This is a genomic window from Rhodococcus sp. KRD197 (genome assembly GCF_017168235.1).
GTDB lineage: Bacteria > Actinomycetota > Actinomycetes > Mycobacteriales > Mycobacteriaceae > Rhodococcoides.
In genome coordinates this window covers 769,395-827,065 of sequence record NZ_JABFAO010000004.1, presented here as the reverse complement: position 1 = coordinate 827,065, position 57,671 = coordinate 769,395, and the positions used below count along the sequence as shown (strand labels likewise).

General features: G+C 64.1%; 53 protein-coding genes and 1 other RNA gene (2 of these 54 cut by a window edge). 33 read left to right on the top strand and 21 right to left on the bottom strand.

Going from position 1 to position 57,671, the window contains the following annotated elements; genetic code table 11:
- Window positions 1-1,651, top strand: the 3' portion of a protein-coding gene (locus tag J1M86_RS10195) for a DEDD exonuclease domain-containing protein (protein ID WP_075840532.1). 80 nt of this gene lie to the left of the window's left edge; the window shows 1,651 of its 1,731 coding nt (coding positions 81-1,731); its start codon lies beyond the left edge, outside the window; its stop codon occupies window positions 1,649-1,651.
- Window positions 1,652-1,706: 55 nt separating this feature from the next.
- Window positions 1,707-1,982, top strand: coding sequence for an Lrp/AsnC family transcriptional regulator (locus J1M86_RS10190; RefSeq protein ID WP_075840530.1), 276 nt, complete (start codon window positions 1,707-1,709; stop codon window positions 1,980-1,982).
- Window positions 1,983-1,985: 3 nt separating this feature from the next.
- On the opposite strand, the gene trpD is transcribed toward J1M86_RS10190, so the two are convergent.
- On the bottom strand, window positions 1,986-3,059 hold the full coding sequence (gene trpD, locus J1M86_RS10185; protein ID WP_206509703.1) for an anthranilate phosphoribosyltransferase: 1,074 nt from the start codon (window positions 3,057-3,059) through the stop codon (window positions 1,986-1,988).
- An 83-nt stretch (window positions 3,060-3,142) separates the two neighbouring features.
- Complete coding sequence (locus tag J1M86_RS10180) at window positions 3,143-3,619, bottom strand: hypothetical protein (protein WP_075840526.1); 477 nt, start codon at window positions 3,617-3,619, stop codon at window positions 3,143-3,145.
- Window positions 3,620-3,769: 150 nt separating this feature from the next.
- Between J1M86_RS10180 and J1M86_RS10175 the strand changes: the two genes are divergently transcribed.
- The 4 genes from J1M86_RS10175 (at window position 3,770) to J1M86_RS10160 (ending at window position 8,282) form a co-directional block, all read left to right on the top strand.
- Window positions 3,770-4,381: a heme-copper oxidase subunit III gene (locus tag J1M86_RS10175; protein ID WP_075840525.1), complete on the top strand. Its 612-nt coding sequence runs from the start codon at window positions 3,770-3,772 to the stop codon at window positions 4,379-4,381.
- A 189-nt stretch (window positions 4,382-4,570) separates the two neighbouring features.
- Complete coding sequence (locus J1M86_RS10170) at window positions 4,571-5,353, top strand: c-type cytochrome (RefSeq protein ID WP_139318283.1); 783 nt, start codon at window positions 4,571-4,573, stop codon at window positions 5,351-5,353.
- Entirely contained in the window at window positions 5,350-6,561 is a 1,212-nt protein-coding gene (locus tag J1M86_RS10165) for a ubiquinol-cytochrome c reductase iron-sulfur subunit (protein ID WP_274611673.1), read from the top strand. Before J1M86_RS10170 ends, J1M86_RS10165 begins: the two co-directional genes overlap by 4 nt.
- Window positions 6,558-8,282, top strand: coding sequence for a cytochrome bc complex cytochrome b subunit (locus tag J1M86_RS10160; protein ID WP_075840521.1), 1,725 nt, complete (start codon window positions 6,558-6,560; stop codon window positions 8,280-8,282). The genes J1M86_RS10165 and J1M86_RS10160 overlap by 4 nt, the downstream gene beginning before the upstream one ends.
- 679 nt (window positions 8,283-8,961) lie before the next feature.
- On the opposite strand, the gene J1M86_RS10155 is transcribed toward J1M86_RS10160, so the two are convergent.
- Window positions 8,962-9,378, bottom strand: coding sequence for a cytochrome c oxidase subunit 4 (locus J1M86_RS10155; RefSeq protein WP_206509702.1), 417 nt, complete (start codon window positions 9,376-9,378; stop codon window positions 8,962-8,964).
- An 18-nt stretch (window positions 9,379-9,396) separates the two neighbouring features.
- The gene (locus J1M86_RS10150; protein WP_206510034.1) at window positions 9,397-10,482 is read right to left on the bottom strand and encodes a cytochrome c oxidase subunit II; all 1,086 of its coding nucleotides are present in this window, start codon (window positions 10,480-10,482) and stop codon (window positions 9,397-9,399) included.
- 222 nt (window positions 10,483-10,704) lie between these two features.
- Between J1M86_RS10150 and asnB the strand changes: the two genes are divergently transcribed.
- Complete coding sequence (gene asnB / locus J1M86_RS10145; protein WP_075840519.1) at window positions 10,705-12,630, top strand: asparagine synthase (glutamine-hydrolyzing); 1,926 nt, start codon at window positions 10,705-10,707, stop codon at window positions 12,628-12,630.
- 20 nt (window positions 12,631-12,650) lie between these two features.
- On the opposite strand, the gene J1M86_RS10140 is transcribed toward asnB, so the two are convergent.
- From J1M86_RS10140 to J1M86_RS10130, 3 genes are all read right to left on the bottom strand, one after another.
- The gene (locus J1M86_RS10140; RefSeq protein WP_075840517.1) at window positions 12,651-13,625 is read right to left on the bottom strand and encodes a carbohydrate kinase family protein; all 975 of its coding nucleotides are present in this window, start codon (window positions 13,623-13,625) and stop codon (window positions 12,651-12,653) included.
- A gap of 178 nt (window positions 13,626-13,803) precedes the next feature.
- Window positions 13,804-14,154 carry an iron-sulfur cluster assembly accessory protein gene (locus tag J1M86_RS10135; RefSeq protein WP_019665976.1) on the bottom strand — a complete coding sequence of 117 codons (351 nt, stop codon included), beginning with the start codon at window positions 14,152-14,154 and terminating at the stop codon, window positions 13,804-13,806.
- A 121-nt stretch (window positions 14,155-14,275) separates the two neighbouring features.
- Complete coding sequence (locus J1M86_RS10130; RefSeq protein ID WP_206509701.1) at window positions 14,276-15,343, bottom strand: glycerate kinase; 1,068 nt, start codon at window positions 15,341-15,343, stop codon at window positions 14,276-14,278.
- A 132-nt stretch (window positions 15,344-15,475) separates the two neighbouring features.
- On the opposite strand from J1M86_RS10130, the gene J1M86_RS10125 reads away from it, so the two are divergent.
- The 4 genes from J1M86_RS10125 (at window position 15,476) to J1M86_RS10110 (ending at window position 18,650) form a co-directional block, all read left to right on the top strand.
- Entirely contained in the window at window positions 15,476-16,138 is a 663-nt protein-coding gene (locus J1M86_RS10125; RefSeq protein WP_075840515.1) for a DUF3043 domain-containing protein, read from the top strand.
- A gap of 13 nt (window positions 16,139-16,151) precedes the next feature.
- Window positions 16,152-16,751, top strand: a complete 600-nt coding sequence (gene cobU / locus J1M86_RS10120) for a bifunctional adenosylcobinamide kinase/adenosylcobinamide-phosphate guanylyltransferase (RefSeq protein WP_206509700.1) — start codon at window positions 16,152-16,154, stop codon at window positions 16,749-16,751.
- Window positions 16,752-16,827: 76 nt separating this feature from the next.
- On the top strand, window positions 16,828-17,868 hold the full coding sequence (cobT, locus tag J1M86_RS10115) for a nicotinate-nucleotide--dimethylbenzimidazole phosphoribosyltransferase (protein WP_307786620.1): 1,041 nt from the start codon (window positions 16,828-16,830) through the stop codon (window positions 17,866-17,868).
- A gap of 2 nt (window positions 17,869-17,870) precedes the next feature.
- A complete protein-coding gene (locus J1M86_RS10110) occupies window positions 17,871-18,650 on the top strand; it encodes an adenosylcobinamide-GDP ribazoletransferase (RefSeq protein ID WP_241259749.1) in 780 nt (259 codons plus the stop codon).
- Between the two features lie 48 nt (window positions 18,651-18,698).
- On the opposite strand, the gene J1M86_RS10105 is transcribed toward J1M86_RS10110, so the two are convergent.
- The 3 genes from J1M86_RS10105 to J1M86_RS10095 form a co-directional block, all read right to left on the bottom strand.
- Entirely contained in the window at window positions 18,699-19,130 is a 432-nt protein-coding gene (locus tag J1M86_RS10105; RefSeq protein ID WP_075840683.1) for a GtrA family protein, read from the bottom strand.
- 293 nt (window positions 19,131-19,423) lie between these two features.
- Window positions 19,424-19,708, bottom strand: coding sequence for a metal-sensitive transcriptional regulator (locus J1M86_RS10100; protein WP_075840511.1), 285 nt, complete (start codon window positions 19,706-19,708; stop codon window positions 19,424-19,426).
- A gap of 77 nt (window positions 19,709-19,785) precedes the next feature.
- Complete coding sequence (locus J1M86_RS10095; RefSeq protein WP_075840509.1) at window positions 19,786-20,100, bottom strand: rhodanese-like domain-containing protein; 315 nt, start codon at window positions 20,098-20,100, stop codon at window positions 19,786-19,788.
- A 130-nt stretch (window positions 20,101-20,230) separates the two neighbouring features.
- Between J1M86_RS10095 and J1M86_RS10090 the strand changes: the two genes are divergently transcribed.
- The 5 genes from J1M86_RS10090 to J1M86_RS10070 all read left to right on the top strand — a co-directional run bounded on the left by J1M86_RS10090 (window position 20,231) and on the right by J1M86_RS10070 (window position 26,286).
- Window positions 20,231-21,610, top strand: a complete 1,380-nt coding sequence (locus J1M86_RS10090) for a rhodanese-like domain-containing protein (protein ID WP_206509698.1) — start codon at window positions 20,231-20,233, stop codon at window positions 21,608-21,610.
- A gap of 46 nt (window positions 21,611-21,656) precedes the next feature.
- Window positions 21,657-22,031, top strand: coding sequence for a thioredoxin (gene trxA, locus J1M86_RS10085; RefSeq protein ID WP_206509697.1), 375 nt, complete (start codon window positions 21,657-21,659; stop codon window positions 22,029-22,031).
- A 277-nt stretch (window positions 22,032-22,308) separates the two neighbouring features.
- Window positions 22,309-24,402 carry an MMPL family transporter gene (locus tag J1M86_RS10080; protein ID WP_230556082.1) on the top strand — a complete coding sequence of 698 codons (2,094 nt, stop codon included), beginning with the start codon at window positions 22,309-22,311 and terminating at the stop codon, window positions 24,400-24,402.
- Window positions 24,403-24,487: 85 nt separating this feature from the next.
- Window positions 24,488-25,186 carry a response regulator transcription factor gene (locus tag J1M86_RS10075; protein WP_206509695.1) on the top strand — a complete coding sequence of 233 codons (699 nt, stop codon included), beginning with the start codon at window positions 24,488-24,490 and terminating at the stop codon, window positions 25,184-25,186.
- Window positions 25,183-26,286 (top strand): HAMP domain-containing sensor histidine kinase, encoded by a 1,104-nt coding sequence (locus J1M86_RS10070; RefSeq protein WP_307786587.1) that lies wholly within the window; start codon window positions 25,183-25,185, stop codon window positions 26,284-26,286. The genes J1M86_RS10075 and J1M86_RS10070 overlap by 4 nt, the downstream gene beginning before the upstream one ends.
- On the opposite strand, the gene J1M86_RS10065 is transcribed toward J1M86_RS10070, so the two are convergent.
- Window positions 26,268-26,921, bottom strand: coding sequence for a DUF2202 domain-containing protein (locus J1M86_RS10065; protein ID WP_206509694.1), 654 nt, complete (start codon window positions 26,919-26,921; stop codon window positions 26,268-26,270). The two genes, J1M86_RS10070 and J1M86_RS10065, sit on opposite strands and share 19 nt — an antisense overlap.
- Before the next feature lie 222 nt (window positions 26,922-27,143).
- Between J1M86_RS10065 and J1M86_RS10060 the strand changes: the two genes are divergently transcribed.
- Window positions 27,144-28,538, top strand: coding sequence for an NAD(P)/FAD-dependent oxidoreductase (locus J1M86_RS10060; protein ID WP_075840503.1), 1,395 nt, complete (start codon window positions 27,144-27,146; stop codon window positions 28,536-28,538).
- Between the two features lie 32 nt (window positions 28,539-28,570).
- Here the strand turns inward: J1M86_RS10060 and J1M86_RS10055 are convergent, their stop codons facing one another.
- Both J1M86_RS10055 and gcvT read right to left on the bottom strand, forming a co-directional pair.
- Complete coding sequence (locus tag J1M86_RS10055; RefSeq protein WP_206509693.1) at window positions 28,571-29,674, bottom strand: branched-chain amino acid aminotransferase; 1,104 nt, start codon at window positions 29,672-29,674, stop codon at window positions 28,571-28,573.
- A gap of 29 nt (window positions 29,675-29,703) precedes the next feature.
- Window positions 29,704-30,804, bottom strand: a complete 1,101-nt coding sequence (gene gcvT / locus J1M86_RS10050; protein ID WP_075840682.1) for a glycine cleavage system aminomethyltransferase GcvT — start codon at window positions 30,802-30,804, stop codon at window positions 29,704-29,706.
- A gap of 107 nt (window positions 30,805-30,911) precedes the next feature.
- Here gcvT and J1M86_RS10045 point away from each other — a divergent pair, with 107 nt between their 5' ends.
- On the top strand, window positions 30,912-32,429 hold the full coding sequence (locus J1M86_RS10045) for a leucyl aminopeptidase (protein WP_075840502.1): 1,518 nt from the start codon (window positions 30,912-30,914) through the stop codon (window positions 32,427-32,429).
- A 71-nt stretch (window positions 32,430-32,500) separates the two neighbouring features.
- Here the strand turns inward: J1M86_RS10045 and J1M86_RS10040 are convergent, their stop codons facing one another.
- Window positions 32,501-32,830 carry an oxidoreductase gene (locus J1M86_RS10040; protein WP_075840500.1) on the bottom strand — a complete coding sequence of 110 codons (330 nt, stop codon included), beginning with the start codon at window positions 32,828-32,830 and terminating at the stop codon, window positions 32,501-32,503.
- Between the two features lie 415 nt (window positions 32,831-33,245).
- Here J1M86_RS10040 and sucB point away from each other — a divergent pair, with 415 nt between their 5' ends.
- The 5 genes from sucB to J1M86_RS10015 all read left to right on the top strand — a co-directional run bounded on the left by sucB (window position 33,246) and on the right by J1M86_RS10015 (window position 38,810).
- Entirely contained in the window at window positions 33,246-35,030 is a 1,785-nt protein-coding gene (sucB, locus tag J1M86_RS10035; RefSeq protein ID WP_206509692.1) for a 2-oxoglutarate dehydrogenase, E2 component, dihydrolipoamide succinyltransferase, read from the top strand.
- Between the two features lie 148 nt (window positions 35,031-35,178).
- On the top strand, window positions 35,179-36,069 hold the full coding sequence (locus J1M86_RS10030; RefSeq protein ID WP_206509691.1) for a TIGR01777 family oxidoreductase: 891 nt from the start codon (window positions 35,179-35,181) through the stop codon (window positions 36,067-36,069).
- Between the two features lie 40 nt (window positions 36,070-36,109).
- Window positions 36,110-36,871: a lipoyl(octanoyl) transferase LipB gene (lipB, locus tag J1M86_RS10025; protein WP_075840498.1), complete on the top strand. Its 762-nt coding sequence runs from the start codon at window positions 36,110-36,112 to the stop codon at window positions 36,869-36,871.
- 127 nt (window positions 36,872-36,998) lie between these two features.
- Window positions 36,999-37,985: a lipoyl synthase gene (gene lipA, locus J1M86_RS10020; RefSeq protein ID WP_075840681.1), complete on the top strand. Its 987-nt coding sequence runs from the start codon at window positions 36,999-37,001 to the stop codon at window positions 37,983-37,985.
- Window positions 37,986-38,054: 69 nt separating this feature from the next.
- Window positions 38,055-38,810: a DUF4191 domain-containing protein gene (locus J1M86_RS10015; RefSeq protein WP_075840496.1), complete on the top strand. Its 756-nt coding sequence runs from the start codon at window positions 38,055-38,057 to the stop codon at window positions 38,808-38,810.
- 20 nt (window positions 38,811-38,830) lie between these two features.
- On the opposite strand, the gene J1M86_RS10010 is transcribed toward J1M86_RS10015, so the two are convergent.
- A complete protein-coding gene (locus J1M86_RS10010) occupies window positions 38,831-39,301 on the bottom strand; it encodes an RDD family protein (RefSeq protein WP_206509690.1) in 471 nt (156 codons plus the stop codon).
- A 223-nt stretch (window positions 39,302-39,524) separates the two neighbouring features.
- Between J1M86_RS10010 and glnA (J1M86_RS10005) the strand changes: the two genes are divergently transcribed.
- From glnA (J1M86_RS10005) to J1M86_RS09985, 5 genes are all read left to right on the top strand, one after another.
- Entirely contained in the window at window positions 39,525-40,961 is a 1,437-nt protein-coding gene (glnA, locus tag J1M86_RS10005) for a type I glutamate--ammonia ligase (protein ID WP_075840492.1), read from the top strand.
- Between the two features lie 186 nt (window positions 40,962-41,147).
- A complete protein-coding gene (locus J1M86_RS10000) occupies window positions 41,148-41,798 on the top strand; it encodes an ABC transporter permease (protein WP_206509689.1) in 651 nt (216 codons plus the stop codon).
- Window positions 41,791-43,023 (top strand): ABC transporter ATP-binding protein, encoded by a 1,233-nt coding sequence (locus J1M86_RS09995; protein ID WP_206509688.1) that lies wholly within the window; start codon window positions 41,791-41,793, stop codon window positions 43,021-43,023. Before J1M86_RS10000 ends, J1M86_RS09995 begins: the two co-directional genes overlap by 8 nt.
- Before the next feature lie 26 nt (window positions 43,024-43,049).
- Window positions 43,050-43,826 carry an ABC transporter permease gene (locus J1M86_RS09990; RefSeq protein WP_206510032.1) on the top strand — a complete coding sequence of 259 codons (777 nt, stop codon included), beginning with the start codon at window positions 43,050-43,052 and terminating at the stop codon, window positions 43,824-43,826.
- Window positions 43,823-44,800 (top strand): glycine betaine ABC transporter substrate-binding protein, encoded by a 978-nt coding sequence (locus J1M86_RS09985; protein ID WP_206509687.1) that lies wholly within the window; start codon window positions 43,823-43,825, stop codon window positions 44,798-44,800. The genes J1M86_RS09990 and J1M86_RS09985 overlap by 4 nt, the downstream gene beginning before the upstream one ends.
- A gap of 61 nt (window positions 44,801-44,861) precedes the next feature.
- On the opposite strand, the gene J1M86_RS09980 is transcribed toward J1M86_RS09985, so the two are convergent.
- From J1M86_RS09980 to J1M86_RS09970, 3 genes are all read right to left on the bottom strand, one after another.
- Window positions 44,862-47,906: a bifunctional [glutamine synthetase] adenylyltransferase/[glutamine synthetase]-adenylyl-L-tyrosine phosphorylase gene (locus tag J1M86_RS09980; RefSeq protein ID WP_206509686.1), complete on the bottom strand. Its 3,045-nt coding sequence runs from the start codon at window positions 47,904-47,906 to the stop codon at window positions 44,862-44,864.
- A gap of 104 nt (window positions 47,907-48,010) precedes the next feature.
- The gene (gene glnA, locus J1M86_RS09975; protein ID WP_075840488.1) at window positions 48,011-49,351 is read right to left on the bottom strand and encodes a type I glutamate--ammonia ligase; all 1,341 of its coding nucleotides are present in this window, start codon (window positions 49,349-49,351) and stop codon (window positions 48,011-48,013) included.
- A gap of 100 nt (window positions 49,352-49,451) precedes the next feature.
- Window positions 49,452-51,029, bottom strand: a complete 1,578-nt coding sequence (locus tag J1M86_RS09970; RefSeq protein WP_206510031.1) for an alpha/beta hydrolase — start codon at window positions 51,027-51,029, stop codon at window positions 49,452-49,454.
- Window positions 51,030-51,140: 111 nt separating this feature from the next.
- On the opposite strand from J1M86_RS09970, the gene J1M86_RS09965 reads away from it, so the two are divergent.
- From J1M86_RS09965 to pip, 4 genes are all read left to right on the top strand, one after another.
- Window positions 51,141-52,865 carry an NAD+ synthase gene (locus J1M86_RS09965; RefSeq protein WP_307786585.1) on the top strand — a complete coding sequence of 575 codons (1,725 nt, stop codon included), beginning with the start codon at window positions 51,141-51,143 and terminating at the stop codon, window positions 52,863-52,865.
- A 120-nt stretch (window positions 52,866-52,985) separates the two neighbouring features.
- On the top strand, window positions 52,986-53,828 hold the full coding sequence (panB, locus tag J1M86_RS09960) for a 3-methyl-2-oxobutanoate hydroxymethyltransferase (protein ID WP_075840486.1): 843 nt from the start codon (window positions 52,986-52,988) through the stop codon (window positions 53,826-53,828).
- 21 nt (window positions 53,829-53,849) lie between these two features.
- Window positions 53,850-54,305 carry a hypothetical protein gene (locus J1M86_RS09955; RefSeq protein ID WP_206509684.1) on the top strand — a complete coding sequence of 152 codons (456 nt, stop codon included), beginning with the start codon at window positions 53,850-53,852 and terminating at the stop codon, window positions 54,303-54,305.
- A gap of 2 nt (window positions 54,306-54,307) precedes the next feature.
- Window positions 54,308-55,291 carry a prolyl aminopeptidase gene (pip, locus tag J1M86_RS09950; RefSeq protein ID WP_206509683.1) on the top strand — a complete coding sequence of 328 codons (984 nt, stop codon included), beginning with the start codon at window positions 54,308-54,310 and terminating at the stop codon, window positions 55,289-55,291.
- Here pip and J1M86_RS09945 read toward each other — a convergent pair.
- The 3 genes from J1M86_RS09945 to rnpB form a co-directional block, all read right to left on the bottom strand.
- On the bottom strand, window positions 55,243-56,685 hold the full coding sequence (locus J1M86_RS09945) for an RNB domain-containing ribonuclease (protein WP_206510030.1): 1,443 nt from the start codon (window positions 56,683-56,685) through the stop codon (window positions 55,243-55,245). The genes pip and J1M86_RS09945 overlap by 49 nt on opposite strands.
- A 2-nt stretch (window positions 56,686-56,687) precedes the next feature.
- Window positions 56,688-56,870, bottom strand: coding sequence for a hypothetical protein (locus tag J1M86_RS09940; RefSeq protein ID WP_075840680.1), 183 nt, complete (start codon window positions 56,868-56,870; stop codon window positions 56,688-56,690).
- A 41-nt stretch (window positions 56,871-56,911) separates the two neighbouring features.
- Window positions 56,912-57,372: RNase P RNA component class A (rnpB, locus tag J1M86_RS09935), an RNA gene on the bottom strand.
- Between the two features lie 51 nt (window positions 57,373-57,423).
- Here rnpB and J1M86_RS09930 point away from each other — a divergent pair.
- Window positions 57,424-57,671: the 5' portion of a DUF1697 domain-containing protein gene (locus J1M86_RS09930; protein WP_075840482.1), read on the top strand. 274 nt of this gene lie beyond the right edge of the window; 248 of the gene's 522 nt are visible here — the first part of the coding sequence; its start codon is at window positions 57,424-57,426; its stop codon lies beyond the right edge, outside the window.

Below are 57,671 nucleotides of genomic sequence, written 5' to 3'. Positions count from 1 at the left end.
AACCACCGGAGGCAGCGCCGACACCGAGGCGATCACCGAGATCGGCGCCGTGAAAGTCCGCGGCGGTGAAGTCGTCGGCGAGTTCGCCACACTGGTAGATCCGGGCCGGTCGATTCCCCCGTACATCGTGGAACTGACCGGAATCACCACCGCGATGCTGATCGGAGCGCCCCGCATCGAACGAGTCCTGCCGGGGTTTCTCGAGTTCGCACGTGGATCCGTACTCGTCGCGCACAATGCCCGCTTCGACATGGGGTTCCTCCAAGCCGCCGCGTCACGCCTCGATATCGCCTGGCCCAGGTTTCGAGTTCTGTGCACGGTGAAGCTCGCGCGGCGCGTACTCACCCGCGACGAGGCCCCATCGGTGAAGCTGTCGGCCCTGGCCTCGCTGTTCCAGGTCGGTACGCAGCCGACCCACCGCGCACTCGACGACGCACGCGCCACCGTCGACGTTCTGCACGCCCTCATCGAGCGCGTGGGCAATCAGGGCGTGCACAGCTACGCCGAACTGGTCGACTACCTCCCAGCTGTCTCGGCCGGACAACGCGCCAAGCGCACACTGGCCGCTCACCTACCGCGCACCCCGGGCGTCTACCTGTTCAAGGGTCCCGGAAACGAGGTCCTGTACGTGGGCACGTCGAACAACCTGCAGCGGCGCGTCCGCAACTACTTCACCGGTTCGGAAACGCGCGGGCGGATGAAGGAGATGGTCGGACTGGCAGTCGGCGTCGACCATGTCGAGTGTGCGCATGCCCTCGAGGCAGGAGTTCGCGAATTGAGGTTGCTGAGCGCGCACATCCCGCCGTACAACAGACGATCGAAATTTCCGAAGAAGGGGTGGTGGATCACCGCCACCAACGAGGCGTTCCCTCGACTTTCCCTCGTCCGTGCACCGGCCCCGGGTTCGATCGGGCCCTTCGTCGCTCGAGGTGACGGCGCTGCGGCCGCTGCCCTGATCGCAGAATTCACCGGCATCCGAACATGCACGCGGCGGATACCGATCTCCGCCACCCACGGCCAGAACTGCCCACCCGAGGCGGTCGGTGGATGCGCGGCAGCGACCGCAGGAATCGTCACGGCCCAGGAGTACGAGAGCGCACCGGCGCTGTTCCGCGAACTCGCGCTGGGCCGTGACGATCACATCCTCGATGCAGTTCGATGCAGAATCACCGAACTCGCCGACGCCGAACTGTTCGAATCGGCCGCACGCATGCGCGACCGACTCGCAGTCCTTGCCGACGTACTGAGAAACCTGCACCGCCTCTCCTCGATCACCGACATCGCCGAGTTGATCGTCGCGCGCAAAGATTCGGCAGGCGGGTGGGAACTAGCAGTGATACGACACGGCCGGCTGACGGCCGCCGCGACGGCTCCTCGCACGGTGCACCCGATGCCCGTCGTCGAAGCGATCGTCGCCGGGGCGGAAACCGTAATTCCCGACTCCACTCCCCTCCGGGGCGCATCACCCGAGGAAGTCGCGCTGATTGCTCGCTGGATGCACTCGGACGGGGTCAGAATCGTTCGGACGACAGATGGTTATGCAGAGCCCCTACACGGCGCCGGGGCATGGCGCCAGTGGTGCGGCGTCGCACGCACAGTGTCCCGGCGTGAACGAGGGATGAACGAACCGACAGTGCGCCTGGCAATCTAAGCTCGGTCTCGGCACGTGATCGACACCTGATCTTCCTCGGCTGCAAAGGAGCCCCATGATCAACGCCATCGTCATGATCGACGCCGAGGCACACGCCATTCCGGAGACAGCGCAGGCTGTTGCCGACGTAGAGGGTGTCACCGAGGTGTATTCCTGCGCCGGCGACGTCGACTTGATCGCCATGGTCAAGGTTCGCGATCACCAGAGCATCGCCGACGTGGTGACTCAGCGCATCAACAAGGTGCCCGGGGTACTGAACACCGCGACCCACATCGCGTTCCAGTCCTACTCCAGCGCGGACATCGAGGCAGGCTTCTCGATCGGAGAGTGATCGTCAGTCGAGCTCGTTGGACCGTGACACCCACCGGTTGAGGAGGTCTGTGGTCGCACCCGTATCGATCGCCTTCGCTGCGCGCTCGAGACCGTCGGCAAGACGAGCGTCGAGCTGGACCGGGTCGATGCCACCGGAAATCCCGTCGAATGCCGTGAGCGCCGCGGCCGCGTTGAGCAACACCGCATCGCGCACCGGTCCCCGATCTCCCGAGAACACCGCATGCGCGATAGCAGCGTTCGTTGCTGCGTTGCCGCCCTTCAGCGCTTCGATCGGCACCAGGTCCAGCCCGAAAACTCCTGGATCGATCTTCGCCTCGGTCACCGAGCCATCGGATACCACGAAGACGGTCGTCGTCGTCGACAATGTGATCTCGTCCAACCCGTCGTCACCGCGCACCACCAGTGCACTGGCCCCGCGCTCTGCAAACACCTCGGCCACCACGGAGACGAGGGGGGCGAACGCACATCCGATCAACCCGGCTCTCGGTCGTCCCGGGTTTGTCAAGGGTCCCAACACGTTGAACACCGTGGGGATCCCGATCTCCTTGCGAGGAGGCCCGGCGAAACGTAGTGCGGGGTGATACACCGGCGCGAAACAGAAGCCGATCCCGACGTCGCGGACTGTGGTGGCAACGCCCGCGGGTCCGAGGCCGAATTTGACCCCCAACGCTTCCAGTACGTCCGTCGTGCCGCTCTGCGAGGACGCGGCACGGTTTCCATGTTTGACCACGCGTGCACCCGCGGACGCCGCCACCAACGCCGCCATCGTGGAAATGTTCACCGTGTCGGCACCGTCGCCTCCGGTTCCCACGACATCGACCGCAACCGGATCACAATCCACCAGTGTCGCGTGCGCAAGCATCGAATCAGCGAGTCCACGAACTTCTCCCGGCGTCGGACCCTTCATTTTCAACGCCACGCCGAAAGCAGCGATCTGCGCAGCCGTGGCGTTGCCGGACATGATTTCGTCCATCGCCCAGCTCGTGTCCTCGCTGGAGAGATCAGCATGAGACGTCAACGCACCCAGCACCATTTTCCACGTCCTGCTCGGTGCGCCGCTCTTCGATTCGGTCATTCGCTCCCCATGCCTCCCTCGACCGCCGGCGCTCGACCGTCGGGCTTTTCGTCGATGCGGCCTCCCGACTTGCGTGGAGAAGCTTAGTCAGCGGTGGGTGCGCCTGGTTGCAGCGCGTCCCAGCCCGCGACGACTCCACCTCTACGTTGGGCAAGACCCGCCATCCGGGAGCGCTCCTGCGAGCAGTGCAGGGCGTCCAGAATTTGCACACGCTGCAGCGTCACCTCGACCCCGGCGGCCACGTCCACCCTGCTCGAGCTCGCGTTGATCTCCGGTACCGGTGACGGGGAATCCAACAGTTCGTAGCCGTCCTGCGCAACCACCGATGCGGCGTCGGAAACCGTTTCCACCGGCAGCACGAGGTGATGCCGGAACACTGCTTCTTCGTCGACCCGCCACCCGGTTTCCTTCGCCCCGCGATCCAGCGCCGCCGAACACGACTCCGCGTCATCGAACGACGACGCCACGATCACCAGGTCTGGCCGGCTGGAGTCGAGCGCCTTCCTGGTCGACCGGGAAAACAGTCGCCGGAACCAGGATGCGCCAGCGTTCGTTGCCATGAGGGAAGCCTTTCTCGCAGTTCGCAGCCCGTCGCCACACTGGTCGCGACCTGGGCTTTTTTCGGGGCCGCCTGAACCGAGCACATCGGCGACGCGCCAACATCGGACCCGAGTATGCCTCCGGTACTACGAACAGTCATACTTCTCTTTGTGACGAGCGCTGTAGGGACTCAAGGATCGGCAATCACCCAACGCGTGCACTCGCTGAACCGCCCCAATATGGTCAGCGTCGGCACCATCGTGTGGCTGTCGAGCGAACTCATGTTCTTTGCCGGACTTTTCGCGATGTACTTCGTCGCGAGGGCGCAAGCCGACGGAAACTGGCCACCGGAACCGACCGAGCTCAATCTGACGCTCGCGGTACCGGTCACCGCGGTGTTGATCGCGTCCTCGTTCACGTGCCAGCTCGGCGTTTTCGCAGCCGAGCGAGGCGACGTGTTCGGACTGAGACGTTGGTACATCATCACCCTGGCGATGGGCGCGTTCTTCGTCGCCGGCCAGGGCTACGAGTACTACCACATGGTCCACGAGGGAACATCGATTTCGTCGAGCGTGTACGGATCGGTCTTCTACATCACGACCGGCTTCCACGGACTTCACGTCATCGGCGGATTGATCGCGTTCGTGTTCCTCATTACCCGAACCCTGGTCAGTAAGTTCACGCCTGCCCAAGCGACCGCAGCGATCGTGGTGTCCTACTACTGGCACTTCGTCGACATCGTGTGGATCGCTCTCTTCGCCACCATCTACTTCATTCGTTAGAGCAGTTCAATTGTTTTCACTTCGCCAACCGCAGCGGACGTTCGATATCAGCCCCCGACGTTCGGTCCGTCCCGACACGACAAGGGATAGAAGATGAGTTCATCTCCCCCAGCAGCATCCGGTGGCAACACCGACGGACTCGGCTCAGCCGAGTCCGTCTCGGCCGTCAAGAGCCGACGTGGACGCAAAATGCGCCGCCGGGTCACCGGCACTCTCGTACTCATGATGGGTCTGCTCAGCGCAGGTTTCCTCGCCTCGGCACTCACGCCGACACCCCAGGTCGCCACTGCTCAGCTGGACTCCGCTGCGTTGATTCGCGAGGGAAAGCAGCTCTACGACACTTCGTGCGTCACGTGCCACGGTGTGAACCTGCAGGGTGTGCAGGACCGCGGCCCCAGCCTCATCGGCGTCGGCGAAGCGGCCGTGTATTTCCAGGTTTCCTCGGGACGTATGCCCGCTGTGCGAAACGAAGCGCAGGCGACCCGGAAGCCACCGAAGTTCGACGACAAGCAGATCGACGCCCTCGGCGCCTACATCCAGGCCAACGGCGGTGGACCCACCGTCGTACGCGAGAGCAACGGCGAGATCGCTCAGTCCTCACTCGCCGACGGAGACATTGCGCGCGGCAGCGAGCTGTTCCGCCTCAACTGCGCTTCGTGCCACAACTTCACCGGTGAAGGCGGAGCGCTTTCATCCGGCAAGTTCGCGCCGCCGCTCGGACCTGCGAACGAACAGCAGATCTACACGGCCATGATCACCGGTCCGCAGAACATGCCCAAGTTCTCCGACCGGCAACTGACGCCAGAGGAGAAGGTCGACATCATCTCCTACGTCAAATCTGCCCAGGAGACTCGTCCCGCAGGTGGTTGGGATCTCGGCGGCTTCGGCCCCGCCACCGAGATGATCGCAATCTGGATCATCGGAATCGGTGCCGTCGTCGGCGCAACAATGTGGATCGGAGCTAGGTCATGAGCGACGCTGAGTCCGGACGCAATGCCGGCGATCACGGCGACGGTGTCGATAAGAACGACGCCGACAAGCTTGATGTGAACAAGCAGTACACGGACGAAGAGCTTGCGGGAATGACCCGTGAGCAACTGGTGGAGTTGGGTACCAACCTTGACCACGTCGATGTGGCCTACCGCCGCAACCGATGGGCTGTCGAGGGAACTCGGGCCGAGAAACGAGCCGAGCGCAGCGTTGCTGCGTGGTTCACACTCGCCGGTATCTCCGCCGTTGCCTTCATCGCGATCTACCTGTTCTGGCCGTGGGAGTACGCAGGAATCGGCGACGAGAACTATGGCGCCTACTCGCTGTACACCCCGCTGATCGGTCTGACGATGGGCCTCGCCATCCTCGGCGTCGGCGTAGGCGCAGTGCAGTTCACCAAGAAGTTCATCCCTGAAGAGGTATCGATTCAGGATCGCCACGATGGCGGCTCATCGGAGGTCGATCGAAAGACCCTCGTCGCGGAGCTGGGCGATTCGTTCGAAACTTCGACGCTCGGACGCCGCAAGGTGATCAAGCGGTCACTGCTCTTCGGTGGTGGCGCGCTCGGAATCATGACGATCATGCCCCTCGGCGGTTTGATCAAGAATCCGTGGGCAGAGGGCGACGATTCTCCGCTCTGGGTCTCGGGCTGGACTCCGCGCTACGCTGGAGAGACGATCTACCTTCGGCGCGATACCGGTCGACCTCACGACGTCGTTCTGGTGCGCCCCGAGGATCTGGATGCCGGAGCTATGGAGACCGTTTACCCCTTCCGCGAAGCGGATCGCGATGACGATCACGCATTGCTGATGTCGCTGCGAGGTATTCGCAATTCTGTGATGCTCATTCGTCTGCGCACCGAAGATGCAGCAACGGTCATCAAGCGCAAGGGCCAAGAGAGCTTCAACTACGGCGACTACTTCGCTTACTCCAAGATCTGCACGCACCTGGGTTGCCCAACGTCGCTGTACGAACAGCAGACCAACCGCATCCTGTGCCCCTGCCATCAGTCTCAGTTCAACGCCCTCGAGTACGGCAAGCCGATCTTCGGACCGGCTGCTCGGGCACTTCCACAGTTGCCCATCACGGTCAACGAGGACGGCTTTCTCGTGGCAGGCGGGGACTTCGTCGAAGCCCTCGGGCCCGCGTTCTGGGAACGTCCCAACCGCACGTTGGAGAGTGACTCATGAGTCCTTCGCTGCAAACCCTCGCGGCCAAGCAGGCCGATGGTGTCGACAGCCGCTATCACCTCGCACCGGGCCTTCGTCGGCAGATCAACAAGGTCTTCCCGACGCACTGGTCCTTCTTGCTCGGCGAAATCGCGCTGTACAGCTTCGTCATCCTGCTGATCTCGGGCGTGTTCTTGACCCTGTTCTTCGACCCATCGCTCAGCGAGGTCGAGTACAACGGCATCTACGAGCCGCTCCGCGGTGTGACGATGTCGCGCGCCTACGCCACCACACTCGATATTTCCTTCGAGGTTCGCGGTGGTTTGTTCATGCGGCAAATCCACCACTGGGCCGCACTGATGTTCGCGGCGTCGATCATCGTTCACATGATGCGCATCTTCTTCACCGGTGCGTTCCGGCGCCCACGTGAGGCCAACTGGGTCATCGGTAGCCTGCTTCTCATCCTGGCGATGTTCGAGGGCTTCTTTGGATACTCCCTCCCCGACGACCTGCTCTCCGGCACCGGTCTTCGCGCCGCATTCTCCGGCATCACGATGAGTATCCCGATCATCGGAACCTGGATGCACTGGCTGATATTCGACGGTGACTTCCCAGGCACGATCATCATTCCGCGCCTCTACGTCGCTCACGTTCTACTCCTTCCTGCAATCATCCTTGCGTTGATCGCTGCTCACCTGGCCTTGGTCTGGTACCAGAAGCACACTCAGTTCCCCGGGCCGGGTCGCACGGAGAACAACGTCGTCGGCGTTCGGATTCTCCCTGTGTTCGCAGTCAAGTCCGGCGCGTTCTTCGCCGTCACATTCGGCATCCTCGCGCTCATGGGTGGGCTCATCCAGATCAACCCGGTGTGGAATCTCGGTCCGTACAACCCGTCACAGGTATCCGCCGGTGTTCAACCGGACTTCTACCTGATGTGGACAGACGGCATGGCGCGGCTCTGGCCGGCGTGGGAGATATACATCGGCGATCGCTACACGATCCCTGCAGTGTTTGCCGTCGCGTTGATCATGGGCCTCGTATTCGCGATCATGATCGCTTACCCGTGGATCGAAAAGCGGCTGACTGGCGACAATGCGCACCACAACCTGCTCCAGCGTCCGCGCGACGTGCCGGTCCGCACCGGTATCGGCGCAATGGCCATCTCGTTCTACGTCGTACTGACGCTGTCGTGCATCAACGACATCATCGCGTACAAGTTGGACATCTCGTTGAACGCCATGACCTGGATCGGGCGTATCGGCCTGCTGACCCTGCCGCCTATCGCCTACTTCGTGGCGTACCGGTTCTGCATCGGTTTGCAGCGCAGCGATCGTCAGGTTCTCGATCACGGCATCGAGACAGGCATCATCAAGCGTCTGCCGCACGGCCAGTACGTCGAGGTCCACCAGCCACTCGGTCCGGTGGACGACCACGGTCACCCGATCCCACTGCCGTACCAGGGCGCCGCAATCCCGAAGAAGATGAGCAAGCTCGGTTCCGCTGGCAAGCCCGGTTCGGGATCACTGTTCCGTCCCGACCCCGTCGCCGAGAGCAAAGCCCTCGAGGATGCGGAGCATCATGGAGAGCTCGAACAGCTGAACATGCTCAGGAGCTACCAGGAGTCGCTGTACGGCAACGGTTCCAAAGGCAACGGTTCCAAAGGCCACTCCAACGGTCACGGTGCCGAGGGCAGTGAATCGGACAACTCACCGGCTCGTACGGAAAGCGACAACGAGCGCTAGACGTTGACATGAAGTAGGGCGGCACCTGACCAAGGTGCCGCCCTTTTCGTGTACCCGGGTCGAGTCGGACCGGGTCGCCGTTCCGTACGCCCATCCGTACGCAGGACCGGAGCGCCGAAACGACGGCCCATCATCAGGACCTAGCCCAGTCCACTCCCCTCCCCCACGCCCGACGGGGTCGTCCTCGGGTCGGTGCCGCCCAGGTGACCGAATGCCGCCTTCGCAGCCGCCCAGGTGACCGAATGCCGCCCTCGCACACTCAGAGTGACCGGATGTGACATTCGCTGCCGCCCAGGTGACCGAATGCCGCCCTCGCACACCCAGAGTGACCGGATGTGACATTCGCTGCCGCCCAGGTGACCGAATGCCGCCCTCGCACACCCAGAGTGACCGGATGTGACATTCGCTGCCGCCCAGGTGACCGAATGCCGCCCTCGCACACTCACAGTGACCGGATGTGACATTCGGTCCCGCACGGACCCGCTCGGTCCCGCACGGACCCGCACGGACCCGCCCAGCCCGTCCCCGGCCGCCGAGGCCGAGCCCCAGGCGATCGAATGCAACTCCCCCGGACACCTCGGTGACACTGCGTCTCTTCGACAACTGGCGAGTCAACGACAAACGCGCCGGCTGCCCTTTCGGGCAACCGGCGCGTTTGCGTTTGTTGTGTTGGAGAGTGTCAGTGCTTCTCGGGTCCGAGATGGTACTCGAAGACCAGGCCTGCGGCTGCGGCCAGTACAAGTGCCACGCCCAGTGCGATCATCCACCAGAGCAGGAACGCGAAGCCGACGGCGACGACTGCGCCTGCGGCGGCGAGGAGGATCGGCCAGAAGCTGCCTGGGCTGAAGAAGCCGAGGTCACCCGCACCGTCACTGACCTCGGCATCGTCGAAGTCCTCCGGACGGGTGTCCAGACGACGCGCGACGAACCGGAAGTAGGTTCCGATGATGAGCGTGAGGCCGACCGACAATGCGATGGCTGTGACGCCGGCCCATTCGACACCCGTGCGTGAGAGACCGGTGAAGAGGGCGTACACGATCCCGACGATCAGAAAGAAGACAGTCAGGATCTCGAAGATCTTCGCTTCGATTTTCATTTCAGCATTCTTCCTGGGTCAGTTGCCTTCGGCGACGGATTCGGACCGTTGCAGGCGATCCGTGGTGAACGGGGTGGTGCTCGTGGCGATCGGTGACTGACCGATAGCTTCCAGTGCCTGAGCGTTGTTCAGGCCCTCGCCGCCGTCGGATTCGGGCTTGCGCAGGTCGATGTACTCCTGGAAGTCCTCGGGCGAGACTGCACGCACCTCGAAGTTCATCATCGAGTGGAAGGTGCCGCACATTTCGGTGCATCGACCGACGAAGGCGCCCTCTCGCTCGATCTCGGTGATCTGGAACACGTTGTCCGAGTGGTTTTCCTCCGGGTTCGGCAGCACGTCGCGCTTGAACAGGAACTCGGGCACCCAGAAGCCGTGGACGACGTCCGAGGACGCAAGCTCGAATTCGATCCGCTTGCCGGTCGGCAGCACCAGAACGGGGATTTCCTCGCTCGAGCCGACTGTCTCGATCTTGTTGTAGTGCAGGTAGGACAGGTCCTGCGGGTTGACGCCGTGGATGGCACCGGGGACGAACTCACCGTCCTCGCTGCCCTCTGCTTCCCCACCGGGAGGCGTTGCTGCAGCCTCTGCCGCTGCCTGGGCTTCGACGTCGACGCCGTCGTACCTGGGCTCGCCGTCCTTCAGGTCCACAGCTTGATACCCGAACTTCCAGTTCCACTGGTACGCAGTCACGTCCACGGTCACGTCCGGATCGGGCTGCTTCTCACCGACGTAGTTCTGCACCACGACGGTGAAGTAGAAGAGCACTGCGATGATGACGAACGGCACCGCGGTGTAGAACAGCTCCAAGGGCACGTTGTATGCCGTCTGCCGAGGGAACTCGGGGGAATCCTTCTTCTTGCGGTGGAAGATGACCACCCAGAAGATCAAGGCCCACACGATTACGCCCATGATCAAGGCTGCTATCACCGACCACGTCCACAACTCGCGAATCGACTCACCCTCAGGCGTGATGCCCGAAGGAAAACCGAAACGCAGGACGTCGTTGTCGATGGAGGAGGAGCAGCCCGACAACAGCAACGCGGCTAGGCCGAGAAATGCTGTAAGCCCAGCTCGCCGAAGGATCCGACTCTGCGCCACGTTCACGCCTTCCTGATCGCTCACCACTGAAGAATGAGGGTTTCCACATGCGGATGCCCTAGTACTACGCAGCGTAGACCAAAGGAGCCACGACACCACTGTTGGGTCGTTACCTCGCTCGCACCGTGTCTGCGGCATACTCGGACTTTCCAAGCCGCCGGGTCGCCGACAGGCAAACGTCACCGCGACGGCACTGTTTTTCAACCGCGAAACGAGGTAGCAGACTCTGTGTGTGGACTACTCGGTGTACTGACATCGACCGGCACCGACGCTGCAGGGGTGGACCTCGTCGAATCCGCCATGCACTGCATGCGTCACCGCGGTCCCGACGAACCGGGGACCTGGCACGACGAGGACGTGATCTACGGCTTCAACCGTCTCTCGATCATCGACATCGAGCACTCGCATCAACCGCTCCGCTGGGGACCGCCCGAGAATCCCGAGCGCTACGCGTTGACCTTCAATGGCGAAATCTACAACTACCTCGAGCTTCGCGATCAATTGTCCCGAGAGCACGGGGTCAGCTTCCGCACCGAGGGCGACGGTGAACCGATCGTCGCAGCGTTCCACCATTGGGGCACCGAAGCGGTCCGCAGGTTGCGCGGAATGTTCGCGTTCGCGATCTGGGACAGCGAAAAACGAGAGCTGTTCCTCGCTCGCGACGCCTTTGGCATCAAGCCGCTGTTCCTGGCGACAGGCCCGGGCGGTACAGCGTTCGGTAGTGAGAAGAAGAGCCTCCTCGAGCTGACCGACCTGGTCGGTATCGGCACGGACCTCGATCCCCGCGCAACCGAGCACTACACGGTGCTGCAGTACGTTCCCGAACCCGAGACCCTGCACCGCGAGATTCGACGACTCGAGTCGGGCTGTTTCGCGACACTCTCGCCCGGAACGACACCGGTGGTGACGCGGTACTTCACCCCCAAGTTCCCGGTCAAGCCGTTCACCCCCGGATCCGAGAAGGCGCGCTACCAGGAGATCGCGGAGGCCCTCGAGGACTCCGTCGCCAAGCACATGCGTGCCGACGTCACTGTCGGGGCTTTCCTCTCCGGTGGTATCGACTCGACTGCTATCGCGGCACTTGCAATGCGCCACAACCCCAAATTGATCACCTTCACGACCGGCTTCGAACGTGCGGGCTACTCAGAGGTCGACGTCGCAGCCGAATCGGCAGCGGCGATAGGCGCGCGTCACGTAATCAAAGTTGTCGGCCCGGAGGAATTCGCAGCATCGATCCCCGAAATCGTCTGGTATCTCGACGACCCCGTTGCCGATCCGGCGTTGGTTCCCTTGTACTTCGTCGCCAAGGAGGCACGAAAGCACGTCAAGGTCGTACTTTCCGGCGAGGGTGCCGACGAGTTGTTCGGCGGTTACACCATCTACCGCGAACCGCTGTCGTTGAAGCCGTTCGAGTATCTCCCGAAGAGCCTCCGCCGCGCGGCGGGTTCACTGAGCGAGAGAATTCCTGAGGGCACCCGCGGCAAGAGTTTGCTGCACCGCGGATCGATGACGCTCGAGGAGCGGTACTACGGGAACGCTCGCAGCTTCAACGACGCACAATTGCGTTCGGTGCTTCGCGATTTCCGCCCCGAATGGACGCACACCGACGTGACGGCGCCGATCTACGCCCAGTCCGAGGGATGGGACCCGGTCGCTCGTATGCAGCACCTCGACTTGTTCACCTGGCTCCGGGGCGACATTCTGGTCAAGGCCGACAAGATCACCATGGCCAATTCGCTGGAATTGCGCGTGCCGTTCCTCGACTCCGAGGTGTTCGCCGTGGCCGAGAAGCTTCCCCTCGAACAGAAAATCACCAAGGACACCACCAAGTACGCGCTCCGGCAGGCGCTGGACGGGATTGTTCCCGGACATGTCCTGCACCGCGCGAAGCTCGGGTTCCCGGTTCCCCTTCGTCACTGGCTCCGCGGCACCGAACTCTTCGATTGGGCACACGAGCAGATCGCGGAGTCCGAGACCGATCACATCCTGAACAAGGCTGCCATCACGGCGATGCTGAACGATCACCGCGATGGCAGGGTCGACCACAGTCGCCGACTGTGGACCGTACTGGTCTTCATGGTGTGGCACGGCATCTTCGTCGAGAAGAGGATCGTTCCGAACATCGCCGAACCGTCCTATCCGGTCGAACTCTGACCGGAGTGCCGCCGCTGAGATCAGGCAGGCAGGATGTCACCGATCTCTGCGGCCGCAGCCGAGCCGTAGGCAGCACCGAGTCGCTTGAGAGCGTCGTCGCGCACGAAAGTCCACTCCTGCGTGCCTGTGGTCTCGAGCACCAGTACGGCCACCAACGAACCGAGCTGTGCTGCTCGCTCGACCGAAGCTCCGGCCAGGTGCGCGATCATGAAGCCTGCTCGGAACGCGTCTCCGACCCCGGTGGGATCTACCTTGCTGGTTTCGGGAACGACACCGACGTGTGTCCTCGTTCCGTCCTCGGCGACGATCTCGACGCCTGATTTGCCCAGTGTGGTGACGCGGATCCCGACCTTGGCCGCGATTTCGGCCTCGGACATGCCGGTTTTCTGCCGCAGGAGGCCCCACTCGTACTCGTTGGTGAACAGGTAGGTGGCGCCGTCGATGAGCGCCATCGCTTGCTCGCCGGAGAGCCGCGCGAGCTGTTGTGACGGGTCCGCCGCGAACGGAATGCTCGCCTGGCGGCACTGTTCGGTGTGGGCGATCATCGCCTCGGGATCGTTGGCGCCGATCAGCACCAGTTCGAGCGGGGATTTCGAGGCGAGCTCACCGATGGAGATCTCGCGGGCCTCACTCATCGCGCCGGGGTAGAAGGATGCGATCTGCGCCATGTCCGTGTCGGTGGTGCAGACGAAGCGGGCGGTGTGGGCAGTAGTCGAGATTCGTACACCACCACAGTCCACGCCGTTTGCCTCGAGCCAGGACCGATACTCGCCGAAATCGGGTCCGACTGCGCCGACGAGAAGCGGCGTGCCCCCCAACACCCCGAGTGCGTATGCGATGTTTCCGCCGACGCCACCCTTGCGGATGACGAGGTCGTCGACGAGGAAGCTCAACGAGATGTTGGAAAGCTGGTCCGTGACGAGTTGTTCGGCGAACTTGCCCGGGAAACGCATGAGGTGATCGGTGGCGATCGATCCCGATACCGCGAGAGTCACGTACTTGGGCCTTTCGGTGGTGGTCTGCAGAAAACCAGTCGGGAAAAGAAGCAGGGCGAAAAGCCAATGCTACTGCTCGGTACTCCGTGGTGGCAGAGACGCCCGGCTGTGCTTCTGACAGACCTCTGACCGGCACCCGATGGAATGGGTACCGGTCAGAGGTGTGCGGTGCTCGAGGTCAGTTGAACGAATCGCCGCAGGCGCACGAGCCCGTGGCGTTCGGGTTGTCGATGGTGAAGCCCTGCTTCTCGATGGTGTCCACGAAATCGATGGACGCTCCCTCGACGTACGGGGCGCTCATCCGGTCCACTGCGAGTGTCACTCCGTTGAAGTCCACTGCGAGATCGCCGTCGAGGCTGCGATCATCGAAGAACAGCTGGTAGCGCAATCCCGCGCAACCGCCAGGTTGAACAGCGATGCGCAGCGCGAGGTCGTCGCGGCCTTCTTGATCCAGCAACGCCTTGGCCTTCGACGACGCGGCTTCGGTCATCGTGACCTTGTGCGTGATGGTCTCGTTCGAGACGGTCATGGGCTCTCCCTGTCAGTCGTACCAAACCCGTGAACGACTCAACCGTACTCCGAATGCGGATATTCCTCACGATCACGTCCGAAGCACCGTCTCGCGGCGCGCCGCCCTGATCGGTCCGCCGTCAGGATTGACTGCTCCGTCTCGTGAACTCCTCGGCTGCACTGTTCGCCAGCAGCTCGAGCTGGCGCCCGGCCTCGGACATCGCCTTGTCGATCGAGCCCGCGAAGTCGGCGACCGAGTATGCGCGTGAGATTCCGGTCGAGGCCAGTTGATCCGGGTCGAGCTGGACCTGACCAGCCAGAACGATCGTTTCGACGCCAGTTCCTGCGCCCGCTGTCGCCAGGCGGGTGACCAGTTTCCCGCGTAGTGATTGACTGTCGAACTTGCCTTCACCCGTCAGGACCAGGTCGACCGACCGAAGCAACGCCGCCTGGTCGGTGACCTCGGCCACCACCGCGGCACCGGGCTCGGCACGGCCACCGAGCGCGAACAGCGCGGCGCCGATACCTCCCGCTGCGCCGGCGCCGGCCGATTGCGCGACATCACGGCCAGTTTCCACCTCGATTGCGGTGGCCCATTCGCGGTTGCGCTCGTCGAGCAGCTCGATCAACGGGGCGTCGGCACCCTTCTGTGGGCCGAAGACGTGCGCCGCGCCCTGCTCGCCGAGCAGGGGGTTCTCCACATCGGTTGCCGCCACCAACTCGATGCGCGAGAGGCGCCGCACCGCGGCCGAGAGCCCGCCGAGCGCATCGACCATCCCACGTCCGCCGTCGGTGCAACTGCTCCCCCCGAGACCGACGTACACGGTATCGACATCGTCGATCTCGAGGGCAGCCGCCAGCAGCTGGCCGACTCCCCGGCTCGACGCGGACAGCGCGCTGTGTGTCGTCGGCGGCCCGCCGAGTAGCGCCAAACCACACGCTGCCGCGGCCTCGATGTACGCGGTACTACCGTCGAGGAGCCACCGTGCTCGAGTGGGCTTCCCGAGCGGGCCCTCGACCTCGCGTTCCTGAACAGTCCCGAGCCGGGTGGCCAACACGTCCACGAACCCGGGCCCGCCGTCGGACTGGGGGGCGATGCACATCTCGTCCCCCGGGCGGGCTGCCGACCATCCGCGAGCGATCGCGTGGGCAGCATCGTTGGCCGTCAGCGTCTCCCCGAAAGAGTCGGGCGCAACCATCACTCGCATCGTCAGGAGTGTAAATGTGGGCGCGCCGTTCGGCATGTCCGAACGCCGCGGGTATCCGCCCTGGCAACGAATCGTCGGCGCTTCGACGTGGCCGATGTTCGTTCGGTCGGCGACATCCCATAACCTGGGAGGGTGAAGTTGCTACGTCGCGGGAACTCTGACAATTCGGACGGGGACGACTCGAAGTCGTCCAGCTCGTCTACCTCGTCGTCGGACGAGGCCTCGTCCGTCGAGTCCGTCGGCAAGGGTCGTCCCACGCCGAAGCGGCGCGAGGCCGAAGCGCGGCGGCGTGGACCGGTTCCACCACCGCCGATGACCAGCAAGCAAGCCCGCGAACGCAGGAAAGCCAATCGCGGCAACAAGAACGATCGGAAGAAGGCCTCGGCGGAGCGCCGGGCATCTTCCGCGGATCGCCGCGCACGGATGCTCGCCGGCGAGGACAAGTACCTGCTTCCGCGCGACAAGGGACCCGTCCGCGCCTTCGCACGGGATCTGGTGGACGCGCGACGAAATCTCGTCGGGCTGTTCATGCCGCTGGCACTGCTGTTGATCTTCGCCCTCTTTCTGAGCCCGGAAGTACAGGCCTTCGTCACCTTGGCGATGTTCGTCATGATGGCCTTCATGGTCATCGAAGGCGTGTACATCGGCCGTCAGATCAACAATCGAGTGCGGGAGCGGTTCCCGGATACTTCGGACGGTGGGTTCAAGCTCGGCTGGTACGCCTTCGTCCGGGCATCGCAGCTGCGCAAGATGCGCGCTCCCAAGCCCCGCGTCGAGCGCGGCGCTGCGGTGTGAGGTCTCCTCGCCTGTGACTGCGAGGCCGGACCACTCCCCCAAGCCGCTGCGAGTGCTCGTTCTCGGGGGTACGCGGTCCGGGAAGTCTGCGTACGCCGAGTCGGTTGCGCAGAGTTGTTCGTCGTCGTTGGAGCCTGGGCGCGTCCGATACGTCGCGACGGGTCGGCGCGATCCGAACGACGCCGACTGGCAGGACCGAATCGACGCTCATCGTCGACGACGCCCGCATACATGGGAAACCACGGAAATTTTCGAGTCGTTGCCCGCAACGTTGAGCGCCGGGGCGGACGTCACCATCGTCGACGATCTGGGTACGTGGCTCACCGGCATCATCGACGACCGCGACGCCTGGACACTGCCCCGCGGGACCGTCGTGCCGGAAGGTGATGCCCTCGTCGATGCGGTCGTTCGATGCACCGGAACTGTGCTGCTGGTCAGTCCCGAAGTCGGCTGGGGAGTAATCCCGTCCACTCGGTCCGGACGGTTGTTCCAGGATGAAATGGGCTCGCTGAACGGTCGACTCGCGGCGGTGTGCGACCGTGTCGTGCTGGTGGTGGCGGGATTGCCGCTGATGCTCAAGGACACGCGCGAGCAAGCCGATCCCACTCGATGAAAGGTCGTCAGTGACAACTTCTTCGGAACCCGCCGAACCGACGACGGATTCGGCGGACTCGAACCCGCTCCGCCCGGTGTCGCCGCCGTCGTCGGAGGCGCGGACGCAGGCCGCTCAGCGCCAACGTCTGCTGACCAAACCCGCAGGAAGCCTCGGCCGACTCGAGGGTCTGGGCGACTGGGTCAGCGCTTGCCAGGACCGCTGTCCACCGGCCCCGCTGACACGGCCACGGGTTGTGGTCTTCGCCGGTGATCACGGCATCTCTGCGCACGGAGTGTCCGCTTATCCCGCGGCGGTGACCGGTCAGATGGTGGCCAACTTCATCCGGGGCGGCGCAGCGGTCAACGCGCTCGCCGACGCGGTGGGAGCGTCGGTGCGTGTGGTCGACATCGCCGTCGATGGCGACACCGACCCCTCGGTGAGCACCCACAAGGTCAGACAATCCTCCGGCTCGATCGACCGCGAGGACGCACTCAGCCAAGCCGAGGTGCTCGCGGCGATCGACGCCGGTCGCGCCATCGCCGACGAGGAAGTCGACGGCGGGGCCGATCTGCTGATCGCCGGTGACATGGGCATCGGCAACACGACACCGGCAACGGCCTTGGTCGCTGCCCTTACCGACACCGAGCCCGTCGCGGCTGTCGGTCGCGGCACCGGTGTCGACGACGCAGGGTGGATTCGCAAGACCGCGGCGATTCGCGACGCCATGCGCCGGGCCCGCCCGGTGGTGAAAGATCCCGTCGCTCTTCTCCGTGTGGCCGGGGGCGCCGATATCGCTGCGATGGCAGGGTTTCTCGCGCAGGCTGCCCATCGCCGGACACCGGTGGTTCTGGATGGTTTGGTGGTGACTGCCGCGGCCCTCGTCGCCGAGGAGTCCGCTCGCGGCGCGCGCGAGTGGTGGGTAGCGGGTCATCGTTCCACCGAGCCCGCGCATTCGATTGCGTTGCGCCACCTCCGAATGGAGCCGCTCCTCGAACTCGACATGCGTCTGGGCGAAGGATCGGGTGCACTGGTTGCACTGCATCTCGTCCACTCGGCGATCGCGACTCTCAGTGGCATGTCGACCTTCGACGACGCTGGGGTCAGCACCGACACCCCGGCGCTGTCCACGGACTGACCATGGGTCTCGGTCACACCGTGACCCGCGTGATCAACGGTCCGCGACTGGCCCTGTCCTGGCTGACGGTGCTGCCGGTACGCGGCCCGCACGAGGTCGACCGGGAGGATGCCCGCAGGGCGATTGCGAGCACGCCGCTCGTCGGCCTGCTGCTCGGCGGTGTCAGCGCGTTGTTGCTGTGGGTTCTCGGGATCGCCTCGGTGCACGCAATGCTGGCGGGCCTGTTGGCCGTGTCCGCATTGGCACTGCTCACACGGGGTATGCACCTCGACGGCCTGGCCGATACCGCCGACGGTCTGGGTTGCTACGGTCCGCCGGAACGGGCGCGAGAGGTGATGCGGTCGGGCACCGCAGGCCCGTTCGGCGTCGCGGCCATCGTGCTCGCCCTGACAGTGCAGGCGGCGGCTTTCGGTGCGCTCGCCGACGATCACTCCTGGTGGGCGATTGTTCTCGCGGTCACCGCCGGCCGAGTGGCAGTTGTTCTCGCGTGCCGTCGAGGCGTCTCGGCCGCTTCGGACACCGGTTTCGGAGCGCTCGTCGCGGGAACCCAGCGAAGACTCGTGGCAGCGATATGGACCGTTGCGGGTCTCGTCGCCGCGATGTGGGCCGTCGACGAGCGGTGGTGGCAGGGACCGCTGGTGATTGCGTTCGCGCTCATCGTCGTGCTGGCCGGTGTGCGGCATTGCTCGCGCCGGTTCGGCGGGATCAGCGGCGACGTCCTCGGGGCGACGGTGGAAACGACCACGATGATCGTCGCGGTCGGCTTTCTTCTAGGCCCCTAGCCTCGACCTTTCCGGTCGGCGTCGTATCGAGTCAGCGCACGTATCGAGTCAGCGCACCGTGTCCCGACGTTTGCCTGCAGGGGCGAAGACCCAACCCCGCAGAGCGAGGAATCGCAGACCTCCGATGACTGCGCTGGCGGCAATCACCAGAAGTGCCTGGGTCATTCCAGTGGCAGCGGGTACGAACAGATGTAGCAGGGCGAGCGCCAGCGAGCTGAGGAGAAGCCCGACAAGTGCCAGCGAGCCTGCCTCCCATTGCGCAGCGAACCAGTGCACTCGGTCTGCGGCCCGGAAGGTATGGCGGCGGTGCAGCTCATTCGCCAGCACTGTGCTGACAGTAACCCCGACTGTGTTGGCAACGAAGGATCCGTATCCGGTGAGGAAGAGGAAGACGAGCGCGTAGAGGGCATTACTGGACCCTCCGACGAGCGCGAACCTGGTGAACTGCGCGAGCCAGCCATCGCCGGTAGGGCGCCACAGGGCGACCTGGAACGCTGGTGCAACCGCGGTCACAGAAAGGTCGCGATCGTTTGGGGTCGGGCGTCGAGGGTGACGACGGTGCGTTCGCCGCTCGGCAACCACATTTTCTCCCTTCGGATCCGGTCTGCGTCGCCGAACCTCTGGCGCGGTTCTTCAGGTTTCGCGTTTGGCGCAAACATACCCCATGGGGTATCGATCGGTCGGATGTTCGACACCAAACGTGTACCGCGCCGGTTCTCTCACTTCACTTTCGGGACAAGTGAACAGACGGACTCGGTCGCCGCCGGCGGCGGTCAGGCAAGCGTGAGGAAGAGCTTCTCGAGTTCCTCCTCGGACAGCCGGTCGGAGCAGGTGCTGTCCTTTTCGTCGAGAACGCATTGACGCAACTGAGCTGCGACGATCTTGAAGCCGGCTCGGTGTAGGGCATGCGAGACCGCGGCGAGTTGGGTAACCACGTCACGGCATTCCCGACCGGATTCGATCATCGTGATCACCCCAGCGAGTTGCCCCTGCGCCCGACGGAGTCGGTTGAGCACCAACGCGGTCGACTCGGCGGCGATGGCGGATTCTGTGGTCATTTATCGACCTGCCTGTTCGGAGTTGTGTCCATAACTGGAGCACTCATGGTTGGTGTGGTTTTCCAATATCGCCCGGCTCATCGGGTACCGCCTTTCTCGGCGGGGTTGCCGCTGCGCAGCCACGCACCTGTCCCACCGGCGACCGAGACGGCGCGGCGGCCGGCGCTGCTGAGAATGTCGGCACCGTACAGGCTGCGGTTTCCCGAGGCACAGATCACGTAGACCATGTCTCCGTCGGGGACCTCGGCAACCCGGGCGCTCAACTCACCGAGGGGGATCCACTGCGCGCCAGGCACATGCGCCTGCACGTACTCGTAGTCCTCTCGCACGTCGACCACCGGCGCACCGGCCTTCCACGCGTCGGCGAAGGTGGCGATGTCAATTTCCTTCACTGCAACTCCTCTGGTCGTATCCGGCCCTCTTCGATCAATACCCCTTGGGGGTACTTGACATACCCTAGGGGGTATATGCCAAACTGTCCATAGCAAGCCCCGAGAAATCGACCCCATGGAGGAAAACGCGATGATTCTCGAGCAGTACTACATCGAGTGCCTGTCGCATGCGTCGTACCTGATCGGCGACGAAAGCACTGGCCGCGCAGTCGTAGTCGACCCGCGCCGTGACGTCACCGAATATCTTGACGACGCACAGCGCCTGGGCCTGACCATCGAGGGTGTGATCAACACCCACTTCCATGCCGACTTCGTATCCGGGCATCTGGAACTGCTCGATGCGACCGGCGCGTGGATCGGTTTCGGTGAAGCCGCAGAGGCCTCCTACCCGATTCGCCGCCTTGTCGACGGCGAGCACCTTTCCCTCGGCGAGGTCGACCTGGAAATCCTGTCCACCCCAGGGCACACCTGGGAATCGATCAGTGTGCTGGTGCGTGAGCATCCCGACGCCACCCCCACTGCGGTTCTCACCGGAGACTCGCTGTTCATCGGCGATGTCGGCCGCCCCGACCTGGTGAACATCGGCGACAGCTCCACCTCGGATCTGGCCAAGGCGATGTATCACACGATCCACGAGAAGCTACTGACCTTGCCCGATACGGTGACGGTGATGCCCGCGCACGGTGCCGGTTCATCCTGCGGAAAGAACTTGTCCGAGGAGCTGACCTCCACCATCGGCGAACAGCGGGCTACCAACCCGTCGGTGCAGCCGATGACCGAGGATGCATTCGTGGCGTTGGTGATCGACGGTCAGCCGGCGGCGCCGTCGTACTTCTCGGTCGATGCCGGGTTGAACAAGACGATGCACCCGTTGCTCGATCAGGCCCGCCTCATTCCGGAACAGACACCCGGCCAGGTTCGAGCCGAGCTCGAGGCCGGTACCCGGGTGCTCGATGCCCGCAGCGTCGACGACTTCGCCGCCGGACACCTGGAGGGCTCGGTCAACGTCGGTTTCGACGGCCGGTTCGCTGAAACCGGTGGCATGGTCGCCGAGGTCGGAGAGCGCATCGTGCTGATCACCTACCCCGGTGAGGAGCAAGACGCGGCACTGCGGCTCGCCCGGATCGGCTCGGACAATGCTGCGGGCTATCTCAACATCGGTACCGACGGAGTGTTCCCGACCGAGCTCGCCGATCTGGTGCGCATCGCGCCGCGCACCACCGTGCAGGAGTTGGACCACCTGCTGGCCGCCGACGCGGTCACCCTCGTCGATATCCGAAACCCGGGTGAACGTGACTCCGGGGTCATTCCCGGGGCGATCGCGGTCCCGTTGGCGCAGTTGCGGGTTCGGCTCGAGCAAGTACCTACCGACCGGCCGATCGTGGTGCACTGCGCCGGCGGGTGGCGATCGAGTGTGGCGGCGTCGCTGCTGCGCGCGCAGGGCTTCGAGCGGGTCAGCGATCTCGTCGGTGGCTACAACGAATGGGCCGAGGCGCACGTCCCGGCCTGACCGACTCGACAACATCCCTATTACACGTCAGCGAAAGGACCACCTCGTGACCACCACAGATCTCACCGCCGCGGACTTCGAATCCACCGTCTCCGGCAAGGGCATCGTCATCGTCGACTTCTGGGCGGGGTGGTGTGGCCCATGTCGGGCGTTCGCTCCGACTTTCGAGAAGTCATCGCAGGCACACCCCGATATCGTGCACGCCAAGGTCGACACCCAAGCGGAACAGCAACTTGCCGGTGCCGTCGGTATTCAATCCATTCCCACGCTGATGGCGTTCCGCGACGGTGTGCTCGTCTACGCCCAACCCGGAGCCCTCCCCCAAGCCGCCCTCGAGGACTTGATCACCCAGATCAAGGGACTCGACATGGCTGCAGTCCACGCGAAACTCGCCGAGCAGAAGGCGTCTACGAACGCCTAGGTGTCGGTAGCGCAAACGAGGCAAGAAGCGCAGCTCACCCCGGGGCGGTGAGAGTGCGGTGTTCGGGAAGAACCGAACCCATTAAGCCCTGGGGGGTATACATTGAAGCACGTAACTGCGATGCAGCGATCCCCCCAGTGCTCGCCCCATGCCCGCAGCACCCACCCGTCTAGAGAGTTCGCATATGAGCCAGAACAAGCCCGGCGACGGTCTTTCGACGCCAACGAAACCGCCGCAGAATGCGAGCGGTGCACTGCCCTCGACACTTGGGGGCCCGATGGCGCATCTGGGCGCAGCCATGGCAACACACGCCAAATGGGTATTCGCCGTCTGGGTGATCGTGCTTATTGCCTTGGGCGCGGCGGCCCCGAGCGTCTTCAGCTCACTGGCCGGCGCTGGCTGGCAGGCCAACGGTTCGGAATCGGTTCAGGTACGCGAGCTCGCCGAAGAACACTTCGGCGGTAACTCATCGGCCGCTGTCCAGGTGGTAGTGCACTCGGACACGCTGCTGGTCAGCGATGCCCCGATGCAGGAGACGGTTGCCGAGGCCACCACCATATTTGCATCGGATCCGCGATTCGGTGAGATCGTTCCGCCGCAGCCGGGAATGTCGATCAGCCCCGACGGACACACCGGCATCATGATCGCCGGCGCGAATGCCAGCACCGACGACATGGTGAAGGCGGTCGACGAACTCAAAGACGAACTGACCGCACTTTCGGGTGACGGCATCGAGGTGTATCCGACCGGATCCTCCGCTCTGTGGAGCGACTTCAACAAAGCCAACCACGATGCCATGATCAAGGCCGAGATGATCTCGTGGCCGGTGACCCTGGCGATCATGGTGCTCGCCTTCGGCTCCCTCGTCGCCGCTGGATTGCCACTACTGCTGACCATCGCAGGCCTGGTGGCCTCGGCTGGTGGTCTCGTGCTCCTCAACGAGGTGACCCCGATCTCGGTGTGGGCGATGAACTTCGCGATGATGTTCGCCCTCGCCCTCGGCATCGACTATGCCCTGTTCATCGTGGCCCGCTTCCGAGATGCGCTGAGCAAGACCGCCGACACGCGGGCTGCGGTGGCCGAGACCATGGACACGGCCGGCAAGGCGATCGTCCTCTCCGGGATAACAGTGCTGGTGAGCCTATCCGCCGTACTACTCGTCCCAGCCCCAGCGGTACGCACGATGGCCGTAGGGATCATGCTCGCCGTGTTCTTCGTCCTGGCCGCCTCCATGACCCTGCTCCCGGCGGTGTTGGCGAAGCTCGGAAACAAGGTCAACGCCGGCGCACTCCCCTTCGCCAAGCGTCAGAAGCACCGCTCCCCGAAGTTCGAGGCGTGGGGCGAAATACTGCACAAGCATCCGTGGCCCTTCGCGATCGGCGCGCTGTTGGTGCTGGTCGCTCTGGCCCTGCCGGTCATGGGTCTGAAGGTCGCCATGCCATCGATCGAGGTCGTCCCAGAAGACGCCCCGGTCCGCCAGGGTTACGCCCTGGTCCAGGAGCAGATGGGTGAAGGCGCACCCGGCATGCTGCAAATCATTGCTCCGGCGGCCGACGCCGAGGCGACTGCAACCGCCGCCGCCGGCACCGAGGGGATCGCCATGGTCACCCCGCCGCAGCCTGCCCTGGACGGCACCGACTACGTCATGCTTCAAGCCATCCCGAACGTCGATCCCTCGGATGAGCAGATGGGCACCATACTGTCGCAGCTGCGCGCGGATCTGCCCGACAGTGCGCTGGTCGGTGGTGCACCTGCCGAGAACCTCGACCTACAGCAGGCGCTCAACGACTACTTGCCGGTCATCGTCGCAGTCATCCTCGTCCTCGGGTTCCTGCTGCTTCTCGTCGCTCTGCAAGCACCACTGATCGCGCTCATCGGCACCCTGGTGAGCCTGCTCTCGACCGCGGCGGCGTTCGGTGTCGCAAAGCTGATCTTCCAGGACGGTGTCGGTGCGAGCCTGCTCGGATTCGAGCCTCAGGGCTTCCTCGACGGCTGGGGGCCGGTGTTCTTCTTCGCGATGATCTTCGCGATCGCGATGGACTACACCGTGTTCCTGCTCTCCACCGCCAAGGAACACTACGAAACATCCGGCGATCCGGACGTCGCGCACATCATGGGACTCGCACATTCCGGGCGGGTGATCCTCGCCGCGGCGGCAGTGATGGTGGCGGTGTTCTTCACCTTCGCACTGTCGGAGCCGTTGCCCCCGAAGGAGATGGGCATCATTCTCGGTGTCGCGGTGCTGCTCGACGCGCTGTTGGTTCGACTGATCCTGCTGCCGGTAGCCCTGAGCCTGACCGGGCACGCCGCCTGGTGGTCCCCGGCATGGCTACGCAAAGCGCTGCCGAGCATCACGTTCTCGCACGGTTGAGTCGGGCGTGACTGCGGATCGCGGGCAGCCTGCGTGCAGGTGATCTTCCTTCGCTGAGCCTCGGAAAAGGCGGTGACCCGGAACCGTGTCCCACAAGATCCTCGTCGTGGACGACGAACCGAGCATCCGCCGGTTGCTGCGCGGCTATCTGGAGGCAGAAAGCTTCGCTGTGTCCGAGGCTACGACCGGTAGCGAAGCACTCGCCCTCGTCCGGTCGGGCCGGCCGGATGTCGTCCTCCTCGACGTCCGGCTGCCCGACCTGGGCGGTATCGAGGTACTACGAGAGATACGAAGCTTCTCCGATGTGTTCGTCCTGCTGGTGACCGCTCGGTCGGACGAGGTGGACAAGCTCGTGGGCCTGGCAGTGGGCGCCGACGACTACATCACCAAACCGTTCAGTCCGCGGGAAGTCGTCGCTCGGGTGCGCACCGTGTTGCGCCGATCCCGCGGCGCCGAACCCGCGGCCACACGTCTGGTTTTTCCAGGATTGGTCGTCGACGCCGACGCACGTCAAGTGACCGTCGACGGTCACCATGCCGATGTCACCGCGCTCGAGTTCGATCTGCTCAGCGCGCTGGCCCGGACGCCGGGACGCGTCTATTCGCGCCGCCAACTCCTCGAGAATGTCTGGGACGGCGACTTCTTCGGCGACGAACGCGTTGTCGACGTCCATATCCGCAGCATCCGCCGCGCTCTGGGTGACGACGCTGCGGCGCCGCGTTTCATAGGTACGGTTCGCGGGGTGGGGTACAAGTTCCTTCCCCCCGCCGGAGAATTGCGGTGAGCGCCCTCGTGCGGAGCATGTCGGGCCGGTTGTTCATCTCCCACCTGGTGGTCGCGCTGGTGGGCTCACTGGTCACGTTCATCGTCGTCCGGGTCTCCGCCCCCGCTTTGTTCGACGAGGAAAGTCGCAGACTCGGTTCCGGTCAGGCGCGCGGTGGTGGACAATCGCCGTTGCGCGGCGTCGTGGCCGATGCCGTCACCACCGCGCTACTGCTCGGTGTGCTCGCCGGAGTCCTCGCGGCCGCAGTTCTGGGTTTCGTGGCGTCCCGGCACCTGCTCCGGTCACTGCGTTCGGTGCGCTCCGGTACCCGCGCCATCGCTGCGGGCAACTACCGGCATCGAATCGAGCCCCCGGGCGAGCGGGAACTGGCCTCGGTCGCCGCCGACGTCAACGACCTCGCGACCCGGCTCGCCGATACCGAGGCCCGCAGGGTGCGGTTGCTGGCGGAGGTTGCGCACGAGATGCGAACACCGCTCACCGTGATCGACGGCTATGTGGAGGGGATCATCGACGGCATCTTCGATTCGTCCGAACTCGGCCGGATCGAACCGGAGGTCCGGCGCCTACGCCGGCTCGCCGACGACCTGTCGACTCTGTCGCGGGCCGAGGAGGACCGTCTCGATCTCCAGTACGCGGAGTTCGACCTGTCCGGTCTCGTCGAACATGTCGCCGCCCGGATGCGCCCGCAGTTCGATGACACGGGCCTGGCGCTCACTGTTCGGCTACCGTCCGGTCGTATTTCGGTGCGGGCCGATCCTGATCGGATCACCCAGGTTCTGACGAACCTTCTCGGCAACGCGCTGATCGCAACGGACTCCGGTGCAGTGACCATCGATGTCGCCGCCCGCAGTGACGCCGCCGTGATATCGGTGACCGACACCGGCGAGGGTCTGGCGGCCGGCGATCTCGAGCGCATCTTCGAGCGTTTCTATCGCGTCCCGGCGCGCCGCCGCGTCGACCAGGATCCGGGGTCTGGGATCGGCCTGACGATCAGCAGGGGAATCGCCCGTGCCCACGGCGGTGAGCTCTCCGCGAGCTCCCCCGGCCGCGGGCACGGTGCCACCTTTACCTTGCAGTTGCCTTATTCGGCCGCACCATGACCCTGGCGGTCATGGCCGTTCCCGCCCTTTCCCTCGTGACCCTGCCCGGCCCGACTTCCGCGGTCACCGACGACGTGCTGTTCCCCCGATGCCGCACCCTCGAATGCCCGTAAGTGGTTCTCGGAACCCTTGCGCAGCTTCTCGTATACGCGATCGATCGCATCCTCGTCGCTGACCTCCATGGCGCTCGTCAGACCGGAGATATCGGCGGCTTCGAGTTCCGCTCCGGCGGCATAGGCCGCCTCGACCGTGGCCAATCCTTGGGCGAGCCACGCGTCGTACTGCTGCTGGAGTTGGGGATCTGCGTAGACACCCACCGCCAGTCCAGCTGACGGGTCCGGTACACCGTACTGCTCGAGCAGTACCCCGACTGTGTCGTAATGGCGTTGTTCGCTGGTCGAGATGTTGTCGAAGATCTGAACCTGCCACGCGTCGTGGAACTGTCGGTACAGGTCGCGGGCCATTCTCTCCTCTTCCCGCATCAGAGTCAGATCCGAGCGCTCCTGCTCGGAGAGCGATTGACCGGTCTGCGAAATCGGAGTCGGCTGTGCCGACACCGTCGCCATACCGAATCCGGATACACCGATTGCCGTCGCTGCAACAACCGCACTTGCTGTCTTCTTCCAAAGTCTCATTGCCGAGACCACCCTTTCTCTCACCCTCGAGTCAACAGCGGTCCCGTGAAATACCCTGGTGGGTTTGTGTGAAGATTCGATGAGGACGGTGCAGTCAAGGACGAGTTTTGACTGGAGACGCAAGTCACCTCTTTTCTTATCGTCGCAGGTCAGCGCAATAATCGAAAGCGAATTCAGGGCCGTACAATAGAAGGGATTATCAAACAAAAAGGGGAGCTAATTTTGACGCCAAGGGTAGCGATTTTAGGAGCAGGCCCGAGCGGACTCGCACAATTGCGAGCATTCGAATCGGCAAGATCATCCAGTCCCGAAACAGTACCCGAAGTGGTGTGCTACGAAAAGCAAAAGAACTGGGGCGGCATGTGGAATTACACATGGCGCACAGGTCTCGACGAAAACGGCGAGCCAGTCCACGCCAGTATGTACAGATTTCTTTGGTCCAATGGCCCGAAAGAATGCCTCGAATTTGCCGACTACTCTTTCGAGGAACACTTCGGCCGCCCGATTCCGTCGTATCCGCCTCGCGCAGTTCTGCAGGACTACATCATGGGCCGCGTCGAGCAGAGCGACGTGCGCAAATACATTCGCTTCAACACCGCCGTCCGGTGGGTGAGCTACTCGCAGGAGAGCGAAAAGTTCACGGTCACGGTGATGAACCACGACAGCCACGAACTCGAGTCGGAGCAATTCGACTACGTCATCGTCGCCACCGGGCACTTCTCGACGCCCAATGCGCCGCAGTTCGAAGGTCTCGACCAGTTTTCGGGACGGGTGTTGCACGCCCACGATTTCCGGGACGCTCGCGAGTTCGCGGGTAAACGCCTACTGCTCGTCGGCAGCAGTTATTCGGCCGAGGACATCGGCACACAGTGCTACAAGTACGGGGCAACCGAGGTCACGTTCAGCTACCGATCGGCTCCGATGGGACACGATTGGCCCGAAGCATTCTCCGAGGTGCCACTCCTGGAACGTCTCGACGGCAATGTCGCGCACTTCAAGGACGGAAGTACCCGTGAGGTGGACGACATCATCCTCTGCACCGGCTACCAGCACAATTTTCCGTTCCTGCCAGATGAGCTGAGGCTGCAGACCAAGAACCGCCTCTACCCGCGCGACATCTACAAAGGAATCGCGTTCCAGCAGAACCCGAAACTGATGTATCTGGGCATGCAGGACCAGTACTTCACGTTCAATATGTTCGACGCCCAAGCTTGGTATGCGCGGGACGTCATTCTCGGCCGTATCGAGCTTCCCGATTTCGACGTCCGAGAAAAGGACATCGATGACTGGCGGGGCAATGAGGAAATCCTCGTCACGGCGGCAGACGAAATCGACTTCCAGACGGCGTACGTCCGCGATCTCGTCGATCGCACGGACTATCCAGAATTCAACGTGGAGAAGCAGGGCGAGCTTTTCAAGCAGTGGAAGCGCGACAAGAAGAACGACATCATGGGATACCGAAATTCGAGCTACGCATCCACGCTGACCGGAACGATGGCGCCCCCGCTGCCCAGCGATTGGCTGCATATTCTCGACGATTCGTCGGAGTCATTCCTGAAAAACGACTTCTCGATGTCGACCGCGAGCCTCGACATCTCAGGGGTGGCGGTTTCCTGATCTCGGACGACTCGAACGGCAGCGCGCACCGATCACGCCAGCTTGGTCATCCAACCGTGCGTGTCGGCGAAAGTGCCGCGTTGAATACCGGTCAAGGTGTCCCGCAGCGCAAGGGTGATCTCACCGGGCTCACCGTCGGCAATTCTGAATTCGCCGTCCGTGGACTTCACGCTGCCGACAGGGGTGATCACGGCCGCGGTACCGCAGGCGAAAACCTCGGTGATCTCGCCCGACTCAGCTTTCTTCTGCCACTCCTCGGTGGAGATGCGGCGCTCTTCGACGGGAATCCCGGCATCGGTCGCAAGGGACAGTAGCGAGTCGCGAGTGATGCCGGGGAGCAGGGACCCCGACAGCGACGGCGTCACCAGTCGAGCATCGGATCCCGAGCCGAGCACGAAGAAGAGATTCATCCCACCCATCTCCTCGACGTACCGACGCTCGATTGCGTCGAGCCACACGACCTGATCGCACCCCTGATCACTGGCCTGGGCTTGAGCGAGAAGCGAGGCGGCGTAGTTGCCTGCGAACTTCGCTGCGCCGGTGCCGCCGGGCGCTGCACGCACGTATTCGGTGGACAGCCACACGCTGACCGGTTTGACCCCGCGCGGGAAGTACGCCCCCGCCGGGGAGGCGATCAGCATGTATCGGTAGTCGTCGGCGGGCCGGACTCCCAGTCCGGCCTCGGTCGAGAACATGAACGGGCGAAGGTACAGCGCGTCTTCACCGCCGGCTTCGGGGATCCAGTCATGATCGACCGCGATGAGTTGTTCGATCGAGGCAATGAACAATTCCGCAGGCAATTCGGGCATCGCAAGTCGACGAGCCGAGGTCTGGAACCGCTCGGCGTTGGAGCTCACCCGAAACGACGCGATGTCGCCATTCGGCTGCCGGTAGACCTTCAATCCCTCGAAGATCGCCTGACCGTAATGCAGCACCATCGCGGCCGGGTCCAGCTGAATCGGCCCGTACGGCGCGATGGTCGGGTCGTACCAGCCCTTGTCGGCGGTGTAGTCGATGATCGCCATGTGGTCCGTGAAGAACTTCCCGAACCCCGGCGCAGCCAGTACGGCGTCCCGGGCCTCCGACGGCGCCGGAGAGGGATGCTGCACACGGGTGAATTCGGGGACGCCTGTCATGGGGTGGATCCTATCTAACGAGAGTGCACTCACTTGGTATTGACCGATACGAACGGCGGCGCGACGATCTCGCACCTGACGGCACGCCCGCGAACATCGACCTCGACGATGTCTCCCGGTGCCAACGCCGAATCGGTGTCGACCAGCGCCAGCGCGATCCCGACGCTGAGCGAGGGTGAGAACGTCCCCGAGGTCGTGACGCCGACCGGTGCACCGTCGCGCGAGACGGTCTGCCCTTGCCTCAGGACGCCGCGGTCGAGTGCTTTCACGCCGCGAAGCTGACGGGCCGGACCGGCTTCCTTTTCCGCGAGGAGTGCGTCCTTCCCCCAGAATGCAGGCTTCTTCCAACCCACGGCCCAACCGCACCGCGCTTGCAACGGAGTGATGTCGAGCGACAACTCGTGCCCGTGCAACGGGTATCCCATTTCGGTACGCAAGGTGTCACGGGCACCGAGTCCGGCTGCCTGACCGCCCGCGGCAGTGACGACCGCGAGAAGCTCGCGGAAGAGCGCCTCGGAATCGGCCCACGGGGCGATCAACTCATAGCCGTGTTCCCCGGTGTATCCGGTCCGGCACACGCGAACCGGGATCTCACCCCACCGAGCGTCCGCGAAAGCCATGTACTCCATGTCCACTGGCAGACCCAGCTGTTCGACCACGGACTGTGAACTCGGACCCTGCACCGCGAACACGCCGAAGTCGCGATGCTGGTCGACTATTCGCACTTCGGCCGGCGCATGCGCGGTCATCGCCGCGACAACTGCCGCCGTGTTCGCCGCGTTGGGTACGAGAAACACTTCCTCGTCGCCGACGAAGTATGCAATGAGATCGTCGACGACGCCGCCGGTTTCTGTGCAGCACAACGTGTACTGCGCCTTGCCCGGACCCACTCGACCGAGGTCGTTGGTCAGCGAGGAGTTCACGAAGGCCGCCGCGCCGGGGCCGAGGATCGATACCTTGCCGAGATGGCTGACATCGAAGAGGCCGACGGTGCTCCGAACTGCCTTGTGCTCGGCGACGACGCCGGCGTACGAGACGGGCATCTCCCACCCGCCGAACGGAGCGAATGTCGCTCCCAGTTCCGCGTGAACGACGTGGACGGGTCCGCGAAGAAGTTCCTCTGCACTCATATCGAGCAACGCTAGCGGAGATCGGCAGCCGTTGAACGAATCACCTCCGGGTCCGGTCACTACGATCGATTCGACCGACACAATCGATCCCCATCAGGAGCTGCCCCGTGCCTTCGACTTCACCCCGCACCCTCGGACCCGAGCTTGTGCTGGCCGGCCGCCTCGGAAAGGACGTCGACGTACTCGTCGTCGCGTTGAGCACCAGCGAGGACGGGCTCGAGCTCGTCATCACCGACGACATCTCCGATGATGCGCTGGCCTCGGAATTGCTCGACTCGTTCGAGGCGGTCGGTGCAACCGGCAAGGCCGACGAGCTCACCCGCATTCCAGCCCCCGCGGCCCTCGATGTCGGCAGCGTCCTCGCTGTGGGTCTCGGCAAGTCCGCGGACATCGACACCGAACGCATCCGACGTGCGGCAGGCACTGCCGCGCGAGCCCTCGCGGGAACGTCGACTGCGGCAACCACGCTGTCCTCCCTCGACCTGGGCGCAGCCGCCGAAGGATTCTTCCTCGGCGCCTACACCTTCACCGAATTCAAGTCCTCGCTCTCGGCCCCCGGGCCCGATGCTGGTCCGCTTGCTCGTGTCGAGTTGCTCGTCGCCAGTCCTCGATCCCGTGAGGCCAAGGCCGAGCTGGTGCACTCGACGGCAATTGCCGAATCTGTGGCCATTGCACGCGATTTCGTCAACACGCCGCCGAGCCACCTCTATCCGGAAGCCTTCGCCGCACGCGCGAAGGAGCTGGGCACAGCGGTCGGCCTGAACGTCGAGATACTCGACGACAAAGCTCTGGAAAAGGGCGGGTACGGCGGAATCCACGGCGTCGGAAAAGGGTCCGCGCGCCTGCCCCGACTGGTCCGGATGACCCATTCCGGTGGCAAGCGGAAGGGGAAGAAGGTCGCTCTGGTCGGCAAGGGCATCACCTTCGACACCGGCGGAATCTCCATCAAGCCCGCCGCCGGCATGGAGAACATGACCTCCGACATGGCCGGCGCCGCCGCCGTGGTCGCCACCGTCATCCTCGCCGCCAAGGTAGGTCTGGCGCTGGACGTCGTCGCCACTGTCCCGATGGCCGAGAACATGCCGTCGGGAACGGCCCAGCGTCCCGGGGACGTGCTGACTCAGTACGGCGGAATCACCGTCGAGGTCATCAACACCGACGCAGAGGGCCGCCTGGTACTGGCCGACGCCATCGTCCGTGCCTGCGAGGACGATCCCGACTACCTCATCGACACCGCGACGCTGACCGGCGCACAGGTTGTCGCGCTCGGCAACCGGACGCCCGGTGTCATGGGCACCGACGAGTTCCGCGACCGTGTGGCGGCCATATCACGGGCCGTGGGCGAAGATGGCTGGGCAATGCCCTTGCCGAGCGAAATTCGACGCGAGTTGGACTCGAAGGTGGCCGATCTGGCCAACGTCACCAACGGCCGGGCCGGCGGCATGCTGGCCGCGGCACTGTTCCTGAAGGAGTTCGTCGCCGAGGGTGTCCAGTGGGCGCACATCGATGTGGCGGGACCGGCGTACAACACCTCGGGCCCGTTCGGATACATCGGCAAGGGCGGTACCGGTGTGCCGGTGCGCACGATGTTCGCCGTTCTGGAGGACATCGCCGAGCACGGATAGGCGCCTCCGGCGCATGTGAGTGGAAGTACATAGCCCGCTATGTACTTCCACTCACATGGGGGGCGAAGCCGCTACTCGGCGGCCCGGCGCTTGAGGATCTTCTGTCGTGCGTCGTAGTCCCTCATGCGCTGGGGATAGCGGGTCTTGCGCACGTCGTAGACGGGAATCTTCAAGTCGGGTCCGAGCTTCTTGAGGTCACGCTCATCGACGGCGCGCCGAGTCCACTCGCCGTCGTTCGCCACCAACACCACGGTGACGGGAGTGACCGTCGTCTTCGGCTCCACGTATGCCTCTACACCGATTCGAGCTGCCGTCCAGTCGGCCAGGTACTGCGCTGTGGAACCAGTTTTGGCTCCTCGGCTCTTGGCGGTGCGTCGCGCGAAGCGATCGAACAAACCCACAATCGAACTCCTGTCGTCGGTACGTGAAGACTGATGTCGTCGTTCGCACGGGCGGTGTTACCGACCAGTTTGCCAGTACGGCAGCTGCCCTCGGGGAACGCGCGAAGCCCGGAGATGGAAGGATGATCGTCGAGGGTCCAACTCTCTCGTTGTCGAGAAAGAATTGCCGATCGTTTCGAAAGGGTTCCACGTGATTGCTGTGTTGCGCCGCAATTCGTGGAGTTCGTCATTCCTCGGCTCGACGCGGGCTTCCGCACCTCGGACTCCCGCAGCGCTGACGATCGCAATTAACGCAAGTATCGTCCGCGAACCTTGCAACGCCAGCACAATGGTCGTTGCCGACGCCTGGTCTCACGACCACAAGTCGTAAGAACTGAAAAATACCCGCACACAACTTGTCGAGGAGTCAACAGACATGGCCTTCTCCGTCCAGATGCCAGCTCTTGGTGAGAGCGTCACCGAGGGAACTGTCACCAGGTGGCTCAAGCAGGAGGGCGACACCGTCGAGGTCGACGAACCCCTGCTCGAAGTATCGACCGACAAGGTCGATACCGAAATTCCATCTCCCGTCGCTGGTGTTCTGACGAAGATAGTGGCCCAGGAAGACGACACCGTCGAGATCGGTGGCGAGCTGGCTCAGATCGGCGATGCCGACGACAACTCCGGTGACTCGTCCGACTCCGCACCGGCCGAGGAAGCATCGAAGTCCGAGCCGGCAGACGAGCCGACTCCCGCGGCCGAGCCCGAGCCGCAAGCCGAGCAGGAAGCTCCGGCCGAGGACGCTGCTCCCGCGCAGTCGTCGAGCAGTTCGAGCTCCAGCGGATCCGGTACTACGGTGAACATGCCCGAGCTGGGCGAGTCGGTCACCGAGGGAACCGTCACGCGTTGGCTCAAGGCCGTCGGTGACGATGTCGCGGTGGACGAGCCCCTGCTCGAAGTATCGACCGACAAGGTCGATACCGAGATACCGTCTCCCGTCGCCGGCACCCTTCTCGAAATCAACGCCGAAGAGGACGACACCGTCGCCATCGGCGGTCAGCTGGCCGTCATCGGATCCGGCGCGCCCGCCGAGAAGGCGCCCGAGCCGCAGAAGGCACCCGAGCCCGAAAAGGCGCCTGAGCCGAAAGCCGAGGCGCCGAAGCAGGAAGCCCCGAAGCAAGAGGCCCCCAAGCAGCAAGCCCCCAAGCAAGAGGCCCCCAAGCAGGAAGCCCCGAAGCAGGAGGCCCCCAAGCAGGAGTCCTCGGGTGACTCCACGCCGTACGTGACCCCGTTGGTGCGCAAGCTCGCCGCGGACAACGACGTGGACCTCGCGAGCGTCAAGGGCACCGGCGTCGGCGGGCGCATCCGCAAGCAGGACGTCCTCGCGGCAGCGGAGGCCAAGAAGGCACCCGCACAGACAGCGGCGCCGGAATCGGCTCCGGCGGCAGCAAAGGCACCCGCGGCAGCCACGGCCGGGGTTCGACCCGAGCTCGCACACCTGCGTGGCACCACGCAGAAGATCAACCGCATCCGTCAGATCACCGCCAAGAAGACTCGCGAGTCGCTGCAGTCCACCGCGCAGCTCACGCAGACCTTCGAGGTCGATGTGACGACGATCGCCGCGCTGCGAAGCAAAGCGAAGTCGACTTTCCAGAAGAACGAGGGCGTCAATCTGACGTACCTGCCGTTCTTCGCGAAGGCCGTCGTGGAGGCGCTGAAGGCGCACCCGAACGTCAACGCGAGCATCGACGAGGACAAGAAGGAAATCACGTACCACTCCGGTGTCCATCTCGGCATCGCCGTGGACACCGAACAGGGCCTCCTCTCCCCCGTCATCCACAACGCGGGAGACCTGTCGCTGGCTGGTTTGGCTCGCGCCATCGCGGACATCGCATCACGTGCACGCTCGAACGGCCTCAAGCCCGACGAGTTGTCCGGAGGCACCTTCACCATCACCAATATCGGTAGCCAGGGCGCGTTGTTCGACACCCCGATTCTGGTTCCACCGCAGGCGGCAATGTTGGGCACCGGCGCCATCGTCAAGCGGCCCGTCGTCGTCAAGGACGGTGCGGGCAACGAGTCCATCGGTGTTCGTTCGATGGTCTACCTGCCGTTGACCTACGACCACCGCCTGGTCGACGGCGCGGATGCGGGTCGCTTCCTCACCACCATCAAGCAGCGGCTCGAAGACGCTTCGTTCGAGGCAGATCTGGGTATCTGAGACAGCCGCCGGTCCCGCGTTTCTGTATCGTGAAGTTGCAGACACAACGCGACCGGGCCCTGCGTGAATCGGGGTGAATGCACATCGGTCGGGGCACCATTCGCAACGCGAATGGTGCCCCGACTCTGTCGAGGAGGCTGTCGGATTCATGCGAGTCGTCATAGCAGGTTCGTCCGGTTTGATAGGTACCGCGCTCGTGGCGTCGCTACGCAGCAAAGGCCACGAGGTCGGCAGGTTGGTTCGTCGCGCTGCCGCAGGGCCGGACGAAATCCGATGGGATCCACCCCAGGGCGAACTGGACGAGCGCTCGCTGCGCGGCACCGATGCCGTGGTCAATCTGTGTGGTGTCGGAATCGGCGACAAGCGCTGGTCGGGTGCCTACAAGCAGCTGGTGCGCGACAGCCGCATCACGCCGACCGAAGTCCTGGCCGACGCATGCGCACGGCTCGACGTTCCGACACTCGTGAACGCAAGCGGCGTCAACTATTACGGCGACACCGGTGATCGCGTCGTCGACGAGTCCGGTGCCATGGGTCAAGGGTTTCTGGCCGAGGTGTGTCGCGACTGGGAGAACGCCACTGCGGCAGCCTCGACGGCAGGTGTGCGCACGATCATGTTGCGCAGCGGCGTCGTGCTCTCCTCACGAGGCGGCATGCTCGACAAGCTGCGGCCGCTCTATCTCTTCGCGCTCGGTGGCCGACTCGGTAGCGGTCGCCAGTACTTTCCGTGGATATCGCTCGAGGACGAGATCGATGCCATCGTGCACGGAATCGAGAACACCGATGTTTCCGGTCCGGTCAACATGGTCGGCCCGGCGCCGGTGACCAATGCTCAGTTCAACAGCGCGTTCGCGCGGGCCGTCAAGCGGCCCGCACCGTGGGTGGTACCCGGGTTCGCCCTGCGCGCGATCATCGGTGAATTCGCCGAGGAGGCAATCCTGACCGGTCCGCGCGCAATACCGAAAGTCCTCGAGGACACCGGGTTCGTCTTCACCCACAACACCGTCGGAGAGGCACTGAAGGCGGCCGTCGGTCGCTGACTTTTCGGCGGTCGCGAGCAACGGCGTAACGTTCTCGCGTATGACTGCTGGGATCTCCGCGCGGGAGAGTTCGGAACCGATCGTCGTCGAGCAGATCGGACGGATCGAGTACCTCGAGGCGTGGGCGCGTCAGCGCGAACTTGCCGACATGCGCGCAGACGGGCAGGGTCGGGACACGCTCCTGTTGCTCGAACACCCGTCGGTGTACACAGCGGGGCGACGCACGTCCCCGGAGGACCGCCCCTCGGACGGAACACCCGTCATCGAGGTCGACCGCGGCGGAAAAATCACCTGGCACGGCCCCGGCCAACTCGTCGGCTACCCGATCGTTCGGTTGGCGCAACCGATGGACGTGGTGCAGTACGTCAGACGTATCGAAGAAGCCTTGATCTCGGTGTGCACCGACCTCGGAATCGACTGCGGCCGCATCGACGGTAGGTCGGGAGTGTGGCTGGCGTCGGAACCACGCGACGGGAAGTGGTTGCCGGAACGCAAGATCGCGGCCATCGGCGTGCGGGTGCAGCGTGGCGTGACGCTGCACGGCTTCTCCCTGAACTGCAACTCGTCGACGTCGGGATTCGACGCAATCGTGCCCTGCGGAATCGCCGACGCTGGCGTGACCTCACTGTCGAGTGAACTCGGCCACGAGGTCACGATCGAGGATGTGAGCCCTGCCGTCTCGGCGGCCGTGCTCGCGGCCCTCGATGGTGATATGGAGGTCACCGAACACCCTGTTGCGCGAGTCGAAACCGCCGGAGCGGCGAGCAACCCGCAGTTCACGACGATGAAGTTCGGCGCGTAGCATCGACGAGGTGACTGTGGCACCTCGAACATCCCCCGACGCCGCGCCTGCAACCGGGTCATCCCCCGACGCTGCGCACGCCGCCAGCCATTCCTCCGACCCCGCGCTCGCACCGCCCGGACGGAAGTTGCTTCGGCTCGAAATTCGCAATGCGGAAACCCCGATCGAACGCAAGCCCAACTGGATCAAGACCAAAGCCAAGATGGGTCCGGAATACACCGAGCTCAAGAGCTTGGTCAAACGAGAAGGCCTGCACACGGTCTGCGAGGAAGCCGGTTGCCCCAACATCTACGAATGCTGGGAAGACCGCGAAGCGACCTTCCTCATCGGTGGCGAGCAATGCACCCGCCGATGTGATTTCTGCCAGATCGACACGGGCAAGCCCGACGCACTCGATCGCGACGAGCCGCGGCGGGTCGCCGAGAGCGTTCAGGCGATGGGCCTGCGCTACTCGACCATCACCGGGGTCGCCCGCGATGACCTGGACGACGGCGGCGCCTGGCTGTACGCGGAAACCGTGCGATACATCAAGAAGCTGAACCCGAATACCGGCGTCGAGTTGTTGATCCCGGATTTCAATGCGAAGCCGGACCAACTGGCCGAGGTGTTCTCTTCTCGGCCGGAGGTGCTCGCACACAACGTCGAGACGGTTCCGCGGATATTCAAGCGGATACGACCGGCGTTCCGATACCAGCGATCGATGGATGTCATCACCGCTGCGCGCGAGGACGGCCTCGTCACCAAATCCAACCTGATCCTCGGCATGGGCGAGACTCCCGAGGAAGTTCAGGAAGCGATCCGCGACCTGCACGAGGCAGGATGCGACATCCTGACCATCACGCAGTACCTGCGTCCGTCGCCGCGACACCACCCAGTCGAGCGGTGGGTCAAGCCCGAGGAGTTCGTCGAGCACTCCGACTACGCCACCGAGGTCGGTTTCGCGGGCGTCTTGGCCGGCCCGCTGGTCCGCTCGTCCTACCGGGCGGGTCGCCTCTACGCACAGGCCATGCAGCATCACGGCCGTGAACTCCCCGAGAGCATGAGCCACCTGGTCGACGGTGGCGAAGCATCGCAGGAGGCCAGTTCACTGATGGCCCGTCTGGCCGCACGCTGACCGAGGTTCGCCGCAGGGCGAACAGGCGCGGTGCCGAGGAGCGTGGCCACGGGACGTATCCTGTGAGGTATGGCGAACGGCAGTAAAGCTGGCAAGGCAGGCAAGCCCAGCAAAGAAGCAAAAGCGGCCGCGAAGGTAGCTCGCAAGAAGGCATCGAAGGAACGGCGCAGTCAGCTGTGGCAGGCGTTCCAGATGCAGCGCAAAGACGACAAGTTGCTGCTGCCGCTGATGATCGGCTCGATCGTCGGCATCGCGCTGCTGTCCTTCCTGATCGGCATGATCCTGGGCATCGAATGGTTCGTGCTGCCGTTCGGTCTGGTGCTCGGTGTGCTCGTGGCGTTCATCATCTTCGGTCGGCGTGTACAGAAGTCCGTCTACCGCAAGGCGGACGGCCAAGCCGGCGCTGCGGCGTGGGCGTTGGACAACCTCCGCGGTTCATGGCGGGTGACCAACGCGATCGCCGGAACCACGCAGCTCGACGCAGTACACCGCGTCATCGGCAAACCTGGCGTCATCCTCGTCGCCGAGGGCGCTCCGCAACGCGTGAAAGCACTTCTGGCGCAGGAGAAGAAGAAGACCGCCCGACTGGTCGGCGACACGCCGATCTACGACGTCATGATCGGGAACGGTGAGAACCAGATTCCCTTGTCCGGCCTGCAGAAGTATCTGACCAAGCTGCCCAAGAACATCGATACCAAGCGCATGGACACCATCGAGTCGCGCCTGTCGGCGCTGGGCACCAAGGGCGGCCCGGCCATGCCGAAGGGCCCGATCCCCGGAGGCGCGAAGATGAAAGGCGTTCAGCGCACTATCAAGAGGCGCTGATCTCGCTGGGTGCGTATGCGCTAGCGCATACGCACCATGGCAGTTCCTGTCGCGCGATCGTGCATGCCGCGTCCGTCGTGATCGGAAATCACGGCCGGGAAGACGAAGAGAAGAAAGAACGTGCGGACCAATGCGCGAAGGAACCCGACGCGTGCCGACACGTCCACCCGAGCAACCTGAATACCCATGATGAATTGACCGGGTGTGAACGAGAAAACGCTCACCGCGGCGACGCCGGCTACGAACCACACCAGCAACGTGATGGTGGACATCGACTGCGGAATCGTGAAGGTGTTGACGATGAGCGCGGAGATCCCCATGGCCATCAGCCAGTCGATCAGCAGCGCACCGGTGCGGCGGCCGAGCCCGACGAGAGCCCCCGGGCCGGTGGACGGCAGTCCGAGCAGTTCTCCCGGGTAGTTCTGCTCGGTGCCGTCGTCTTCATGGGCGGCGTTGGGTCCGGACAACCAGGAGCCTGTCATTCGTGCCATGGGTACCAGGATAGGCGTCGGAGGAACGGCGGCGAGCGGCCGTCACCGTAGTGTGTGCGGTGGAGCACGACGATCTGTGTGCTGCACGACGCAGAACAACTCGTCGCTCCGGCAAGGTCTGCCAGAGGCGCGACGCGTAACACGGGCGAAACACAACCTTGACTGGCGGGCAACACCAAGTCCATAACGTGCTGGTCGACGGACTCAACAAAGGAGTAACAGCGTGGCTTTCACCACGGCCGAAGAGGTCATCAAGTTCATCGCCGACGAGAACATCGAGTATGTGGATATCCGATTCACGGATCTCCCCGGCATTCAGCAGCACTTCTCGATCCCGGCGTCTGCGTTCACGCAGGATGTCTTCGAAGACGGTCTCGCGTTCGACGGTTCTTCCGTCCGCGGTTTCCAGTCGATTCACGAGTCGGACATGATGCTTCTTCCGGACGTGACCACGGCCCAGGTCGATCCGTTCCGCGCAGCGAAGACACTCAACGTCAACTTCTTCGTTCACGACCCGTTCACTCGCGAGTCGTACAGCCGTGACCCCCGCAACGTGGCACGTAAGGCCGAGGAGTACTTGGTCTCCACCGGCATCGCGGACACCGCCTTCTTCGGCGCCGAGGCCGAGTTCTACATCTTCGACTCGGTTCGCTACGACTCCGGCATCAACGGCGCATTCTACGAACTCGACTCCATCTCGGGTTCCTGGAACACCGGCGTCGAGACCAACGCAGACGGTAGCCCCAACCTCGGCTACAAGGTCCGTCCCAAGGGCGGCTACTTCCCCGTCGCACCGTACGACCACTACGTGGACTTGCGCGACGAGATCTCCACCAACCTTCAGAACGCAGGCTTCGAGCTCGAGCGTGGCCACCATGAGGTCGGCACCGGCGGACAGCAGGAAATCAACTACAAGTTCAACACGCTGCTCGCAGCTGCTGACGACCTGCAGCTGTTCAAGTACATCGTGAAGAACACTGCATGGAAGAACGGCAAGTCCGCCACCTTCATGCCGAAGCCGCTTTTCGGTGACAACGGCTCGGGCATGCACGTCCACCAGTCCCTGTGGAAGGACGGCAAGCCCCTCTTCCACGACGAAGCCGGCTACGCCGGACTGTCGGACCTGGCTCGTCACTACATCGGCGGCATCCTGCACCACGCGCCGTCTCTGCTGGCGTTCACCAACCCGACCATCAACTCGTACCACCGTCTGGTGCCGGGCTACGAGGCCCCCATCAACTTGGTCTACAGCCAGCGCAACCGCTCCGCAGCTGTGCGTATCCCGATCACCGGCAACAACCCGAAGGCCAAGCGCCTCGAATTCCGCGCGCCGGACAGCTCGGGCAACCCGTACCTGAACTTCGCTGCGCAGATGATGGCCGGCCTGGACGGCATCAAGAACAAGATCGAGCCGCAGGCACCGGTGGACAAGGACCTCTACGAGCTTCCGCCGGAGGAGGCCAAGAACATCCCACAGGCTCCTACGTCGCTCGACACGGTCATCGACCGCCTCGAAGCCGACCACGAGTACCTCACCGAGGGTGGCGTCTTCACCACCGACCTGATCGAGACGTGGATCTCGCTCAAGCGTGAGCAGGAAATCGCTCCCGTCAACCTCCGTCCGCACCCGTACGAGTTCCAGCTCTACTACGACGTGTGATCTAGCACCTAGCTCACCTCACCGCCCCGCCGATCTTCGGCGGGGCGGTTTTGTGTGTACAGAAGGTAACGAGTACTCGAATCAAGGTTTACTTCCACCTGCATTGCGCAACTCTCGAACAGACGTACTGCACGTATCCGCGAAACAGGCGGTGGTGAACTCGACTCGAGGGTGGGATTTCATTCGATGGATGCGCTCTGGAACTTCATCTCCGGTCGACGACAACAACTGCTCACCGACTCGTACCTGCACGTCTCCGCTGTGCTGCAATCTGTCATCCTCGCGACGATCATCGCGATCCTGGTGGGGATTGCCGTCTACCGCTCCCCCGCCGGATCAGCGATCGCCACCGCACTCGCCAGCACCATCCTCACGATTCCGTCGTTCGCCCTGCTGGGTCTGTTGATTCCGATCCTCGGTCTCGGTGTCGCACCGACCATCACCGCCCTTGTCCTTTACGCGCTCTTGCCGATCATCAGAAACACGATCATCGGGTTGGCGTCGGTCGATCCTGCAGTGACCGACGCCGCGCGAGGCGTCGGTCTGAACCGCATGAGAATTCTGGCGAGAATCGAGATGCCCCTGGCCTGGCCGTCGATTCTGGCCGGCATGCGGGTGAGCACGCAGATGATCTTCGGCATCCTCGCCATCGCCGCCTACGCCAAGGGACCCGGGCTGGGCAATCTGATTTTCTCGGGCCTGAGCCGCGTCGGCAGCCCCAATGCGGTTCCGCAGGCACTCGCAGGAACCGTCCTCATCGTCATACTCGCTCTGATCGTCGACGGCCTCCTCGTCCTCGTCGGGCGTCTTACAACCTCGAGGGGTATTCGTGACTGAAACAACCAGGCAGCATGTCTCCGGCGTCGAGATCGTGCTCGATTCCGTCAGCAAGCGGTACCCCGGTCAGAAGGCCGCAGCAGTCGACAACGTCTCCCTGACGGTCCCTGCGGGCGAAACCGTGGTCTTCGTGGGTCCATCGGGTTGTGGGAAGACGACCACGATGCGGATGATCAACCGTCTGATCGAACCGACGTCGGGCACCATCACCATCGACGGCAAGGACGCACTGTCCATCAACGCCGACGAACTGCGCCGCGGCATCGGTTACTCGATCCAGCAGGCCGGGTTGTTTCCCCATCTGACCATCGCAAAGAACGTCGGTACCGTTCCCGGTCTGATCGGGTGGGACAAGAAGCGCATCGCTGCCCGCACCGACGAGATGCTCGACCTCGTCGGCCTCGACCCGGATACCTATCGCCACCGCTACCCCCGGCAGCTGTCCGGCGGACAGCAGCAGCGGGTCGGGGTGGCTCGGGCGTTGGCAGCCGACCCCCCTGTCCTGCTGATGGACGAACCGTTCGGCGCGGTCGATCCGATCACTCGCGGACTGCTTCAGGACGAACTGATGCGGTTGCAGACCGAACTCGGCAAGACCATCGTGTTCGTCACCCACGACTTCAACGAGGCAGTGAAGCTGGGCGATCGCATCGCGGTACTCGGTGACCAGTCGGCGATCATGCAGTACGACACTCCGGAGGCCATTCTGGCGAACCCGGCGAACGAGATGGTTGCCGGCTTCGTCGGCGCCGATGCCTCGCTCAAACAACTCACGCTCACGCGTATTCGCGATGTTCGGCTGCTGCAATGCCCGACGGCCGAGGTGGGCGATCCCGTCGATGCTTTCCGCGCGAAGATCACCTCTCGCAAATGGCAGTGGGGCCTCATTCTCGACGATCGCAAGCGCCCCCTCAGATGGGTCTCTCCCACGCACCTTGCGACGGCGTCCTCGCTGCGCGAGGTCGGGATGCCGATCGGTGAGCTCGTCTCGATTCAGTCGACACTGCAGGACGGACTCGAAGCCCTGCTGGCCGAGAGCACGGCGTCGACCGTCGTGACCGGGCTACACGGGGAGTACGTCGGCCTCATTTCCATCGACACTCTCGTGGATCATTTGCAGACCATGCGCGAGGCACACGCCCACGATCACGACGACGCCGACGCCGACGCCGACGAGCCTGACCCGATCGAGCCCGAGAATGCAGCGCGGGAGACGTCGTCGTGACCGCATCCCAAGCCCGGGCACCGGAGATGGAGGTGCCTCCCGACGAAGGCACCGCAGAGCGCGCAAGCCTCGCGCGGGGCGCCCGGATCCGGCTGATGGTGCAGCCGACCATTGTGCTGATCCTCGTTGCCTCAGTACTCCTCTGGGCCTTCAACCGCGACTTGACCGCCACTCAGCAGGGCAGCATCAGCATCTCGAACATCGCGTCGCTGACGTGGCAGCACATCCTCCTCACGGTCGCCGTCGTCGTCATTGTCATCATCGTCGCGGTGCCGCTGGGCACACTGCTCACTCGGCCCGGCTACACCAAGCTCGCTCCCATTTTCGTCGGTATCGCGAACATCGGTGCGGCTGCCCCTGCCATCGGTCTGCTGGTCCTGTTCTACCTGGCAACCAAGCAGACCGGGTTCTGGACCGGCGTGCTGCCGATCGCGTTCTACTCACTGCTTCCGGTGCTGCGCAACACGATTCTCGGGTACCAGGAGGTCGACCGCACAGTGATCGACGCAGGGCGGGGCCAGGGGATGTCTGCCGCGACGCTGCTACGCCGGGTCGAGTTTCCGTTGGCAGTGCCGTACATCCTGGCCGGACTCCGCACATCGCTCGTACTCGCCGTGGGCACCGCGACACTGTGCTTCCTCGTCAGCGCAGGAGGACTGGGAATTCTGATCGACACCGGATACAAGCTCCGCGACAACGTGACCCTCGTCGTGGGGGCCGTGCTCGCGGTATCGCTGGCATTGTTCGTCGACTGGCTCGGCGCGCTGGCCGAACAGTATCTCGGACCGAAGGGGCTGCGATGAAATCCGTCCGTGGCGGCGTGCTCGCGCTCGCACTGTCCGGGGTGATACTCGCCGGATGCGGTTTGGAGTCCGGTGGTGCGGTACCGCTCGAGGTGGGCCCAGGGAGCATCCAGCCGGTACCCGAACTCGAGAACGTGAAGATGACGGTAGGTTCCAAGGACTTCAGCGAGCAGATCATCCTCGGCTACATCATCGAGTTCGCGATGGTTGCCGCCGGCGCCGATGTGCGCGACCTGACCAACATTCAGGGCTCCAACAGCACCAGGGACGCGCAACTCGACGGCCAGATCGATCTCACCTACGAGTACACCGGTACCGGTTGGATCAACTACCTGGGCAACGAGATCCCGCTTCCCGATTCGCAGCAGCAGTACGAGGCAGTCCGCGACGCCGACCTGGCAGCCAACGACATGGTGTGGGCGGTTCCGGCGCCGATGAACAACACGTATGCGCTGGCGATGAGTCAGGAGACAGCGCAGCAAACCGGAGTGAGGACGCTCTCGGACTACGCCGAGTTGGTGCGCACCGACCCGGCTGCAGCATCCACCTGCGTCGAAACCGAGTTCAACGTCCGACAGGACGGGTTTCCGGGGTTGGCCGCGAAGTACGAGTTCGATCCCAATGCGGTGCCACGTGAGATTCTGCAAACGGGCATCATCTACCAGGCGACGGCCGACGGCAATCCGTGCAAGTTCGGCGAGGTGTTCACTACCGATGGCCGCATCATCGCACTCGACCTGGTACTGCTCGAGGATGATCGCTCGTTCTTCCCCAAGTACAACCCGGCATTGATAATGCGAAAGGATTTCGCCGACGCACACCCTCAGGTGACCGAGGTGATGGCACCGATCTCGGCAATGCTCACCGACGAGGTCATGACCGAACTGAACCGGCAGGTCGACGTCGAGGGCAACGAGCCGGCGGAAGTGGCCCGGGACTGGATGGTGTCCGAGGGATTCGTCACCATGGGGTAGGTCCCCATGTGCGCGGAAATACGTGTCCCTCTATGTATTTCCGCGCACATGCGCGCAGCGCCTACCCGCCGAAGGTCCGCTCCACCACCTGCTTTGCACGACGCGTCACCCGCAGGTAGTTGTCGAGGAACTCCCCCGCGTCGCCGTTGCTCCAGCCCGCGACCTTCGCCACCGCCGAGAGCACGTGGCCCGGACGAGGGAGCTGGTCGGTCGGCTTGCCTCGCACGAGAACGAGGGCGTTGCGAGCCTTGGTGGCCAGGATCCATGCTTCGCGCAGCAACTCCACATCGGTTTCGCTCATCAACTCGGCGGCACCGATGGCATCGAGAGTCTGCAGTGTCGACGTGTTGTGCAACGAGGGCACTTCGTGCGCATGTTGCAGCTGAATCAGCTGGACCGTCCATTCGATGTCGGCGAGTCCGCCGCGGCCCAGCTTCGTGTGGGTGGCCGGGTCCGCGCCCTTCGGCAATCGCTCCGAATCGATCCGTGCCTTGATGCGACGTATCTCGCGAACAGCGTCCTGCGAGACGCCGCCTTCCGGATAGCGCACCTTGTCGGCCATCAGCAGGAAGCGAATCCCGAGATCCTGGTCTCCGGCCACCTGGTGTGCACGAAGGAGCGCCTGCACCTCCCATGCTTGCGCCCACTGCGCGTAATACGCCTCGTAGGAGGCGAGCGTGCGGACCACGGGCCCGTTGCGCCCCTCCGGGCGCAGTCCGGTGTCGACTTCGAGCGGCGGATCGGTACTCGGCGCACCGAGCATCTTGCGGATCCTGTCTGCGATTCCGTTCGCCCATTTGAGGGCGACAGTGTCGTCGGCGTCGCCGGTCGGCTCGCACACGAACAGCACGTCCGCGTCGCTGCCGTAGCCGAGTTCGCCGCCGCCGAGACGCCCCATTCCGATGACCGCCAAGGTTGCGGGAGCCGGTTCCCCGCGCTCGGCGGTACTGGCCCTGATCGCAGCATCCAGCGCGGCATTGATGACGGCAGCCCACACCGAGGACAACGCGCGGCACACCTGCGGCACTTCGAGCATGCCCAGGATGTCCGCCGATGCCACCCGAGCCAACTCGTGTCGGCGCAACGAACGTGCCGCGTTGATGGCCCTGGCCGGGTCCTCGTAGCGGCCGGACGAGGACAGGATTGCGCGGTACGTCTCCTCCGGCTCGACGTCGAGCAGTCGCGGGCCCGTCGGACCGTCGGCGAACAAGCGAATCACTTCAGGCGCTTTGATCAGCAGATCCGGCACGTAGGCCGAGGATCCGAGCACGATCATCAGCCGCTGCGCGACGGCGCCTTCGTCGCGGAGTGTGCGCAGGAACCAGGTCTGATCGACTGCGGCCTCGGACAACCTGCGGTAGTTGAGCAGACCGGCATCGGGGTCGGGGGTATCGGCGAGCCATTCGAGCAGGGTCGGCAGCAGTACCGCCTGGATCTGCCCCCGCCGGGCACCTCCGCCGACCAGGGCCCGAAGGTGCCCGAGGGCATTCTCGGGCGTTGCGAAGCCGAGTGCGGCGAGCTGGCGTTTGGCGGCATCCGGCGTCAGCCGCACGGTGTCGGAATCGAAGCGCACCACCGAATCGAGCAACGGTCGATAGAACAACTTCGCGTGCAGACGGCGAATGCGCTGGGCGTTGCGTTTGATTTCGGCGTTCAGCACACCCAGTGCGTCGCGGTTGCCGTCGGGACGCATGTGCGCGGCCCGCGCCAGCCAGCGCAGCGCTTCTTCGTCGTCCGCCGGCGGAAGGGTGTGCGTTCGCTTCATCCGCTGCAGCTGCAAACGATGCTCGAGCAGTCGCAAGAACTCGTACGAGGCGGTGAGGTTGGCTGCGTCGTCGCGGCCGATGTATCCACCCTCGGTGAGCGCGGCGAGGGCATCGACGGTGCCCAACACACGGAGAGTTTCGTCGGTGCGGCCGTGCACGAGCTGCAGCAGCTGGACGGCGAACTCGACGTCGCGCAGACTTCCGCGTCCGAGCTTGATCTCCCGCTCCCGTAGTTCGGGTGGAACCATCTCCTCGACGCGGCGACGCATCGCTCGCACCTCGGGAACGAAATCCTCGCGTTGGGAGGCGAGCCACACCATCGGGTTCAGCGCGGCGACGTAGTCGTGACCGAGTTCGAGGTCTCCGGTCATCGGACGTGCCTTGAGCAGGGCCTGGAACTCCCAGGTCTTCGCCCACCGCTTGTAGTAGGCGATGTGTGAATCGAGGGTACGGACGAGTTCGCCCCTCTTACCCTCCGGTCGCAGCGCGGCATCGACCTCGAAGAAGGCCGAGGAGCCCACTCGCATCAGCTCACCGGCAATCCGGCTGGCGACCGAGTCGGCGGGCTCGGCTACGAACACCACGTCCACGTCGGAGACGTAGTTGAGTTCCCGTGCACCGCACTTGCCCATCGCGATCACCGCGAGACGGGTGGGACACGGCCTGTCGGGGCACGCGGTGGCGACGGCAACGGCGAGGGCAGCAGTCAACGCGGCGTCGGCCATGTCGGAGAGCTGGTTTCCCACCAGCTGGTACGGGAGCACCGGCTCGTTTTCGACGGTGGCGGCGAGGTCGGCTGCCGCCAACACCATCACTTGATCGCGGTAGGTCTTTCTCAGCGCTGCGACGGCCTCGGGCCCGATCACCCCGGCCCGATACAGATTCGGTGCCGCGTTCTCGCCGGTCTCGGGAACCGCGTCGACCGCGTCGAGCAGTTCCTTGGTGAGCTGCGCCTTGCTGGGCAGTTCGATCTGCGCGTTGGCTCCGGCCGATCTGCCGGGCGGAGTGCTGAGCAGCCGCCACGACTCGGGATCGGACACGAGGTGGTCGGCCAAGGCGCTCGATGCACCCGTCAGACCGAACAGTCTCCCGCGGAGACCTCGGTCCGTCCGCAGGGCGGAGTCCAGTTGCGCATACCGATCGCCAAGAGTTTCGGCCAATCGAACGACCGTCCGGAGGGCAAGGTCAGCGTTGGCAGCACGAGAGAGCGACCACAGCAGTTCGAGGCTGTCCTCGCCGACCCATCCCAGCTGCTGAAGATCGCCGGGGGCCGACGATTCCACCAGGCCCAACCGACCTGCCCCTGGGACAATGGACCGTGACGTGGGTGGGCGCACCATCAGCGCACCCCCGGACTCTGACGTGACACAGATTTCACCTTATCGCGGGTGTGAATTCCTCGAACCGATCGAGGTAGAACCTAACCCATCGAGGTGTGCAATCGTCACAACCCCAGGTAGGCCTTGAGCTCGTACGGGGTGACGTGGCTGCGGTATTCCTCCCACTCGCGACGCTTGTTGCGCAGGAAGAAGTCGAAGACATGCTCACCCAGCGCTTCAGCGACGAGTTCGGAATTCTCCATCGCGTTCAGGGCCTGATCGAGGCTGCCGGGAAGTTCCTTGTAACCCATTGCGCGCCGCTCCGCAGTGGTCAGAGCCCACACGTCTTCCTCGGCCTCGGGAGGAAGCGTGTAGCCCTTCTCGATTCCGCGCAAGCCGGCTGCCAGCAGTACCGCGAACGCGAGGTACGGGTTGCAGGCGGAGTCAGGACTGCGGATTTCCACGCGCCGCGAGGAGGCCTTGTTCGGGGTGTACATCGGTACGCGGATCAGGGCAGAGCGGTTGGCCGGGCCCCAGGACGCAGCCGTGGGTGCCTCGCCGCCGCGAACGAGCCGCTTGTAGGAGTTGACCCACTGGTTGGTCACGGCACTGATCTCGTTGGCGTGCTCGAGAATGCCTGCGATGAACGATTTGCCGGTCTCCGACAGTTGCATCGGGTCGTCCGGGTTGTGGAAGGCGTTGGTGTCGCCCTCGAACAGGCTCATATGGGTGTGCATCGCCGACCCCGCCTGGTCGCTGAAGGGTTTGGGCATGAACGTTGCCCGCACACCCTCCTCGATCGCGACTTCCTTGACCACGTAGCGGAAAGTCATGATGTTGTCCGCCATCGACAAGGCGTCGGCGTACCGAAGATCGATCTCCTGTTGTCCGGGCGCAGTCTCGTGGTGACTGAATTCCACGGAGATGCCCATCGACTCGAGTGCGTCGATCGCGTGACGGCGGAAGTTGGGCGCCGAGTCGTGGACGGCCTGGTCGAAGTAGCCACCGTTGTCTGCCGGCGTCGGCGGTGTGCCGTCCTCGGGGCTGTCCTTGAGCAGGAAGAACTCGATCTCCGGATGGACGTAGCAGCTGAAACCGAGGTCGGCTGCCTTGCTCAGCTGGCGACGCAGAACGTGGCGCGAGTCGGCCCAGGACGGCGAGCCGTCGGGCATCGCGATATCGCAGAACATGCGCGCGGAGTGCTGGTGGCCCTTGCTCGTGGCCCACGGCAGGATCTGGAACGTCGACGGGTCGGGTTTCGCGACGGTGTCCGCTTCCGAAACACGCGAGAACCCCTCGATCGCGCTGCCATCGAAGCCGATGCCCTCGTCGAAGGCACCCTCGAGTTCGGCCGGCGCGATGGCCACCGATTTCAGGTAACCGAGGACATCGGTGAACCACAGGCGGACGAAGCGGATGTCGCGCTCCTCCAGAGTCCGGAGCACGAATTCCTTTTGGCGATCCATGTCCGCGAGAGTAAGCAAACGGCGTTAAATCTGTGTTACATGGTGAATTCGGTCTCACTTCCGACATGTCTCACCAGGTCCAACGCCGGTGTGAGCACCTTCAGCACACCAAATCGTTACCTGGCGGGGTCAGATTCACGAGGTACTCGACCACTGGTCCGTCTATGCACGCCACTCCGGAGAACGCCACGGTGTGCTGTGTGCCGTCGAATGTCACCAGGTCTGCGTCGAGCTGCCGTGCCAGCTCGACGCCGGCTTGGTAGGGCGTGGCAGGGTCGAATGTCGTCGAGACCACCACGAGCGTCGGAAGACCAGAGACCGTGACTGTCCCCGGGCTTCCGGTGTTGGGCACCGGCCAGAACGCGCAGACATCGAGGGGCGCCGCTCCCGTGCCGAGTCCGTCGTCCAGGAACGGTGCCGCCTCGCGGTAGCGACGGTCCGCTTCCCCGGCCTCGGCTCGATCGGTCGTCGGCGGATCGTCGACGCAGCGAATGGCGTTGAACGCGTCGTCGAGATTGGAGTAAGTGCCATCTTCGAGTCGGCCCTGGTACGTGTCCGCGAGGCGGAGCAAGGTGTCACCGCGCCCCTCACTCAGTTCGTTGAGGCCCGCGCGCAGAAGCCGCCACAGACTCTGCGAATACAACGCCTGCTGCACCCCGGTTATCGCGTCGTCGTAACTGAGGCCGCGCGGATCAGTGGTGGCGGCGGGCGTCTCGATCAGAGGGTCGACGAGCTCTCGGAAGCTGCTGCTCGCATCGGCCGGATCGTTTCCGAGCGGGCATCGGCCGGTGAGAACGCAATCTTCTGCGAAAGCATCGAAGGCCGCTTGAAACGCCGCCCCCTGGTCGATGGCCTCGTCGACGGGGCTCTGCTCGGGGTCGAGTGCGCCGTCGAGCACCATCGCGCGGACATTGCCACCGAACGCCTCCGCGTAGGCGGTGCCGATCCGGGTGCCGTACGAGTACCCCACGTAAGTCAATTTCTCATCGCCGAGGACAGACCTGATGACGTCCATATCGCGCACGACCTCGCGGGTGCCCACATGCTCGAGAACCTCGGCGCCGGTCCGTTCCACACACTGCTCGACGTACTCGCGGTGGTCCGTTTCCTGCTCGGCGATGCCCTCGGGCGAGAGGTCGACTTCGGGTTCGCGACGTTCCCGGTCGATCTCCTCCGCGGTAAGACACCGAATGGCGGGTGTCGACGCGCCGATACCGCGAGGGTCGAAGCCGATCCGATCGAACCGGTCGGAAATGTCCGAGCTCTCGGCCTGGGTGGCGAGATAGAGCCCCGACGACCCGGGGCCGCCGGGGTTGAACAAGATCGAACCGATCTTCTTCCCTGCCGCTTCCGACCGCGAGATGGCGATGCTCGCCGTCTCGCCGGCCGGGTCCTCGTAATCGAGCGGAACGCTCACGTACGCGCAGGAGACCGAGGACGGCAGGACGGTGCCGTCGGTGCTGAAGCTCTCGCACGACCCCCAGTCGAGTTCCTGTGTGTAGAACTGTTCCAGGCCGTCGGGTACGACGCCCGCTCCCGGCGGGAACTCGGCACCCGCCTCCGACTCGGCCACGCCCTCGATCGTTCGGTCGACGGCACATCCCGTCGCTGCCAACGCCGCGGCGCCGAGCACCGCCACCAATCGCGTCGTCACCCTCGCCCGTGCGAACGCGATCATCTCCGCTGCCACCGCACTCTGCGCGTACATCTCATGCAGGTGATGGTGCCAGAGGTGGAGGCACGAGCGTCCACAACTCTGCTCTGGCCCACCCACGCTAGGCTTCGATTCGTGCAGGCATTGAGAGTCGCCCTCGCCCAGATCAATTCCACCGTCGGCGACCTGCCCGGCAATTGCGCGCTCATCGCCTCGTGGGCCTCGCGCGCCGCACAGGAAGGCGCCCAGGTCGTCTTGTTCCCCGAGATGGCGGTGACGGGCTACCCCGTCGAGGATCTCGCTTTGCGCCCGTCGTTCGCCCGAGCTTCGAAGCAGGCTCTCGAGGAACTCGCGATCACGCTCGACCGTTCCGGCTGCGGTGACACGGTCGTCGTCGTCGGATATCTCGATCGCGACCAGGCCGGCTCGCGGAACAGCGCCGCCGTACTGTTCGGCGGCGCTGTTCTCTCCCGATACGACAAGCACGCTTTGCCCACGTATCGAGTCTTCGACGAACTGCGGTACTTCGCACCCGGTTCGCGCCTGAGCATCACCGAGGTGAACGGGTTCCGCCTGGGCGTGGTGGTATGCGAGGACATCTGGCAGCCCGGTGGCCCGGTGCCTGCGTATGCGGCTGCCGGAGTCGACCTGTTGTTGTGTTTGAACGCCAGCCCGTACGAACGCGGCAAGAGTGCCGTTCGTCGGTCCATCGTCGAACGGCGCGCAGCCGAGGCCGGTGTGCCCATCGCGTACACCAACCTTGTCGGCGGACAGGACGAACTCGTCTTCGACGGCGGAAGCCTCGTCCTCGCAGCAGACGGCACGCTGCTCGGACGTGCCCCGGAATTCGCCGAACACCTGCTCTGTGTCGACGTCGCCCCGCGGGGGGCTCCAGGATCGAACCAGGATCACGTTCCCGGCTGGAGCGTCGATCGACACACCCTGCCCGATCTGATCGTCCGTGGATGGGACCGAACCCCGATGTCTGTGGCGCCGCCGCGTCCGGACGAGGACCTGGTTTGGAGCGCCCTCGTCACAGGCCTTCGGGACTATGTGCACAAGAACGGTTTCACCTCGGTGGCCCTCGGCCTGTCCGGTGGAATCGACTCCGCGGTGGTCGCTGCCGTCGCCGTCGACGCACTCGGCAGCGACGCGGTGCACGGAGTGTCGATGCCGTCGAAGTACTCCTCGGACCATTCACGCACCGACGCCGATGAACTTGCTCGCAGCACCGGTATTCACTTCAGAACGGAGCCCATCGCTGCCATGGTCGATGCCTTCGTCGACCAGCTGACACTCGAGGGCCTCGCCGAGGAGAACATTCAGGCCCGCTGCCGCGGAATGACATTGATGGCCCTGTCCAATTCGGCAGGCCACCTCGTCCTCGCGACCGGCAACAAGTCCGAGTTGGCGGTCGGCTACTCGACCATCTACGGCGACGCGGTGGGCGGCTTCGCCCCGATCAAGGACGTCCCGAAATCGATGGTCTGGGCACTTGCTCGATGGCGAAACAACGAAGCAGTGCACCGCGGCGAAGTGCCACCGATTCCCGCGGGCAGCATCGACAAACCACCGTCGGCCGAATTACGGCCCGATCAGCTCGACACCGATTCTCTGCCCGATTACGACGTGTTGGATGCCATCCTGTCTCGCTACGTCGACTTCGATCGCAGCGTCGAAGACATCGTCGCCGCGGGCTTCGATCGAGGCACGGTCGAGGACATCGTTCGCAAGGTCGACGCGGCCGAATACAAGCGCAGGCAATATCCCATCGGCACCAAGATCACTTCTCGGGCGTTCGGTCGGGACCGACGGATGCCAGTCACGAACCACTGGCGCGTCGGCACACAGCAAGTGTGACCAATTGCACGTCCAACTCACCATCGACGAGAGGAGCGGGGCTGGCAGACTGGGTGACGTCATCAACCCCACATCCCGGGGACCCGCACGGCGGGCCTCGAGGAACCGAAAGGGACAAAGATGTCCGATTCTGTCTACGGTTCGACCGACGCGCCCGTCTCCGCCCTCACTCGCAAGACACGCACGCATCATTTGCTGCAGATGAAAGCCGAGGGTGAGCGCTGGGCAATGCTCACTGCATACGACTATTCGAGCGCCCGCATCTTCGAGGAGGCCGGCGTCCCTGTTCTGCTGGTGGGCGACTCCGCAGCCAATGTGGTCTACGGATACGACACCACCGTGCCCATCACCATCGACGAGCTGCTGCCCCTGGTCCGCGGCGTCGTACGAGGCGCCCCCAACGCTCTCGTCATCGCAGATCTCCCGTTCGGCACCTACGAATCCTCGCCGCAGCAGGCTCTGGCAACCGCGACGCGCTTCATGAAGGAGGGGCTCGCGAACGCCGTGAAGCTGGAGGGAGGCGAGCGTGTGGCAGATCAGATCGCAGCCATCACAGCTGCCGGCATCCCGGTGATGGCGCACATCGGCTTCACCCCGCAGAGCGTCAACGGATTGGGCGGATTCCGAGTGCAGGGCCGCGGCGACGGTTCGGAGCAGCTCGTCGCCGACGCCATTGCCGTCCAGGAGGCCGGCGCGTTCTCCGTGGTCATGGAGATGGTGCCCGCAGACATCGCCGGACAGGTCACCCGCAAGCTCACCATTCCGACCGTCGGCATCGGTGCCGGAAACGAAACCGACGCCCAGGTGCTCGTGTGGCAGGACATGGCGGGCTACACCAACGGCAAGACCGCGAAGTTCGTCAAGAAGTTCGGCAACGTCGGCGACGAGTTGCGCAGCGCCGCTGCGGCGTATCTCGCCGAGGTCCGAACCGGTGTATTCCCCGGCCCGGAGCACAGCTACTGACCTGATGGCACACTCGTCGGCATGAACTTCGGTGCCATCAAACCAGCCCCCCAGAGGTACACCCGCACAGTTGTCTCCATCGTGGGCGTGGCCGCGCTCGCGGTCACCGTCGGCGCATGCGGAACCGACACCACGAACACAGGGCAGTCGTCGACGCCGACCACCGCCTCTGCGTCGCCGGTGACCACCGCTCCTGCTGCTGCCGACACGATCACCGATCAGCAACGCTTGCAGCTGTGCTCCGATCTCGAAGAGCAGCTTCAGGAATGGCGGATTCAGGGCCCGACGCTGGGTCGCGGCGGCCTCAACATCGTCGTTCAGACCTGGGCTGCGCAGAGCGGGGTCATCAACCTGCGGATCGTGCAGGACAGGTCGATCGTCGACGAGATCACGGTGGCGCAGTGCCCCGAGGTTCGCGAAGAGGCGATGCGTTCGCTCGACATTCCCGATCTCGCGTCGGGACTGGTCGGGTTCTGAGGATGTCCGAAGGCTACTCGCGCAAGCTCTATCCGCCGATCGAACCGTACGACGCGGGCCATCTCGACGTCGGCGACGGTCAACGCATCTACTGGGAAACCAGTGGGAATCCTGCCGGTAAGCCAGTTGTGTTCGTGCACGGCGGCCCCGGGGGCGGAACCGGGCCGGCGCAGCGTCGCTATTTCGATCCCGACAGATATCGAATCGTGCTGTTCGACCAGCGCGGTTGTGGACGATCGACTCCGCACATTGCCGATGGAGCGGATCTGACGGTCAACACCACTGCTGATCTGGTGGCCGATATCGAAAGACTGCGGGAGTTCCTCACGGTCGAACGCTGGCTGGTGTTCGGCGGATCCTGGGGGTCGACGCTGTCCCTCGTGTACGCCCAGAGCCACCGACATCGCGTCACGCATCTGATTCTGCGGGGCATCTTCCTGCTTCGTCGCAGCGAGATCGACTGGTACTACAACGGCGGAGCAGGCCACATGTTCCCAGAACTGTGGGACAAGTTCCTCGCACCGGTGCCCGAGACGGAACGAGACGGCGATCTGGTCGAGGCATATCACCGCCTGTTGCACTCCCACGACCGTGACGTTGCGACCGAGGCCGCGATCGCGTGGTCGTCATGGGAGGCAGCGACGAGTTACCTGCTACCACAGCCGGATCAGATCGCGGAGAACGCCGATCCACGTTTCGCGTTGGCTTTCGCGGGAATCGAGAATCACTATTTCCGCAACAGTGGATTTCTGCGCGAGAACCAGTTGCTCGCGGACGCCCACCTACTGGCCGATATCCCCGGCGTCATCGTCCAGGGTCGGTATGACGTGGTGTGTCCGGCAACGAGTGCGTGGGAGCTGCACAAGGCGTGGCCGTCCTCGGAGTTGATCGTGGTCGACGACGCCGGGCACTCCGCTTCCGAGCCCGGCATCGTCCATCACTTGGTCGAGGCAACCGACCGCTGTGCGTCGGCGTCCGACTCGTAGCCGAACTCGATCCGCCGGGTCTCCATATCTGCCGCGGTCAACGTCACCGTTACCCGCTCCCCCTCCGGGGGCCCTCCGTTGCACTTGCCCATGACGATGGGTGATTCGACGAATACTTCCGCCGGCCGTTTGCCCTCGGCGCCGCGCAGCACCACCGCCGAGAAGCGCTCACCGACGCGCTCGTGCAGAATCACCGCCTCGGTCAGATCGATACATGCCCTGTCGACTTTCGACGCCGTCGAATCCGACCGCCGCATGGCTGCGGGGAGGTCGGGTAACGCACGCCGAACCCAGTCGGGGATGTCCACACCTGCTCCGACTGCGAGGCATATCTCTGTCGCGAAGCGGTCCGAGAGCCGGCGCAACGGCGCCGTCACGTGCGCGTAGGGGGCGGCAATACCTGAATGCTCGATGCGCTCGGGGACATCGCCGTCGAATGCTGCGTAGTCCGCTCCGCGCAGCAGAGTGGTCGCCCGCGTCATCAGCGCCAGCGTGGTGGGTGCATCGCGCGGCAACGACGCAAGCACAGCGCCGGCGGACGCTCCCTCCGGCCAACCGATTCCCAGGATCGCCGCGGTGTACTTCAGCGTCTCGACCGCCTCATCCGACGCCGCCGGCAGCGTCCGGAGAAGTCCGACACCGGCGTCGAGCATGGTGCGCGCCGCACACATACCCGTCAGCAGTGAAACATCGGCGTTCCAGGCGTCGACATCGGTTCGTGCCTGTAGCTCGATGTGCCAGGACTTCCCGTTTTTCACCACGTCCTGCTCGGGCAACGTCAGGTCGATCGCCCCGCGCCGGATCGCCGACTGCGCTCGCAGTGCACCGAACTCACCGAGAGCCGCGATGGACGTGTGTGGCGTCCCCTGCTCGAAATCAGCCTGTACCCGCGCGTAATCGAAGCGCGCCACCGACCGGACGGTTGCCCTGGTCACCTTCCAGGAGACTGGCTCACCTGCTTCGTCCAACTCGATCCGCCAGAGTGCCGCCGGTCGGCTCTCGCCGGGAAGCAGACTCGCCGAGCCCTCCGACATCACGCGAGGATGCAACGGAATCGAACCGTCCGGAAGATAGAACGTCTGACCTCGCTGACGGGCCTGCATGTCCAGTGCGCCCTCCGGCGCAACGAATGCGCCGACGTCTGCAATCGCGTAATGCAGTAGGTATCCAGCCGCCAGCTTTTCGATGTGCACGGCCTGATCGAGATCCATCGACCCTGGAGGGTCGATGGTCACGAAGGGAATGTCGGTGCGGTCGCGGCGATCGGACGCATGGCGATCGGTTGCCGAACGAGCTTCTGCGAGAACGTCCGCCGAGAACGCATCGTGCAGATCGAATTCGGACTTGATGGAATGGAAGTCGAACGCTTTTGCCGACAGGTGCGCCAGAACCACCGTCAGTTGTTCCAATCCTCGTCGGCCTTGTCGGCGGCCTTGTTGCGTTCAGCCGCGATCTGGATTGCGCGCTCGGCGCTCTCCCGGTCTGGGTACGGCCCCATCCGATCCAGCGCACCCGACTCCTTGCCCTGCGAGACCGTCTTGGTTCGTACGTCGTAGTACCACGCTTCGTCGTTGCTCATGGTGCCAGTCTGCCCGAATCGGCGCGCTAGGAGAATGGGTGCGAACGAGTCGGCATATAAGCCGGATCCTGTGCTTCGTCCTCACCGAGGTGTGGACGAAGCGACGACCATCCATCTGGGCACACCGTCGCCGGGTACCTCGAGCAGTCCACCCGCAGGCTCGGGCGAGCAGCCCTCGAACACCTGCGCAGCCGCACCGTGAGACTCGCAACGAGCCCTACGGTGCGACCTTCGACCTTGCTCCGGGCGGGGTTTACCTAGCCACCCCGGTCACCCGGGGTGCTGGTGCGCTCTTACCGCACCGTTTCACCCTGACCCACGCTCGCGCGTTCTGAAAGAACACGCGAGCGTGGGCGGTCTGTTTTCTGTGGCACTGTCCCGCGAGTCACCTCGGGTTGCCGTTAGCAACCGCCCTGCTCTGTGGAGTCCGGACTTTCCTCGGCTCGAAGCTTGGTGGAGCGTGTCCCCCAGTTCTCCGTGCCGCGGCCGTCCAACCAACTCGTTCGCAGGTTGAAACTCTACTGCGTCGTACCCGCGAACTACAGTTCACCTCATGAATTACGCCGTCCTGCTGCGCGGAATCAACGTCGGTGGAATCAACATCAAGATGGCGGACCTGCGAGAGGCGCTGATTTCAGCCGGGTTTCGGGATGTCCGCACGGTGTTGGCGACGGGCAACGTGCTGCTCGAATCCGGGCTCACCGGACCGGAAACGAAGGCGCGGATCGAGAAGACTCTCGCCGCCCGCTTCGGGTACGAGGCGTGGGTCATCGTGCTCACGCCCCCGGCGCTTCGATCCGT

Bases quoted from the DNA above. Each gene is read 5' to 3' on its own strand.
- J1M86_RS10080 (WP_230556082.1), top strand. From the start codon at position 22,309: ATGGCGCATCTGGGCGCAGCCATGGCAACACACGCCAAATGGGTATTC.
- J1M86_RS10170 (WP_139318283.1), top strand. From the start codon at position 4,571: ATGCGCCGCCGGGTCACCGGCACTCTCGTACTCATGATGGGTCTGCTC.
- lipB (WP_075840498.1), top strand. From the start codon at position 36,110: ATGACTGCTGGGATCTCCGCGCGGGAGAGTTCGGAACCGATCGTCGTC.
- J1M86_RS10065 (WP_206509694.1), bottom strand. From the start codon at position 26,921: ATGAGACTTTGGAAGAAGACAGCAAGTGCGGTTGTTGCAGCGACGGCA.
- J1M86_RS10110 (WP_241259749.1), top strand. From the start codon at position 17,871: ATGGGTCTCGGTCACACCGTGACCCGCGTGATCAACGGTCCGCGACTG.
- J1M86_RS10160 (WP_075840521.1), top strand. From the start codon at position 6,558: ATGAGTCCTTCGCTGCAAACCCTCGCGGCCAAGCAGGCCGATGGTGTC.
- J1M86_RS09955 (WP_206509684.1), top strand. From the start codon at position 53,850: ATGAACTTCGGTGCCATCAAACCAGCCCCCCAGAGGTACACCCGCACA.
- glnA (WP_075840488.1), bottom strand. From the start codon at position 49,351: ATGGATCGCCAAAAGGAATTCGTGCTCCGGACTCTGGAGGAGCGCGAC.
- J1M86_RS09990 (WP_206510032.1), top strand. From the start codon at position 43,050: ATGGAGGTGCCTCCCGACGAAGGCACCGCAGAGCGCGCAAGCCTCGCG.
- gcvT (WP_075840682.1), bottom strand. From the start codon at position 30,804: ATGAGTGCAGAGGAACTTCTTCGCGGACCCGTCCACGTCGTTCACGCG.
- J1M86_RS10010 (WP_206509690.1), bottom strand. From the start codon at position 39,301: ATGGCACGAATGACAGGCTCCTGGTTGTCCGGACCCAACGCCGCCCAT.
- J1M86_RS10155 (WP_206509702.1), bottom strand. From the start codon at position 9,378: ATGAAAATCGAAGCGAAGATCTTCGAGATCCTGACTGTCTTCTTTCTG.
- J1M86_RS10180 (WP_075840526.1), bottom strand. From the start codon at position 3,619: ATGGCAACGAACGCTGGCGCATCCTGGTTCCGGCGACTGTTTTCCCGG.
- J1M86_RS10090 (WP_206509698.1), top strand. From the start codon at position 20,231: ATGATTCTCGAGCAGTACTACATCGAGTGCCTGTCGCATGCGTCGTAC.
- J1M86_RS10165 (WP_274611673.1), top strand. From the start codon at position 5,350: ATGAGCGACGCTGAGTCCGGACGCAATGCCGGCGATCACGGCGACGGT.
- J1M86_RS09940 (WP_075840680.1), bottom strand. From the start codon at position 56,870: ATGAGCAACGACGAAGCGTGGTACTACGACGTACGAACCAAGACGGTC.
- J1M86_RS10030 (WP_206509691.1), top strand. From the start codon at position 35,179: ATGCGAGTCGTCATAGCAGGTTCGTCCGGTTTGATAGGTACCGCGCTC.
- panB (WP_075840486.1), top strand. From the start codon at position 52,986: ATGTCCGATTCTGTCTACGGTTCGACCGACGCGCCCGTCTCCGCCCTC.
- pip (WP_206509683.1), top strand. From the start codon at position 54,308: ATGTCCGAAGGCTACTCGCGCAAGCTCTATCCGCCGATCGAACCGTAC.
- J1M86_RS10015 (WP_075840496.1), top strand. From the start codon at position 38,055: ATGGCGAACGGCAGTAAAGCTGGCAAGGCAGGCAAGCCCAGCAAAGAA.
- sucB (WP_206509692.1), top strand. From the start codon at position 33,246: ATGGCCTTCTCCGTCCAGATGCCAGCTCTTGGTGAGAGCGTCACCGAG.
- J1M86_RS09985 (WP_206509687.1), top strand. From the start codon at position 43,823: ATGAAATCCGTCCGTGGCGGCGTGCTCGCGCTCGCACTGTCCGGGGTG.
- J1M86_RS09980 (WP_206509686.1), bottom strand. From the start codon at position 47,906: ATGGTGCGCCCACCCACGTCACGGTCCATTGTCCCAGGGGCAGGTCGG.
- J1M86_RS10100 (WP_075840511.1), bottom strand. From the start codon at position 19,708: ATGACCACAGAATCCGCCATCGCCGCCGAGTCGACCGCGTTGGTGCTC.
- J1M86_RS10130 (WP_206509701.1), bottom strand. From the start codon at position 15,343: ATGCGAGTGATGGTTGCGCCCGACTCTTTCGGGGAGACGCTGACGGCC.
- J1M86_RS10055 (WP_206509693.1), bottom strand. From the start codon at position 29,674: ATGACAGGCGTCCCCGAATTCACCCGTGTGCAGCATCCCTCTCCGGCG.
- trpD (WP_206509703.1), bottom strand. From the start codon at position 3,059: ATGACCGAATCGAAGAGCGGCGCACCGAGCAGGACGTGGAAAATGGTG.
- J1M86_RS09970 (WP_206510031.1), bottom strand. From the start codon at position 51,029: ATGATCGCGTTCGCACGGGCGAGGGTGACGACGCGATTGGTGGCGGTG.
- J1M86_RS10000 (WP_206509689.1), top strand. From the start codon at position 41,148: ATGGATGCGCTCTGGAACTTCATCTCCGGTCGACGACAACAACTGCTC.
- J1M86_RS10190 (WP_075840530.1), top strand. From the start codon at position 1,707: ATGATCAACGCCATCGTCATGATCGACGCCGAGGCACACGCCATTCCG.
- J1M86_RS10135 (WP_019665976.1), bottom strand. From the start codon at position 14,154: ATGACCGTCTCGAACGAGACCATCACGCACAAGGTCACGATGACCGAA.